Origin of the sequence: Ferrimonas senticii DSM 18821, from assembly GCF_000422665.1 — a bacterium.
In the GTDB taxonomy this organism is placed as follows: Bacteria; Pseudomonadota; Gammaproteobacteria; order Enterobacterales; family Shewanellaceae; genus Ferrimonas; species Ferrimonas senticii.
In genome coordinates this window covers 55352-113022 of the sequence record NZ_AUGM01000001.1, presented here as the reverse complement: position 1 = coordinate 113022, position 57671 = coordinate 55352, and the positions used below count along the sequence as shown (strand labels likewise).

Here is a 57671-nt window from a genome sequence, read left to right as displayed (position 1 = left end):
CCGCAGGACGTTCCTCGGCGGACAGTTGGCCTAGGGTTTTCATCAGGGCGGTGATTTCGCCCTTTTTACCCAGATAGTTTACCCGGATCTCGTCCAGGGCTTTCAGGTCGGAGGTGGCTTCAATGGCCGCCAGCGCCTGAGCAACGATATCTGCTAATTGCTGCATGATGTTCTCGGTACCGATCCGATTAGTGAATTGCCAAAGGCATAAAGGGTTGAAATATTACTTTATTGACGCTGCCAGCAAAAGTGTTGGCGGCGTTGATGTGCGCGGCTTTACGACAAAAAGTGTAGTGCTTGCACACACCTTAACCACCACGGCGAACAATCCGCTTAAGATTCGCTCTCGCCAGATGCTGAATTTACCACCACAATGATTAATGTCACTGGAAAATCAACAAGCTAGTACACGGCGGCTTAAGGAAGAGAAAATGAGAGTAGCTCGAACAACTTTGATGGCCATCAGCGCAGGATTAGCGCTACTGCTAAGCGGTTGTGGCCAAGCTGACAAGGCGCCAGCATCAATCGATGCCAGCAGCATCAGCGCCAGCCAGCAGCAGATGATCAACTGTACCGCCTACTACCAGCTGAGCAGCGCCACCATTACCAAGATGGGGGTACAGCGGATGGCGCCAGTGGCGGAACGACTGGCCGCATCGGCAGACGCCTTGCAATTGCGCCTTGGTGAAGCGCTGGGAGCCAAACGCAGTAGCGAATTGCTGAACCAAGCTAAGCAGCAGATGCTCACGTCGCTGCCGAATCCCAATCAGTTAGGGCCATTGATGCAGCAATATAAAGAACCCTGCCAACAACTGATGATTCAAGGCTAGGGCGTGTTGACGTTTGGTGTTCAGAATTTGGTCGAGGATAGCGGCTGTCAATCGAGGATTGCGATTGAAGGCATAGTGGCTCTACGTCGAAATCGTATGACGAAGAGTGACAGCTGCTAGTCCGACCCTGCAAGGCGCCCCTTCGTGACCATTGAACAGTAAAATTAACCGACTAAGTTCAATTTGCTGTCAAAAGTTGCCAATAATGGGCGCAAAAATATTCGGCAAAGGTCAACACGCCCTAGTTAAAATCGCCTCACTCCACGTTGTCCAACTTACTGGTAGAGCCCACTAGCAGCCGCGTTGAACGCCTTGATTGAGACGATTTTTCCTGCGCCTAGAGCTGTAATAACAAAAGCGGCGGTAGGATTTCCCTCCGCCGCTTTGGTTTTCGCTCTAGCTCTAGCTTTTACTGACCACTAACAACTAACCACTTCGAACTGATAGCTAATCGCACTAATCACCAATAACGGCGTTTATCTAACCATCGCTATTACTGAATGTTCAGCAGTTCGACATCGAAGATCAGTACCGAGCCAGCAGGGATGCTGCCAACGCCGCGATTGCCGTAGGCTAGGTTGGCCGGAATAAAGAAGCGTTTCTTCTCGCCTACCACCATGGTTTGCACCCCTTCAGTCCAGCCTTTAATCACTTGATTCAGCTTAAAGGTGGCGGGTTGGTCGCGTTCAACAGAGCTGTCAAACACGGTGCCGTCAGTCAGGGTGCCGTGATAGTGGACAGTCACACTGTCGGTGGCCTTCGGGTTACGGCTGCCACCGCCAACGGTCAGAACTTGGTACTGCAGACCACTTTCGGTGCTGATAACGCCATCATTTTTGGCATTTTGCACCAAAAACTGTTCGCCCAATTCAATGTTTTTCGCAGCGGTCTTCTTAGCGGCGAGCGAGCGCTGAAACATCAACAAACTCAAACCGATAAGCACTACGGCAATGACAATTTTAGTCACGGGTTAGTCTCGTTAAACGGAAATTGGCAACACTGTAGCAGATGGCCAAAGCGGGCAACAGAGGCCAAACTAGGGCAGCTGAGCAGCGTTTGCGCAATCGCACCATTTTTTAAGCAAAATCGCCGTCTAGGCTGTCGAATTGCCGCCGCGCATCTGCTAAAACAACCCTCGTTCTATCAACCGATACCCAAACTAATAATTAGAGTTGCGCTATGAATATCCTGTCGATTCAGTCTCATGTTGCCTTTGGTCACGCCGGTAACGCCTCTGCGGTGTTTCCACTGCAACGGATGGGGCTGAATGTTTGGCCAGTGCACACCGTCATGTTCTCTAACCACACAGGCCACGGCAGCTGGCGAGGTCCGGTGTTTGCCCCAGAAACCATCAGTGATGTGATTGAGGGCATTGCCGAACGCGGTGTATTGCCAAGTTGTGATGCGGTGTTGTCCGGTTACATGGGCGCACCGGCGATGGCCGATGTTATCTTAGACGCGGTGGCTAAAGTAAAAACCGCCAATCCACAGGCGCTGTATTGCTGCGATCCGGTCATTGGTGATACCGATCGCGGCGTATTTGTTCGCCCAGGGGTACCGGAACACTTTCGCGATAAAGTGATCCAACACGCCGATATCATTACTCCTAACCACTTTGAAGCGGAATACCTAACCGACACTCGGATTGTCGATCTGGACTCGGCGATCTTCGCCGCCCGACAACTGCTGGCTCAAGGCCCACAGATCGTATTAATCACCAGCCTGATGCGCCACGATGCACCAACCGATAGCATCGAGATGTTGGCAGTAACCGCGGACCAAGCGTGGTTGGCGACCGCACCATTGCTTACCTTCCCAACGCCGATGAACGGCTCTGGCGATGCCACCACTGCGCTGTTTTTGGCCAAGTACCTGCAATGTCGTGACCTAAAAGCGTCACTGGAACACGTCGCCGCCGCGATGTTTGGGGTATTTAACCTAACCCATCAGCAACAAAGCCGTGAGCTGTTGCTGATCCCAGCGCAAAACGAGCTGGTGCAGCCAACCTTAGTGATTGACGCCCAAGCGGTCTAGTAATCCGGCTCATTAGACCATGTTGATGTTTGCTGTTCAGAGTTTGGTCGAGGATAGCGGCTGTCAATCAAGGATTGCGATTGAAGGCATAGTGGCTCTACGTCGAAATCGCGTGACGAAGAGTGACAGACGCTAGTCCGACCCCGCTGGACGAAAAAATATACGGCAAATAACAACGGGCTCGCTGATAAGCGAGCCCGTTTTATTTCGGCCAATTAAAATGTCAGTCCCATCGCCCGCAACTTCGGCATTAACTGGGCACTGCCGGCATCGACCTCTGCCGCCGTTAACAACAAGTAGTGATGGCGATGCTGTTGGAACTGCGCCAAGCGTTGCCGCTGCTCGGGATTATCATCCGCCACCACCTCAATGTAGAGCGCCAATGACGGAATAAAGAAGTCAGAAACCAACTCCGGCGATTCCGGCCACGGCTGTTCAAAGGCAAAACTGATTTGGTGCAGATAGAGCCAATTGGCCAAACGCAAATGGTGCAGTTCGGCGACCCAGTGACCGCTCATGGTGCGGTAACGGCTGTTAAAGCGGTGCTGAAACGCTTTGACCGATTTATGGGTTGAGGTCGCTTCGGCATCGGTCGCCAGATAGGTTTGCAACACCCGCTTAAGGCTCGGATGGTTACCAATGTCGTGTGGCCAATAGCTGACCGGACCACTAGCAAATAGCCGCTGACCGGCTCCCGCTCGACGCCCCTCTGGGGTTAACACCAAACCGCCGGCACCGCGCTGCAACCAACCAAGTTGCAACAGCAGTTGCTGCAGCTCATATTCAGACACTTGCAGCTTGCTCGCCAAGTCCCGCGCCGAGATAAGCTCTGACGGATCCGCCAGCTCGAGTTCTTCAGGCCACACCACATAGCGGCCGTACTTTTCATGCAAGGTGGTTTCACCACCAGCCGCTATCCCAAGTGCCGTTAACACCCATTGGTTATCAGCCCTCATCAAGTAACCTGCACGTTCAAACCGTTGAAACAGATCCTTACTTGGGATCGCCAAGCGCTTGGCCAGCGCCGAGGTAGAAATCATTCGAGTCATCCACAGCCTTATCTTTTGTTGCCGATACCAAACTTGGCTTTTCGATTCAGTATCAGTAGGTTGGCAATATAGGCTAAGCAGTTTGCGGTGCCACCAACACGGAATCAAGAGCGGCACTGAATCAGCAACAATGGCAACCAACACACAAGGAAGACGCCAATGGCATGGATTGCTAATATCAAGCACCAAGCGAATCATCGCTTCACCCTATGGTGTTGCTTGGTATTAGCGATCGCCTGTGCCAGCCTGCTTGCCGCCCACCGCTACGGCAAACGTAACATCATCGAGCAGCAGTCACTGGAGCTGAGCCAGCAATGGCACCAGCAGTTGGCTGCCGCTTCAGCGAGCAGCAACCAACAGTTACTACAGCAGCTAGCCACGCTGCTGCACAGTAAATTTACTGATCAGTTTGTGATCTTTGATGATCAAGACTTGCAGCGACCACTGCATCAGCTTAGCTATTCACGACTGCCACCGATAGAGCAACAACGGCTCCTTGAACAAGCGAATCAGCAACGCAAACAACAGCAACCAATCGTTATTACGCGCCAGCAAATGCTGTTTTACAGCAGTCGAGTGCCACTGCCAGAATTAATTAATAACCGCCACGCCGCCGCCATTGTGGTAACCGCTTTTGACTTCAATCGGATTGCGCCACTGCTGCGACAACACTTCGATTGGTTGTTGTTGGTATCCGCCGCCATTTTACTAAGCACCATTGTGTTGTTGTTTAGTTTCTCTCGCAGCTTTTTTATTCGCCCCCTCAAAAAGCTCATCGCCCCAGCGCACCCCAATCGCCAACCGCTTAAGCTGGAACTCAACTTGGTCGACCAATTAGCCCAGCAGTTGAACGAACTGAAGCAGCAGCGGCAACAGGCCGAGCAGCAATTAAGCCAGCAAGGCGAACGCCAAAAACGCTTACAGCAGCGGTTATCGATGACCATCCAACTGGGCGCCCTGCTGCCGTGGCGATTTGATTTCAATAACTACGAATTGCAATTATCGGATGAAGCACTAACCGTTCTGGGACTTGAGAAGCTAAGCAAAACCATCGGCATTAATGAGCTAAAACTGATGTTGCATCCCAGCGATCTAAACCAAGTGCAACTCAAAACCGAACGGCTGCAACCACAGCAAATCTGCCATTTCACCATCAGGTTATTAAGCCCAAACAACCATATTTATCATCTGCGCTGTGTCGCTTGCAGGATTGATAGTGACCACCAGCGGTCGCTGATTGGTTACAGCGTTGATGACACCCAAGCGGTGCGGTTACAACAAGCGGTAAATGGCTCGCAAGCTCAATACCAGCAGCTTGATACGCTACTGCAAGCGATTTTAAAATTAGAGCCCTTTGCCACGGTGCAATGCGACCAACAAGGCACCATCATTAACGCCAATCAGCAATTGCTGTCGCTACTTGGCCAGCCCAGTAAGACCTTGATCGGCAATAATCTGCAGATGCTGCTCGAGCCAAACGACCGCCGCCACCATTGGCCAAGTCGACAATTTTTGCTGCAACTGGCAGCGCAAGAACAAGGCAGCTTGATAGTTTTTGACAGCCAGCAACAACCCATTCCCTGCCAAGTGCTAATAAGCCAGCAACGGATCGATGGCCGCCAGTTCTACACCTTAGTGCTTCGACCACCCTCGGCTAGCTTAAATCGGCCAGCGCCTGGTGCCGTCACCACCACCAATCCAGACCAGTTGTACCTGTTGCTTGACGAACAGCGCCAGATCTATGCGCTGTCGACCGAATTAGCGCAGCGCCTTGGCTATCAACGCCAACAACTGCTGCATCGCTCGGTGCTGCAACTCTTGCCAACGGCAATTCGTGCTGGCTGCGATCGTTGGCTGATAGGACAACAGCCAGTGACAGCACTGACGCTGCCGGTACGCCATAATGATGGTCGCTGGTTACGCTGTCAGTTGCAGCTACAAACCTTTCAACATCCGCTGCATCAAAAAACGTTGCTACTGATTCAGGTTAATCGCCTTTGTTGGCACACCACCCCGTCGCTACAGCAACAAGCTTGCTAGCTAGTGCGGCGGCTTTTCCGTTTTACAAATTTACGCTTCGGCTGAGCCGGCAAGCCTTTTAAGCTGACCGGCACCGGATTGGCTTTTAGCTCGCCAATCAATTGCCCCAAATCACCGTTAAGACCATCGACAAATTGCAGATATGGCAACTGCCGTTCGGCAATTTTTGCCAGTTGATGCTCCCATTGGGCGGTCATATCCGGATAACTGGCGTGCTCTGGCAACGCCGCAATTAATGCCTTTCCCACCTCAGTAGCGTGGACGCTTTTGCCTTGGCGCTGAAGGAACTGACGCTTAAACAGCAATTCAATGATCCCAGCCCGAGTCGCTTCGGTGCCAATGCCGTCGGTGTCACGCAAAATCGCTTTTAAGCTGGGATCTTTTACAAAGCGGCCAATGCCGGTCATCGCTTGCAACAGAGTCGCCTCGGTAAAAGCTTTCGGCGGTTCGGTCATGCAATCCTTTATCTCATGACCAACGCAGGGGTGCTCACTGCCCTTTGGCAAGTTCGGCACGTACGGTTGCGCCTTTCCTTTGCCATCGCTGACAAGCGCCCGCCAGCCTGCCTTGGTCAGTTGCTTGGCTTTGGCGATAAACACGCCACCGGCAATGTCGAACTGCAACTGATTTTGTTGATACTCCGCCGCCGGATAAAACTGCATCAAATACTGCCGAGCAACCAACTGATACACCTGCCGTTCATCACTGCCAAGGCTGACTCCGCCACTGGCTTTCGCGGTGGGAATGATTGCATGGTGGGCAGTCACTTTGCTGTCATTCCAGCAGCGACTTTGCTGGCCACAATTGGCACCCGTTACCGCCTCCGCCAAGTCCGGCGCTACCGCAGCAATGGCACTGAACACCTGTGGCACATCGGTCAATTGCCCTTTGGGCAGATAGCGGCAATCGGATCGCGGGTAAGTGATAAGTTTGTGCTGCTCATACAGTTTCTGTGCCGCACTAAGTACCCGCTGCGCCGACAAGCCAAAGCGTTTGGCCGCGTCAATTTGCAGCGCCGACAACGAATAGGGCAACGGAGCGGTCTCTGTGCTGCTGCGCTGCTCGCTGCTAAGTACCTTAGCGACTTGGCCATCGATGCGATTGGCGACATGCTCGGCCAATTTTCGTGATAACACCCGTCCCTCGTCATCCAACCATTGGCTGCAAGCGTCACTGGGCTGCCAACGAGCTCGGATCTGCTGCTGTTGATGGGCAACCAATGCATCAAGCTGATAAAACGGTTGCGGCCGAAAATCGGCAATCTGCTGATCTCGACGTACCACCAACCCCAGGACCGGCGTTTGCACTCGCCCAACCGACAACACCCCGCCAAATCCAGCCTGCTGACCAAGCAAAGTGAAGGCTCGGGTCATGTTCATGCCATACAACCAATCGGCGCGACTGCGCGCCAGCGCCGACACCGACAACGGCATAAATTCAAGGTTACTGCGCAATTGTGCCAACGCTTTTTTTACCGCCGGCAGATTCATGTCGTTGATCAGCAATCGCTGTACCTGTTGCTTGCGCGACTTACTTAAACCAATGAAATCAAGCAGTTCATCCACCAACAACTGCCCTTCTCGATCGGGATCGCCGGCATGCACCAAACAGCTGGCCTGTTTGACCAGTTTTTTAACCACTGCAATCTGTTTGCTCATCCCTTTTCGTGGTCGCAGCTGCCACTGCTGCACCACAATTGGCAGCGTGTCTAATTGCCAGCGTTTATAGCGCTCGTCATAGGCTTCAGGCTCACACTGTTCCAATAGGTGGCCGACACACCAGGTAACGCAATCGCCATTGCCAACCTCGATATAGCCATCGCGATTGTGATGCGGTTTCGGCAACGCCGCCGCAATGGCGCGACCTAGGCTTGGTTTTTCAGCGATATAGAGACAATTCATGGCAAAACACAGAAGCAATAAGTGGCGACAGAATAGCGTTGATAGCGCCCGCAAACAATCAAAACTGTATAAATAAACAGTATCGATTCTATAGCAACGAACTGCGACAATTTGTTATTCAAATCGACGCTATAAATAAGAATTCGCTATGGTTAACCTCGACTGGTTGCAAACATTCTGCACCTTGGTAGAAACCGGCCACTTTACCCGCACTGCGGAAAAATTGGCGATGACCCAACCTGGGGTAAGCCAACAAATTCGCAAACTGGAACATCACTTTGGTCAACCACTGCTGCTGCGCGAAGGCAAACGCTTTTCGCTGACTGAAGCTGGCCACAAGGTTTATCGCCAAGCGCGGCAAAGCCTGATTGAATTAGCGCAGTTGCAACAGGATTTAGGCCAAGACGATCCACACAGTGGCCGCTGCCGCATCGCCTCCCCTGGCAGCGTTGGTCTTAAGCTCTATCCTGCTTGTTTAGGGCTGCAACAGCAGCACCCACAACTGCAGATTGAGTACCAGTTTGCTCCCAATGACAGTATTGAACGACAACTGGCAGAGCGTCACTTGGATCTAGGGTTGATGACCCGCTTGCCGACCTTACCTGAACTGCAATTTAATCACTTCGCCAGTGAACCCCTGTGCTTGGTGACCCCCGCCAACTGGCCCGGCGTAACCTGGCCAGAACTGATGCAATTGGGGTACATCGATCATCCCGATGGTCGTCATCACGCGCAGTTGCTGCTCGGTGCCAACTACCCAGAATTCGAACAACTAGAACAGCTACCCAAGCGCGGTTTTTCTAATCAAATCAGCTTATTACTGGAACCTGTTAGCCGTGGGCTTGGCTTTATTGTGCTGCCGTTGCATGCCGTGCAAGCCTTCAGTCGCCAAGCGCAGATTAAGATCTGGCCAATGACTACCCCAGTAGAGGAGCCGATCTACTTGGTGCGCCGACGTTATCAAGTCAATTCAGCACGTTTGGCCCATCTAACCGAACTGTTTGCCCAGCATCTGCTGCCTGATTGACCCATAATCTAGGGAAGATTGAAGACACGGACGTCGGCATCATCGCCTATGACCCTAACAAAACGAATACTGCTGCAGTTATTGGCCAGCAACCTTATATTAGCGTTAGTGTTCGCTGCGATAAGCCCGTGGTCTGGGCCTTGGGTTGCGCTAGTAGTGGCAATGATTTGCGCCAGTCTGTTGCTGTTGTGGTTTAGCCAACAACTCACCGCAGCAGTGACCGACCATCGGTTGCAATTGCAAGCGCTGCTGCGCCATGCCCCGCTGCCAGCCAGCACCACAACCATCACCGAATTTGTGCAACTCGCCAACCAAGTGGCGCAATTGCATGCATGTTCAGCGCCACCGCAGAACCTTGATCAACCCCGGTTGTACCACGATCCGCTGTCGGGTCTGGGTAATCGCCTGTTGCTACAAACTGGCATTGATCAGTGGATCCAGCGCGGCAGTAATGGCGTGCTTATGCTGTTGCGTTTGCCGTTTCTCAATCAGGTGTTACAGCGCCAGCACGAGGCCGGTTATCGCCGCCAATGCCAACAGTTAAAACAGCACTTGCAGCAAGTATTCGTAGGGCAACCGCTGCTGATAGCCCGGCTGCAACAAGATGAGATTGCCGTGCTGGTGACTGAACACCAACCAGAGCAACTGCCGCAGCAAGCCGAGCAGATAATTGCTTATTACTGCCAATGCGCCGAGGCGATCCATAACCACCTGATGCAACAACACCGACTGATTATGCTGCACGCCAGTTGTCCGCACGATCCCAGCGCGATGCTGGCAAAATTGGATAACCTGCTGGTGCAAAGCAACCACGGCGATCATCGCCAAGCGGTGATCTGCGATCACAACAGCCAAGCGGTTGTGCGCGGCCGCCAACAATGGGTGGAACTGGTACGCAGCGCCATGCTGCATGATCAGGTCGTATTAAAACGCCAAGCCAGCATCAGTCGCGATGGCGAGCTGCTGCATTACGAACTGCTAAGCCAGCTGCAGTTAACGGGCGAGTCTTGCCGAGCGGGTCAGTTCATTCCGCCCCTTGAAGCCTGTGGAGTGGTCGCTGAATTCGACCGCTTTGTGGTTAGCAAAGTGTTCGAAATCCTAAACAAAGGGCCGGAGCAGCCGCTATTGGCGATCAATCTTTCGCCTTGCAGTCTCGGCGATGCTGGTTTTTTGCGTTGGTTGAAGCAACAACTGCACCAGCAACACCGTTGGCGCGAACAGTTACTGTTTGAGATCCCCGAAGCGGCATTTTTTCAACACAAAGAGGCGGCGATGCTGTTTTGCGAACTGTTAGCGGAAGCTGAATTTCAGTTCGCCATCGATCATTTTGGTCGTCATCAGCAACAGATCAGTTATCTCACCGAACTGCCGATGCCGCGTTACGTCAAACTCGATTACCTGTTCAGCCAGCGGCTGCATCAGCAAGAGCAGCAGCAACAACTGAAGAAACTGTGCCACACCACCAAAACCTTAGGCTTACCGACCATCGCCACCCGCATTGAAAACAGCGATCAGTTATCGCTGTTTCAACAGCTTGAGGTCGATGGCATTCAAGGCTACATCTCCTACAACTGGGAGGAAGCCCAGTTGTTATGAACCCACGGTTATACGTCGTTAGTCCCCAAGTTAAATTGCGGCAGCGCAGTTACTTATCCGAGTCATCCGACTTTTGACCCCAAAAGGCATTAAAGAACTGCGCAGGGTTAAAGTCTTGCATTCGTTTAATCTCTTGCTGCCACTGCTGCTGCTGTGCCAACAGGTTCAGCATCGACTGTTCCAACCACTGCCCTGCCACACCGGTAAGATGGCTATCGTACAAGCGGATCATCTCTTGCAAAAAGCGATCAGTCAGCACTGACTTTTGCCCTTCACTCTCCATCTCGGCCAACACTTGCAATAACACCTGCCGCGTTAAATCTTGTTCACTCTTCGAGTCAACCACCTGAAACGATTGATAATCCTGAATAAACTTCCGGACCTCTGTAAGGGTGATGTAGCGCTTCAGTTCGGTGTCGTACAAACGACGATTGGGATAGCGTTTGATCAGTTTCATGCTGCTCTACGATGCCGCCATTGATGACTTAAGTGTATCAACAACAAGCGGTTAATGGATTGTGATAACTATCGATTATGACATTTTTGTGCAGTGCACAATTCATCCTTGACCGACTGCAACTTGCTGCATAAGATTTAACCACATTGTGCAGCGCACAATATTCAGCGGCCAAGTCTTCGGCTAACCGCTCAGGTTTTATCGCAATGGAGCCACACTATGTTCAACGATATGAAGCAACAGATGGAAGACAGCCTGCAGCACAACATCGACCAGCAGGTGAAGATCCAACAAGCCCACACGCAACTGCTAACCGATATCGCCAATCGCAACAGCGAATATCTGAACGACCTGTTGAAAAGCAGCAGCGAAGTTAGCCAAGGGCTTAGCGAGTGTCGCACGCCGATGCAGTTGCTGGATAAGCAAAGCGAGATCGCCAGCGAGTTCAGCGCCAAAGCCGAAGCCTACGTTAAATCGAATGTTGAAAGCTTCTCGAGCTACAGCACCTTGGTGGCGGAAATGACCAAAAGCTTTTGGCAGGTACCACAAGCACAAGCGCCAAAACGCAAACCAGCAACCAAGTAACTCAGGCTCAAAGAAAAAGCGCCGCTGAACGGCAAAGCTCAGCGGCGCTTTTTCGTTATCGCAACGGCTTAATGTCAGTCGCGATTGTTGCGTAACTTACCCAGCAGAGTCTGCAATTTCGGCTCTAATGGTGCTTCCAATTGCATGGTGGTTTCTTCCACCGGATGGGTGAAAGTCAGCCGGAACGCGTGCAAGAACAGTCGATCCAAGCCTTGCTTTTGCATTTGACCATCAAAGTAATCGTCGCCATATCGCTCGTCACAAGCAATCGGGTGCCCGGCGTATTGAGTGTGAACGCGGATCTGATGAGTACGGCCGGTCACTGGGCTGGCTTCCATCAAGGTGGCGCCGCTGAATGATTCGATAATCCGGAAACGGGTTTCCGATGGTTTGCCCTCTGGCGATACCGATACCGCCCGCTCGCCGGTGTTCAGTTCACGCTTAAGCAGTGGCGCTTGAATGGCACGACGTTTGGCCGGCCAGCGCCCTTTAACCAAACACAAGTACTGTTTACGCATGGTTTTCTGGCGCAACTGATCTTGCAGGTGCTTCAGCGCAGAACGCTTTTTGGCAATCATCAACAAACCGGAGGTAGCGCGGTCGATCCGATGCACCAACTCAAGGTTACGCTCCTCTGGGCGCAACGCGCGCAGCGCTTCAATCACGCCAAAGTTAAGGCCGCTGCCACCGTGAACCGCGATCCCCGATGGCTTGTTCAGCACCAACATCACCTTATCTTCATAGACGATGTGCTTTTCTAGGCTTTTCACCTTATCAAGATTGGCGCTTGGCAAGGCATCAGGCTTCGGCTCTGCCACTCGAATTGGGGCGATACGCAACTGATCACCATCTGCCAGTTTGTACTCTGGCTTGATGCGTTTTTTGTTAACTCGAACTTCGCCTTTACGCAGCAATCGGTAGATCAAGCTCTTTGGCACCCCTTTTAAAAAGGTGATCAAGAAGTTATCGATACGCTGACCGGCGTGGTCGTCGGTGATGGTCACCCACTGAACTTGTGGTGACGGGGAGTGTTGGGATTCATTCATGGCGCTATTGTAGCGACAGACCATAACGCAGGTAAATCGCAACCGACCGCAACCTGATCCGCTAATGCAACGAGCAACAACGATACAAAAAATCAACATTAGTGACCCAGTGCAAAGATCCTACCCTTAAGCGTGGTAACTGCCCAGTTTGGCAACGGATCTCTGATTGCTGCTTTGTGGGTAAATTGCTATGCTTTTGCCACCGACGCGTCACTTGTCCACAATTTGTTCAAGTCTGGCGTCGCAGGGACAAGGATGAGCCAGCTCAGCGTAATTTTCGCCCTCTGCAACTCGTTAGGCCGATAAGCCCACTAGCAGATACTGTGGCCCGGTTAAGACAACACAGGTCAATAACGAGTCGCCATCCTCCCGCCTTTTATATTTATATTTAAAAAACAGTTACCGATACAGGTGCTGCCGGAAACTGCCGGTTATAGAGAATTTTTATTGATGGCTAAGGCCGTCAATTGATGCCTTAGGGCGTCTAATGAGGACAATCAGGCAAAAGAGAACATCCGAGGTATACCCACGGCAGCCTGCTCTTGTTGATAGTGTTTTGTCGCTGTTTGGACCCACTATTTGACCTCCTCCCCCTCTGCCAGCCGCGATGGCTGTTGTCACAGGGGGGTGCCGGGCCCTGTCCGCGCAACATCTGTATCTGGTGACCAGAAAAATGGATTCAGTCACCTAATGAAAAGAATGCTGATCAACGCAACTCAGTCTGAAGAGTTGCGTGTTGCCTTGGTAGATGGCCAACGGCTGTATGATCTGGACATCGAAAGCCCAGGTCATGAACAGAAAAAAGCCAACATCTACAAAGGCAAAGTTACCCGTGTAGAACCTTCCCTAGAAGCGGCTTTCGTTGATTATGGCGCCGAGCGCCATGGCTTTTTGCCACTAAAAGAGATCGCCCGCGAATACTTCGTTAATGCCTCCCAAAAAGGTCGCCCAACCATTAAGGAAGCGATCAAAGAGGGTCAAGAAGTTATCGTTCAGGTTGATAAAGAGGAACGTGGCAGCAAAGGCGCTGCGCTCACCACCTTCATCAGTCTGGCTGGTTCCTACTTGGTATTGATGCCAAACAATCCACGTGCCGGCGGGATCTCTCGCCGTATCGAAGGCGATGAGCGCTCTGAACTGAAAGAAGCGCTGTCAAAGCTGGAAGTACCGCAAGGCATGGGTCTGATCGTCCGCACCGCTGGTGTAGGTAAAGCCGCTGAAGAGCTGGCCGACGACCTGCACGTGCTGCTGCACCACTGGAACTCTATTGAGAGCGCCGCCAAGGCCAACCCAGCACCGCTGTTGATCCACCAAGAGTCCAACGTGATTGTTCGCGCAATCCGTGACTACCTGCGCAGCGACATTGGCGAAATCCTTATCGACCACGCCAAAGTATTCGAACAAGCTAAAGATCACATCGCCTTGGTTCGCCCAGATGCGGTAAGCAAACTGAAGCTATACCAGAGCGAAGTGCCGCTGTTCACCCATTACCAGATCGAAAGCCAGATTGAGTCGGCGTTCCAACGTGAAGTGCGTCTGCCTTCCGGTGGCTCCATCGTTATCGACCCAACCGAAGCGTTGACGGCGATTGATATCAACTCCGCTCGCGCCACCAAAGGCGGCGATATCGAAGAAACCGCGCTGCAAACCAACCTAGAAGCCGCCGATGAAATTGCTCGTCAATTGCGTCTGCGCGACTTGGGTGGTCTGGTTGTTATCGACTTTATCGACATGGGCCCAGTACGCCATCAACGTGACGTAGAAAACCGTTTGCGTGATGCCGTTCGTGCTGATCGCGCCCGTGTCCAACTTGGCCGGATCTCTCGCTTCGGTCTGCTGGAGATGTCTCGTCAGCGTCTGCGTCCATCACTGGGCGAGTCTGCGGCTCACATCTGCCCACGCTGTAGCGGCCAAGGCACCATCCGTGGTACCGAATCCTTAGCGCTGTCTATCCTGCGTCTGATGGAAGAGGAAGCGATCAAGGAAAACACCGCGCAAATTGAAGCGCAGGTGCCGACCGACGTCGCCGCCTACCTGCTGAACGAAAAACGCAAAGCGATCCGTATCGTTGAGCAGCGCCACAAGGTTGAAGTGTATGTGATCCCACATCCACACATGCAGACCCCAGAGTACAAAGTGGTTCGTCACCGCAAAGACGACACCATCACCGAGGCCAGCTACACCCTAGTTGAGCGCCCAGAGGCCAAACTGTACGAGCCACGCAAGCACGAACGTGCCCAGCACGACAAGCCTGCGGTTAATGTACTGGCACAAACTCAAACCATCAGCAACGACAGCCGTCCGCTGAAACAAGAGCAAGAGCCACGCCCTGCGGCCAGCAACAACAAGCGTCAACGCCCTGCCCGTCAGGAACGTAAAGAGGCCAAAGTTGAAGCCAAACCAGGTCTGTTTGCTCGCCTAGCCGCGGCCATCAAAGGTCTGTTCAGCAGCGCCGAAGAAACCAAGTCCGACAGCAACGACCGTCGTGACAATCGTCGTCGCAAAGAGCGCGGCGAACGCGGTGAGCGCAACGATCGTAACCGCCGTAATCGTCGCAACGACAAACGTGACGAAGAGCAGCAAGGCGAAGCTAAGAACGAACGTCGCCGTAGCCGCCGCGATCGTAACGACCGCAACGACCGTGCTGAACGCAACGAGCGTAACGACCGTCGCGAACGCAACGACGAGGCCAAAGTTGAGCAGCAAGCTAAGCGTCAGGAGCGTGACGACAACCGTCGCAATGAGCGTAGTGAACGTGATGACAACCGTCGTAACGACCGCCCAGAGCGCAGCGAACGCAACGACCGTCGCAAGCCAAAGCGCGAGCGCGAAGCCAAAGTTGACGCAGTTGAGACCGTTGATGCGGCCAACACTGAAGTAGCGCAAGAGGTTGAGCAACCTAAACGCGAACGCCGTCAGCGTCGTCAGTTGGATCGCTCAGTACGCGTTGGTAAAGAAACCGCCGCCGTTGCCGCGTCTGCTGAAGTCGTTAGCGACGTTGTAGCCACCCCAGTTGTTGCTGAAGATAGCGCGCCAGAAGCCAACGAAACCGCACCGGTGTTCGAGCCACGCGAAGGCGAAATCAACCTGACCGACAGTGAGCGTCAAGCTCAACGTCGTTCTCGTCGTAGCCCTCGTCACCTGCGCGCTGCTGGCCAACGTCGCCGTCGCAACCGCGACAACGAAGATGGCATCCAAACTGACCCAGTTGATGCTCGTTACCCAGAGCAAGCGGAAGCAGCCCAAGGCGAGCAGATCGCCATGGAACTGCCAGAACCAGCAGCGGAAGTAAAAGCAGTTGAGCCGGTAATTGCCGAAGCCAAAGTTGAAGCGAAAGCCGAGATTGCGGCAGCAACCGAAGTTGACACCAAGGTCGAAATCGCTGTTGAAGCGGCGCCAAGCGAAGTGAGCAACGAGCCGACTGAAGTGACTGCTGATGCGATCCTGGCCAAGTTTGCTGCCGCCGAAGCCAAGCCTGAAACCCTAGTGGTTGAAGCTCCAGCCGTTGAGGCGCCAGTTGCTGAGGTAGCGGTAGTAGAAGCCAAAGCTGAAGCAGCACCGGTTGCCGAAGCAAAAGTTGAAGCCGTTCAGGTTGCAGCCGAAGCGAAACCAGCAGCAGAAGCCAAGCCTGTGGCGCCGGTAGCCGTCGCCAAAGAGCCAGCAGCGAAAGCGCCTGCAGCCAAACCAGCCCGTACCGGTGGTTTGCTGGCTGGCGTAGGGATCAGCGCCGAGATGGCAACCCCGAAAAGCATCGACACCGAACTGAAAAAGATCGAAGTGACCGTGCCGGAGTTCAAGGCTAAAGACAACGCCTTTGCCAACAACCGCTATGCCTCCATGGTGAACTCCACCATGACTCGCCCAGAGTAATCGCGAGCATTAGCCAAATGAAAACGGCCACCCAATTGGGTGGCCGTTTTATTTCTCTCAGATTTTTGCCAGCAGCTTATCAGCGGCATCCTCAAGCAGATCCAAAACCCGCTCGAAACCTTGATTGCCACCATAATAGGGATCCGGCACCTCCTTGTTGCTGCCGGCTAACGACAAAATCAGCCCAATCTTATCGTGATGTTGACGGTCAGCCAGTTTATGCAGATCGGCCAAGTTCTGTTTATCCGCCGCCAAAATCAGATCAAAGCGGTGAAAATCAGCCATCTCGATTTGGCGCGCGCTCATATTGGCAAAATCAAAACCGCGCTTACGACCCGCTTCAATGGTACGACGATCCGGACGTTGTCCTTGATGAAAAGCGGTGATCCCGGCCGAATCAAATTGCAACTCAACCCCGCGCTGCCGCGCTTTAGTACGAAACACCGCCTCGGCGGTGGGCGAACGGCAAATGTTACCGAGACAGACAAACAACACCGACTTTAGCTGACGATAATCCACATCCATATGCTGCGTTTCCTTTAATTAAGCGTCTCGCTAACGTAACAAATTGGCCACGGCAAAATCTTGGGGCTGGATCACTGTTCAATACTGCGGCATTGCGGTTAACGCTGCCGCTAACAAACTGGCGCCAGATGCTGCTGAATTTTCGCCAGCATGACCGCCTTTTGGATCGGCTTATACAACACATCGTTCATCCCAACTCGATGGCAGCGCTGCAGATCTTCATCGGTGGTAGTGGCGGTTAAGGCGATGATTGGCAACCGACAGCCATTACTGCGCAGTTGCTCGGTGCAATCAAAACCATCCATCTTTGGCATCCGACAATCCATTAAAATCAGATCAAATGGCTGTTGCTGCTCCTGTGCAATCGCCTCAAGGCCATCACTGGCCAAAGCGACGGTCGCGCCAACTTTTTCCAGCATCAACTTGGCCACCAGTTGATTGGCGCGGGTATCATCCACTAGCAACAAGCGAACGCCATCGAGCCGATAATCCTCCGGCGCCTCCTCTTGCTGTTGCACGGTGGCAAATGGCAACAGCAGTGTGAACGAAAACGTGCTACCAACTCCTGGGGTTGATTGCACTTCCAACTTGCTGCCCATCACCTGACAAAGGTGATTACAGATCGCCAACCCAAGGCCAGTGCCGCGATGCTCCGCCCCTGCCGCTTGCGCAAAGGGCTTGAAAATTTTGGCGATGGTGGCGCGTTCAATGCCGCAGCCGCTATCGCGAATCGCCAGTTGCAACTGGCAATGTTGTTGCTGTGGGGTCGCATCAATATCGACATCAATACGACCTTGGCGAGTAAACTTAATGGCATTGCTTAATAGGTTCAGCAGGATCTGTTTAAAGCGCAGCGCATCCACCGACACCACACAAGGGGCAACGCCGCGCCAATTTAGATTCAGTTGGTTGCCCTGCTCTTGCGCTTGCGGGCGCACCACCTCTAATGACTCGGTGACCAGTTGCTGCAAATCATTGGCCTGTGGGTTAAGCGCGAAGCCCCCATCTTCAATCTTGGCGTAATCAAGCACGTCGTTGATCAGCGCCAGTAGACTCTGGCCAGACAAGTTGATGATATTAAGCAGTTCCAATTGCTGCGGATTAAGCTGACTTTCCAGCAACAGATCGGTACTGGCCAGCATGCCATTGAGCGGGGTGCGCAGTTCGTGGGTGACAGAGGCCAAAAAACGGTAGCGTACCTGCGCCATATGAGCGGTTTGCTGCTGCGCTTGTTGCAACTGTTGGTAAGCTTGCACATTAACCGCAAACGCTTCGAGGCTGGTAAGCATTGAGCGAACAAACCAGCTTTGCGCCTCCTCTAATTTGGGCTGGTCGCTGACAAACAACAGCGCAATTTGGTGCTCCATCGATTGACACCATATCCCACTTTGTCCGCCGGCTTTGCGCACTTCACTGTCGCCACTGCCCAGTTGCTGCCAACTGTAACCGCGCCACACCGGCTCAAAATCGTGCTCGTTGGCGCTGTACCAACGCCCCTGCCAGCCGATCTGCAGCCGAAACGGTTGCTGTTCATCAAGCAGTTGCAGTAATTTGCCGAGCACCCGTTTGGGCACCACCAGCGAGGCATCGAGCAACAAGCTGAAACTTTGATTGAGCAAGCTTTCATAAAAACGGCGGCGATCAAGCTGCTGGCTTTGATCAGCAAGGATGTCACTTTGGTTGCGGTTGATCCGCTCCAACGCTTGATTGGCTTCATACAACTGTTCACTGCGCGTCTCGAGCATCTGCTCGGCGGCAATTCGCGCGGCCCGCTCACGTTGGGCTCGACGCTCCCAATTAATTGCCACCCTAGCTGCGCTCCAGCACAAAGCGAACTTCAGTACCTTGCTCGTTCAACGGGATCCGCGTCAGCTTGGTTTGCTCCTCATAGCGCTCGATGCAGCGCAAAATCAACCCTTCGGCCACCGCACCAAAGCCGCGATGGCTGTGGTAGCGCATCACCATGGTATTGCCGTTAACCTCATCAAACTCAAAGGTGGGTGGGTTGGCGTTGTCGTAGAGTTTGCGAACCTGCTTGTGGATGTTGTTTTCAACCTGTTGCAGGAAATCAAAGCTGTCGCTGAAGCGATAGATGTCGATTTTATGAATGGTCACCAACCGATCAAACAGCGCCCGCCCGTAGGCGATCAACAGTTGCTCGACCGGCAAATCAACCTGCTTAGCCAGCGCCACCACCAGATCGACCATCTCGCCGTGATGGTAGTCGCCAACTTGGGTGTAAGCACCGCCAGAGGCCAGCTCAACGCTGTCGAGCATCGCCTCGGTGATCTCCATGCCAAACTGCTGATCGACCATATCAACGAATTCGGTAAATACGATCCCTTTCATCAAAGCCCCTTAATGCACTCCATAGCTGTTACTTTAAGGGTAGATGGTTCACTTAAATCGATCCGCGTACTTTTGCTGCAACTTGGCGATTTTTGGGGTGATATTCCAATCGCAATAGGCCTGACTGGAGTGTTGGTTATAGTAGTTCTGATGGTCAGCTTCGGCAGAATAGAACGGTTGTGCGGCACTGATTTGGGTTACTAGCGGCTGCGGGCTGTGCTGCTGCCGCTGCTGCTTTTGTGCCAATGCTTCGGCATGCTGTGCCTCGCTTTGAGCGAAAATAACACTGCGGTATTGGCTGCCTTTATCAGCGCCCTGCTGATCCCAACTGCACGGATCATGGCAATCAAAAAACAGCTCCAGCAACTGGCCATAACTGATAACACTGGGGGTAAAGTGGATCTGCACCACCTCTATATGGCCACTGTCGCCGCGGCAAACCGCTGGGTAATTGGCTTTGCTGGCCTCGCCGCCACAATAGCCACTAACCACCTTGTCGACCCCAATTAGCCGTTGAAACAACGCCTCTAGGCACCAAAAACAGCCACCACCAAACACCGCGACTTGTTGTCCTTCAGTGCTGTTGGGGGTAAAAGCCAAGGCCGCCGCATTAACGCAGTGGCGGGTGTTGCGGGCCGTCAACTGTTCGCCAGCAAAGACATGACCAAGGTGGCCGTTGCAGTTACCACAGAGGATCTCGGTGCGGCGACCATCGGCATCGACCTGTCGCCGCACGGCACCGGCAATTTCATCATCAAACGATGGCCAACCGCAACCAGCGTCAAATTTGGCATCGCTTCGATACAGCGGCGCAGCACAATTGCGGCAACGGTAAACGCCATCACTTTGCAGATATAAAAAGCGGCCACTAAACGGGTGTTCGGTGGCTTTTTCGCGCAGTACTCGCTGTTCCAATTCGGTTAATTGTGCCATAAAGATCCCTGTTACATCTGCTGCTGACGCCAGCCAAGATCGCCCATACAGCTATCAAACAACGCTTTATAGTCAGCGTCCAGGCGATCGATACGGGCGGTACAGGTATCGCGATCTTGAATAAAGTCGGTGGCACCTCGTTCTGGATGCACCCAAACCAACTCTGGCTCATTGCAGGCGCTTACCAACAGCGCTGCGGCAATAGTGACAAACATCCTCATTGTTCACCTCGGCTCTGCTCCCTCAAAAGTCCTCTGTAGGGTAACACCAATGGTGATTTAGGTCACAATTCACCCAGGCGATAGCAGCGATTAGGTTTCTCAGCTAAGGAGGTTGTCGCAACCGGAGTTGCGTGGCAGACTCGCGCCAGTGATCGACGAAGAGAACAACGGATGAGCACAGAGATCTACAAGGAATTTTATTTTGAGGCGGCGCACAAACTGCCAAACGTTCCGGCAGGCCATAAATGCGGCCGATTACACGGTCACTCGTTTAAAGTGCGGATCTACGTCCAAGGTGAGGTTGATCCCCACAGCGGCTGGATCATGGATTTTGGCGAGCTTAAAAGCGCTTTTGCGCCGATCTATGACCGCTTAGATCACCACTACCTGAATGAGATCGACGGCCTGGAAAACCCAACCAGCGAAGTGCTGGCCAAATGGATTTATCAACAGCTTAAACCAACACTGCCGCAGCTCAGTCAAGTCGACATTATGGAAACCTGTACCGCTGGCTGTCGTTACCGCCCTGACTAACCCGCGTCACACAGCCAATAAAAAAGCGCTGCCGGTTACCCCGCAGCGCTTTTTTTTAATTCTTAATGCAGTAGCTTACTTGCGACCGTCATCGTGACAAGCGTCACAGGTCACTTCAGTAGCGGCTTCATGCTCGTGCAGCTGGTGACAGTCAGAACACTCCATCAGGCCATCGTGAGCCGGATGCGCGCCTTCCATCTCGTTCAGAGCGCCGTGACACATGGCACACTGTTCCATTTCGAATGCGCCGTCTTCAGAAGGCATACCTTCTGCGTGGCAGCTTTCACAGCCGTCGTTCATCTCTGCGTGCATATCTGCCAGTGCCGCTTGCGCACCGGTCGCCATCGCCATGCCAAACAGGGCAACTAGCAACTTTTTGTACATTTGTTCATCCTCAATTGTTATCGCTGCAGATCGTCAAAGGTGCTGTTCCTTAAGGACAAATCTGCGGGCGCTAATTTAGTTGAGGATCACTTACCGATCCATCGGCTCGATCACGGTTTCAGTGTTACTGGAAATTCCTACACAAACTCGCTTCATATCCACTTAGGATAACAACCGTCACCAGTGCCACGATCGAAGCACTTTTTACGGGGCACTGCGGCCATCGTCATGACAGTTATCACAGCTGGGCTTTTGACCAACGTTCAGTTCATGCGGATTGTGACAATCGCTGCACATCAGTACTTCAGCATGGATAGCGTGATGTTCGCCCTCAAGCTCGTCAGCAGCGCCATGACAGCTGGCACATTGCTCATTTTCAACCACAAAATCCTCTGACGGCACGCCATCATTAACGTGACAGGACTCGCAACCACCGTTCATCTCGACATGAAAATCCGCCAGCAACTCCTCTGCAGCAAGGCTGCCCGCAAAAGTCATGGTGCCAGCGAGCGCTAAACTGGACGCAATTTGAGTTAACTTCATCGACCGTTCCTCCACGATTTCGACCCGATAACTGTAGCCTGAGCGGGCGCGGCTGTTGTGACTTTTACTGCAAGGATATCTAGTAGCTGATAGCTGGTAATAAAAACGGCGATCCGAAGATCGCCGTTGTGCTGTCATGTGGGATCAACCCAAACCATTAACCCTGTTGCAGGCTGGCAATACGCTTTTCCAGCGGTGGGTGAGTCAGCAGCAATTCAGACATTGCGCTCTTACCGCTAATACCGAAGGCCGCCATATTGGCTGGCATGCTGCTTTCGTGGTTGTTGCGCAGACGCTCCAGTGCGGCAATCATCTTGTGGCGACCAGCCAAAGCGGCGCCGCCTTCATCGGCACGGTACTCACGTTGACGGGAGTAGTACATGACGATAACCGACGCCAACATACCGAACAGGATCTCCAGTACCATCGACACCACGAAGTAGGTCATGTAAGAGGCTTCTTCGCCGCTCTCTTCATCATCGCCACCTAGGACGTTAGACACGGTACCAGCAATAAAACGAGCCGCGAAGATAACAAAGGTGTTCACTACACCCTGCATCAGCGCCATGGTAACCATATCGCCATTAGCAACGTGGCTCACTTCGTGGGCCAGCACCGCTTCAATCTCGTCTTTGTTCATGCCGTACAGCAAACCGGTAGAAACCGCTACCAGAGAGTTGTTGCGGCTTGGACCAGTGGCAAAGGCGTTCATCTCTGGACCGTGGTAGATAGCCACTTCTGGCATTTTAATGCCGGCACGCTGAGCTTGAGACGCAACGGTTTCAACCAACCAACGCTCTTGTTCATCTTGTGGGTGATCGATAACTTGCAGATCCATGGATTTTTTCGCCATCCATTTGGACATCTGCAGCGAGACCAGTGAACCACCAAAACCAAATACGCCAGCCAGTACTACCAAGTAGCCTACGCTGCCGTGGCCGATCCCCAGTACTGAGGTAAGCAAAGTTAACACCACACCTAACACCAACATCACCGCGATGTTGGTAATTAAGAACAGAGCAATGCGTTTCATTTTTTCTCCTAATCAGCATTAAGCAGCGGCAGCTACTAATTAGCCGCCGCTGTAGTCGCTGATATGGTAGCAGTAGCAAGGTTTCTCAAGGGCTGCTGTTGAAATTAATCGCAGATTTTTAAATCGCATTTATGCGCCACATCACAACCGTTTGATTAAGCTGAAGTTGCTTCACAATGCAACAGGTAGTCTGCGGCACCAACCAGATACCGATACGCCTGCTGTTGGTCATCTAGATGGGGGACCTGTGCCAGCAGCGGCGCATCAAGCATTGCCGTTAAGGTCGCCACATTGGCATCAAAGCAGCTCATCTGCGGATCCACTTGGTTGGCAATCCAGCCGACTAACTGCAAGCCATCTCGGCGGATCGCCTCGGCAGTCAGCAAGGCGTGATTTAGACAGCCCAGTTTCATGCCAACGACCAGCACCACTGGCCACTGCTGCTGTTGCAGCCACTGCGGCAAAGTTTGCTCAAAATTAAGCGGCAAGCGCCAACCACCAGCCCCTTCGACTAGACACAGCGATGCATCCGCCATCGCTGCCTGTGGTAGTTGCTCACTGAGCATTGCGATTGACAGTGGCGTCCCCGCTTGCGCCGCGGCAATATGCGGCGCTATCGCAGGCTCCAAGGCGATGGGGTTGACTTGGTGATAAGGCAACTTCATACCACTGGCGGCCATCAACGCTAAGGCATCGCTGTTACGCAGTCCCACCGCCGTTACTTGGCAGCCAGAAGCGATTGGTTTAATACCAAGGCTGCGCTCGCCCGCCGCTCGCAACAAACCGGCGGTCACCACCGTTTTGCCGGCATCGGTATCGGTGCCGGTAACAAAGTAGATCATCGACTGGCCTCCACCAGATACAGTTTCCAGGTTAGCGGCAGTCCTTGAACGCCGCGAAATTGCTCCAGGTGCTGGCACACCCGTTGCCACCAACCTCGTCCCTTAAGGCCATGATGGCGATTGGCATGTTGTGCACCGGTCGCTTTAAAGTGTTGCAGCAACGCTTTAGGACTGTCGAAATAGAGCGTTAGTTGCAACGGTTCAATCGCCCGCGGTTGCCAACCACTGCTGATTAACTGGCTGGTCAACTGCTCGGCACTCGCAAAGCGGTTCGCCGCCAACTCGCCGTTACGTATCAGCGGAGCAAGTTCACTGAAGGTATCTTCAGCTGGCACGCTAAACAGCAACTGCCCACCGGTTCGGCACACCCGCGCCGCCTCTTGCAAGCTTTGGCTGAACGATTCACTCCATTGCAGTGACAGATTAGCGGCAATGGCGTCGACACTGGCATCTTGCAGCGGCAACTGCTGCATATCCGCCAGCAGGCGCCCTTGACCACGGTTTGCTTTGAGCATCGGCATGGCGATATCCAGTTGCACAATCTGCTCAGCGGGCAGGCGGGCGCTGACAAAACCGGTACCGGCGCCAACATCAAGCCATCGCTCAATTGGTTGTGCTCGCGCCAGCAGCTGCATCGCCGCCCAGCGCTGCAGCTGAGCGTGGTTGTCATAATCGGCGGCGGCGGCACCAAAACAACGAGCCACCTTACTCATCAGCGCCCTCGCCACAGTGATAGTGGGTCGCCAGTGCCACCACCAAGCGGCTAATATCGTCCAATCGATGGCAAGCATTAAGCACCACTCTTACGCGCGCTTGTGGCACCGTCGGTGGCCGGATCGCCGCCACAAATAATCCCTCACGGCGCAGTTGCAGCGCCAGTGCACTGGCGTGTTCGGCGTTTTGGCAAAGCAGCGGCTGAATGGGTGAGCTAGATGGCAACAACGGCAAGTTGTGCACGGCTGCTTGGCGCCTAAACTCCGCAATCAGTTGCTTAAGGTGCTGGCGTTTGTCGCAGGTTTGGATCGTCTGCAGCCGCAAGCTGATCCGCTGTGCCAGATCCGCTGGCATCGCGGTGGAATAGGTATAGTGACGGCTGCTCTGCAAGATGGCATCAATCACCGCCTTGCTACCCAGTAGTGCCGCTCCGCTGGCACCCAGCGCTTTACCAAAAGTTACCGTCAGCAGATCCGGCTTAGCAATTTCGCTGGCACCTAAACCTTGAGCACCAAGGATCCCAAAGCCATGGGCGTCATCAATCCAACTCAGCGCCCCATGCTGCCGACACAACGCCACCAGATCCGCAAGCGGCGCCTGATCACCATCCATTGAAAACAGCGATTCGGTTGCCACCATGGTCACACCATCAACCGGAGCAGAACCAAGCCAACGGCCCAGTACTTTCATATTGTTATGCGGAAATCGTCGTAGCGTGGCCGCGCTAGCCTGCGCCGCATCGACCACCGAGGCGTGGATCAGTTTGTCCGCCAGCAGCCGATCCCCGGCTTGCAGCAGTGCCAATGGCGCCGAATTAGCGGCAAAGCCCGAGCTAAACAGCAGCGCCGCCTCAAACCCCAACAACTGACACAACTGCTGCTCCAACTGTTGATGGGCTTGGTGATAACCACTGACCAACGCCGAGGCCCCGGCCCCCATCGGCGCCAGCGGTTCATTGGCAAACGCCAGCCCCAAATAATCATTGGAAGCAAACTGCAGCAGTCGTTGCCCAGCTAGTGATAGCTCACGGCCATTGTGGGGCTCAATCACCGTTCGTTGCCGCAACAAACCATTGGCTTGACGATCAGTCACGATCTGCTGCAATCGCTGCTGCCAGCCACTAGGCATTGGCGAACTAGCGTGCGGCATCGTAAAACAGATCAGAGTCAGCGGTTGCAGCAGGTAGCACAGGTTTAAGCTGCTCAATGTGTTTGGCACCGCCGGCCTCAGGACGGATCCCAAGTCGCTCGAACAGCGTCATATCATCGTTTTCCCGCGGGTTGGCGGTGGTTAATAATTTGCAGCCGTAGAAGATCGAGTTGGCGCCAGCAAAGAAACACATCGCTTGCAGTTCGTCGGTCATATTCTCGCGTCCTGCCGATAACCGTACGTGCGAGGTCGGCATCAGAATTCGAGCAACCGCGATTACCCGCACAAATTCGATCGGATCCAGATCCGCTTGCTCCGCCATTGGCGTTCCCGCCACTTTCACCAACATATTGATCGGTACACTTTCTGGATGAACAGCCAGGTTTGCCAACTGCTGCAACAGCCCAGCGCGATCTTTGCCCTGCTCGCCCATGCCAATAATGCCGCCAGAACAGACCTTCATCCCCGCTTGGCGCACCACATCTAAGGTATTTAAGCGGTCATCGTAACTGCGGGTTGAGATGATTTCGCCGTAAAACTCCGGCGAGGTATCAAGGTTATGGTTGTAATAATCCAAACCGGCTTCCGCCAGTGCCTGCGCTTGTTCGACGCTGAGCATGCCCAAGGTCATGCAGGTTTCCATCCCCATCGCTTTGACCTCTTTGACCATCTGCAGCAGGTACGGCATGTCGCGCTCACGTGGATTACGCCAGGCCGCCCCCATACAGAAGCGGCTCGCGCCCGCCGCCTGAGCAGCGCGAGCCTCGGTCAGGACCTTTTCCACCTCAACCAATTGCTCGGTCGCCAGACCAGTGTGATAGCGAGCGCTTTGTGGACAATATTTGCAATCTTCGGGGCAAGCGCCGGTCTTAATCGACAACAGCCGTGAAATTTGCACCTGATTAGGATCAGAGTGCTGCCGGTGAACGCTCTGTGCTTCAAACAACAGATCATTTAAGGGTTTCGCCAGCAGCGTTTGGATCTCATCAACAGTCCAGTCGTGTCGTGTCACAGCCATGGTCATTCCAGTTTGATTTTTAAGGCATTGTGGTTGGCTAGGATAATGCTCGACAGTACACTGTCAACCGACGAGCAATTACCAACTTAACTAATGATTACTTTATGACCAACCCAATCGATCTGCAGTTTGACCGAGACCACCTTTGGCACCCCTACACTTCCACCACGGCGCCACTGCCATGCTATCCCGTAGTGTCAGCCGAAGGGGTCTATTTGCAGTTGGAGGATGGCCGCTGCCTGATCGATGGCATGAGCAGTTGGTGGAGCACCATCCATGGCTACCAGCACCCCGCCCTATCTGCCGCGGCCAAAGCGCAGATTGATCGCATGAGCCATGTGATGTTTGGCGGCATTACCCATCAACCAGCGGTAGAGCTAGGCAAACGCTTGCTGGCGATGACCGCGGAGCCACTCAACAAACTGTTTCTGGCGGATTCAGGTTCCGTGGCCGTAGAGGTGGCACTGAAGATGGCGCTGCAATATCAGCAAGGGATAGGCGCCGCTCAGCGCACCGAGATCATGACCATTCGTGGCGGCTACCATGGCGATACCTTTGCGGCGATGAGCGTCTGCGATCCGGTCAATGGCATGCACAGTTTGTTTCAAGCTGTGCTGCCTAAAGCGCACTTTTTACCAAGGCCAACCACCGGCTTACATCAACCGCTTAGCCAGCAAGATGCAATGGCATTAGAGCAAGGCTTTAACCAGTATGGCGGGCAGTTGGCGGCGGTAATCGTCGAACCGATGGTCCAGGGCGCCGGCGGCATGCGCTTCTACGGTGCCGCCTACCTGCAAAAGCTCAGGCAGTTATGCGATAAGCATCAGGTGGTGCTGATTTTTGATGAGATCGCCACCGGCTTCGGTCGTACCGGCAAGCTGTTTGCCTATCAACACGCCGAGGTGGTACCGGACATCCTCTGTCTTGGGAAGGCGTTGACCGGCGGCACCATGACCTTGGCCGCCACCTTAGCGACCGATGCCATCGCCGCCGGAGTATGCAACAGCGCCGCTGGGGTATTCATGCACGGCCCCACGTTTATGGCCAATCCTTTGGCTTGTGCTGTGGCCAGCGCCAGTTTAGATCTGATTAATCAAGGCCAGTGGCAACAACAAGTAGCAGCCATCGAGGAACAATTGCAGGCGGAGTTAGCCCCATGTCGCACCCTCGATACCGTGGCAGACGTGCGGGTGTTCGGTGCCATCGGCGTGGTGGAAACCAAGCGCGCTGTTGATGTGGCGACCATCCAACAGTTTTTTGTTGAGCGCGGGGTGTGGATCCGACCATTTGGCAAGTTGCTGTACATCATGCCGCCCTACATCGTCAGCAGCGCCGAACTTCGGCAATTGACCAACGCTCTGTACGATGCCTTAAATAACGAGCGCTGTTTTACAATCTCTGACCATTAAGCAGCTGTTCCACTAACTCCGGCACCAAAGTGCCGGCTTTGCCTTGGCGGTGAAGATCGAACTGACTGTGGGCTTCACGCGGAGCAAGGTTCAGCTCCACCGTGGTGGCGCCAGCGAGATTGGCTTGCTCGACAAAACCGGCAGCCGGATAGACGGTGCCGGAAGTGCCGATAGCGATAAACAGATCGCACTGCTTTAGCGCCTGGTAAGTGCGATCGAGGCCAAATGGCATCTCACCAAACCACACCACATGCGGCCGCAGCACCTGCGGCAACTCACAGCAGGTACAAAGATTATCGTCACTGAACGGTTCGGTGAGTGCAAACACCTGCTGGCTCTTGGGGCAGCGGGCTTTGGTCAGCTCACCATGCATGTGCAGTACTTGGTTGCTGCCGCCCTGCTCATGCAAGTTATCGATGTTTTGGGTCACCAACAGCAATTCACCGACAAACTCTTGGGCCAAACGGCCTAATGCGCGATGGGCGGCATTGGCTTCCACTTGCGCAAGCCCTTGGCGGCGCTGGTTGTAAAACCGTTGTACCAAACCCGGGTCGCGCCAATACCCCTCGGGAGTGGCAACATCTTCAATCCGATGTTCTTCCCATAAACCATCACTGGCACGAAAGGTGCGAACCCCCGATTCCGCTGAGATCCCCGCCCCAGTTAACACCACAATCCGTTGGTACATAATTGCTGAATATCCTTCGCAACGGGCTTATCGCCATCGGCATACCGATTTAGCCAAGGTGTTGATAAGCCGGTAAATTCGCCATTTTTTTGCGAACAACAACTCTACTGAGAACAACAATCAATCGAATTTCAGCAAAGATTGTTGTCACCAGCCTGAAAATTCACCAGCGCTCAGTGACTCGCGCCTAAATATTTGTGATTTATAGCTTATAGAAGCTTCACCCTACAAAGCTAATGGTTTTAACTTGTGCCGAAGATTCCTATAATGGCCGCTAATGTTTAAGGGAATAACGCCCAATAACCATCAGAGAGAATCATGGCAGACGAGAATCAAGCGTTACGAAAAGCAGGCCTGAAGGTCACTCTACCTCGGGTGAAGATCCTCGAATTACTGCAACGCCCTGACAATCAACACATCAGCGCCGAAGATCTGTACAAGCTGCTGTTGGAATCTGGTGAAGAGATCGGTCTTGCCACCGTATATCGAGTGCTGAATCAATTTGATGACGCCGGCATTGTCTCCCGCCACCACTTCGAGAGCGGCAAAGCGGTATTCGAACTGGCCAGCCAGCACCACCATGATCACTTGGTATGTTTAGATTGCGGCAAAGTGATCGAATTTAGCGATGAGATGATTGAAAAGCGCCAACATGAGATCGCGCTAAAGCACAACATCAAGCTAACCAATCACAGCTTGTACCTGTACGGTCACTGCACCAACGACAACTGCGAACATAACGACCAGTAAGGGTTTGCATCAATTCATGAAAAAGCGCCGAGCGATAAGCCGGCGCTTTTTTGTTGCGAGCAAACACCAAAACGGCGTCCAGTGGACGCCGTTTTCTATATTACTGACTACGTCAAAGCTTAGTCAGAGATTTTGGCCCAAGAATCACGCAGGCCCACGGTGCGGTTAAACACCAGCTTGTCGGCAGCGGAATCTTTGTTGTCGGCACAGAAGTAACCCATGCGCTCGAACTGGTAGGCTTTTTCTACTTCAGCGTGCGCCAGAGCCGGTTCTACCTTGGCGGCAATCACGGTCAGCGACTCTGGATTCAAAGTCTCTTCCAGTTCACCCACGTTCGGGTTAGCGATGGTGAACAGACGGTCGTACAGACGTACTTCCGCGTCCAGCGCGTGCTCAGCGGATACCCAGTGGATAACGCCTTTTGGCTTAACGCCATCAGCCGGATCTACACCCAGAGTATCGCGGTCAACGCTGCAGTAAACGGTAGTGACATTGCCGTTTTCGTCTTTGTCACAACGCTCTGCGGTCACCACGTAAGCACCGCGCAGACGCACTTTCTTACCAGTTACCAGACGCTTGAACTTCTTGTTGGCTTCTTCACGGAAGTCTTCCGCTTCGATGTACAGTTCACGAGAGAACGGCACTTCGCGGTTGCCCATGGACTCGTCAGATGGGTGGTTAGAGATGGTCAGCATCTCCACTTCGCCCTCTGGGTAGTTTTCCAGTACCAGCTTGATTGGATCCAGAACCGCCATCGCGCGTGGCGCATTGCTGTTCAGATCGTCACGGATACAGGCTTCCAGCATGCCCATCTCAACGGTGTTTTCCATTTTGGTCACACCAATGCGCTTACAGAACTCCCGCACGGCTGCAGGGGTGTAACCACGACGGCGCAGACCAGAGATGGTTGGCATCCGAGGATCGTCCCAACCGGAAACGTGCTTGTCGGTCACCAGCTGGTTCAGCTTGCGCTTGGACATCATGGTGTATTCCAGATTCAAGCGGCTGAATTCGTACTGACGAGGACGTGATGCGATGGTGATGTTGTCCAGTACCCAGTCGTACAGACGACGGTTATCTTGGAACTCCAAAGTACAGATGGAGTGAGTGATGTCCTCAATCGCATCAGAAATACAGTGGGTGAAGTCGTACATCGGGTAGATGCACCACTTGTCACCGGTCTGGTGGTGGTGAGCAAACTTAATGCGGTACAGCACCGGATCGCGCATCACGATAAAGGAAGAGGCCATGTCGATTTTGGCACGCAGACAGGCTTTGCCCTCTTCGAAGCCACCGTCACGCATCTTCTCAAACAACGCCAAGTTCTCTTCAACGCTGCGATCGCGGTACGGGCTAGGTTTGCCTGGCGCAGTCAAGGTGCCACGGTATTCGCGGATCTCATCTGGGCTCAGCTCGTCAACGTAGGCCAAACCTTTGTTGATCAGCTCGACCGCATAGCCATACAGAGCATCGAAGTAATCGGAGGAGTAGCGAACGTCGCCGTCCCACTCAAAGCCCAACCACTCTACGTCTTTTTTGATCGACTCAACGTACTCGATATCTTCTTTTACCGGGTTGGTGTCGTCAAAACGCAGGTTACATTTGCCCTGGTAATCTTTGGCGATGCCGAAGTTCAGACAGATGGACTTAGCATGGCCGATGTGCAAGTAGCCGTTTGGCTCAGGCGGAAAACGGGTGTGCACACTCTGGTGCTTACCAGTGGCCAGATCTTCATCAATAATGTTGCGGATAAAGTTGCTGGGACGTACTTCGGTGTCCGGCTGGCTCATGCGCTTCCTCGTTAATTAATACAGATAAATAAGAGCGGTATGATGCGACAACTTCCCAGCAGTGGCAACTACTGAGCAAGCGGTTTTCACCGCCAACTCAGCGCTGCCGAACAGAATGTCACCACTGTTGTGGTAAGTGGTGGGCGATCCCTTTGTGGCAATCGATGCAGGTGGGGTGTTCCTCTTCGTACAACACTTGGTGAAACTGCGCTGCCGTCTCGCTTTGCTTGGCCATATCCCATTGATTGACGTCATGGCAGGAGCGACAGTTTTTCGAGTCATCCTTACGGTAAGCAGCCCACACTTGCTCAGCCAGACGCAGACGGTTTTGTTCAAACTCCGCTTTGTCTTGGTAGGGATCTAGAATTTGATGGCTGACGTGTTTTAACGCGCTGGTGCCCTTTACCCACAGTTTTGGGAAAAACTCGTTGGGAATATGACAGTCATGACAGGTTGCGGCGATGCCGGAGGCCGTGTTGTAGTGCGGGGTTTGCTGATATTCCTCCCACACCCATGCTGACGGTGAATTGTGACAGGAGGTACAAAACTCGTTGGTGCTACTCCAGTGCAGGGAATAATCGAAGCCGACCCACGCCAGAGCGCCAACCACAAAAGCCAGCAAGCCGCCGATCGGCACCCCAAAGCGCCACCACGCCCTAGGTTTGCTCCAAACCCCGTTGTTTTGTTCAGCCATGGTTCTCTCTCTTTTGCTAACTCACTCAAAAAAGATAGTTTAAGCGTCACTGTTATACGCAATAAAAAGGCGCTCCGAAGAGCGCCTTAGTACACCAGAATAGTAACCTGGTTACTTCATCACAATCGCGATGTCACCAGCGCCTTGACGAACCCGCTTGCCCAAGCGGCGCATCACCACAAACGCGATACCAAATACCAGCGCCATCGGCAACAGCACCCAAGCACCGGCAATGCCGAAGCTCAGCAATTGGTAGTAAGCGGTCGCCACACAGTAGGCCAGCACCAAAGTCCAAACGGCAGAGAACGCGGTCCAACGATTGCCCAGTTCACCGGCCATTGCCCCCAATACTGCCGCACATGGGGTATACAACAGGATAAACAGCAGGTAAGCCACAGCAGCGGTAGTCGACACGAAACCGGCTTGCAGGTTAGTCAGAGAGGCAACCTCAACTTCCAAGGCTTCAGCAGCCGCATTCATTTCTGACACATCACCAATATCCATGCCCAGCGGATCACGGAAGTTGATCCCCAGCATGTTGTCCGGGATGGTGTAGTTCGCTTCAACAAAGGCGCCCCACAGATCCCATTCGCCACCCTCTTCGCCATCCGCCGGGGTGTATAGCGCATTCAAGGTGCCAACCACCGCTTCTTTGGCAAAGATCCCGGTGATAATGCCGACGGTTGCTTCCCAGTTATCTTGCTGGATCCCCATCGGGGCAAACACTGGGGTAACCGATTGGGCGGCTACCGCCAACAGCGAGTTGTCGGTGTCTTCATTACCAATGGAACCGTCAGTACCAACGGTATTGGCAAAGCTCAGCAGAGTCACCATGACCACAATCACTTTACCGGCGCCCAGCACAAACTGGCGGGTACGCATCCAAGTGCGATTGAGGATGGTTTTCAGCTTAGGCATCTCGTAAGACGGCATCTCCATCACCGACATGCCAGCATCGCCTGGCAGCAGCGAGTAACGCAGGAACAGACCGGTCAATACCGCCGCTAAAATGCCTACCAGATACAGCACGAATACTAAGTTTTGCCCAGATTCTGGGAAAAACGCCGCCGCGAACAGCGCATAAACCGGCAGACGAGCACCACAAGACATAAACGGTGCCATCATCGATGCCATGATCCGCTGGCGTTTGTCATCCAGTGCACGAGTTGCGGTGATCGCCGGCACGTTACAGCCGAAGCCCACGATCAGCGGCACAAAGGCTTTACCCGGCAAACCGATGCGGTTCATAAAACCTTCCACCACAAAGGCGGCGCGAGCCAGATAACCAGAAGTTTCCAACACGCCTAAGGCGAAGAACATAAATGCCACGACCGGCACAAAGGTCGCCACGGTTTGAATACCGGCACCGACGCCATTAGACAGCAGGCCGATCAGCAGATCTGGGGCACCGATCGCCGCCAGTGCTTGCGCAGTGCCATCAACAAACAGGGTGCCCGCCATAATATCGAACCAGTCGATAAAGGACGCGCCCATGTGGATGGCGAACATAAAGGTCAGGTACATCATCCCCAGGAACACCGGCACGCCGGCGACTGGATGCAGAACCACTTTATCCAATTTATCGGTGATGCTCTGTCCAAAGGAGGTTGGCTTACGGGCATCATTCAGCAGCTGTTCGATAAAGCCGTAACGCACCGCCGAAACGTGTTGCAGATGCTGAGAGCCGCCTTGGCTATTAACCAACGCCACCAACGAGGTAACCCGATCGTCGCCCTGCTGCGCCAGCAGTTGCTCGAAGCTTTGACCGTAATCCAACTGCCACGCAGGCAGCGCTTGGGTCGCTAGTTGCGCAATCCCTTGTAGGGTGTAATCGCGACACTTACCGGTGCGAGCAGAAATCCCATACACCGGACAGCCAAACTTGGCGGCAATCTCGTCGGTGCTGATATTAAGGTTTTGCTGGCGCGCCGAATCCCACTTATTCAGTAGGATAATCATCGGTTTGCCCAATTCCCGCAGTTGCGTGGTCAGGTATAGATGACGCTCGAGTTGGGTGGCATCAACAACGTTGATAATGGCGTCGTAATCGCGAGCCAGCAGCACCCGCCGAGATACCGCCTCATCTTCAGAGGTATCCAGTGCGCCCAGTTCGTACATGCCCGGCAGATCGATCAGATTGATCGCCTCATCCGCCAATTGCAGTTTGGCATGACGAGCCGCAACAGTTACACCTGCCCAGTTACCAACTTTGGCATTGTCACCAGTTAATAGGTTGAACAGGGTCGACTTACCGGAGTTGGGATTACCAACAACAACATAATTTTTCATCGGTTACGCCACCTTTACCCGCGCCGCCAGCGCCGGAGTCAAACACAGATCACTGCCGCGTAAACGCAGCTGGATCCCTTTGCCCATTGGTGCTCGACGGATCACTTCCACCACTGAACCGGCAACAAAACCCATTGCGGTAAGCTTAATCAGTAAGCCTTGTTCAAGACCGGCCGCATCCATCTCTACGATGTTTGCCCGCTGGCCATTGTTCATCTCTGACAACTTCATCGGCGGTTTCCTAACCAAACAACTAAATGTTAATTACTTTCATTTGCCATCAGTATACTCCCATCGACTGCTAAAACTCTGACCGATATCTAACTTTGCCTTTCTAAGTGGCGTTGCGAATCATTTTCATTACGTTCAACTTGAGCAACGCCAATAACGGGATCAATTTTGCAAAAACGGCACGCTGAGATTTCTTGATACCACCAAAGAGGTAACCTAAGCGCTTGTTATCAAAATCTCACACAGGTGAACTTGATGGATTGGCGACAGGCGACAGGGAATTGCAGCAGATTAGGCTACCGTATGGCCGCACTAGTACTGCTGCTGTCACCACTGGCAATCGCTCAAACTGGCACCGTCTACCCGCAACCAATTAGCCAACAAACGCCGTCGCTGGATTCCCCCTGCTTGCCGTGTCATCAGGCCGAAACCACCATAATCCCGTTAAGTGCTGGCGCTCATGCTGGGATCTTGACCGCACCGCTGGGCAGCGGCTGTCAAAGCTGCCACGGTAAGTTAGGTCACCACGGGGTAGATGCCGATGCCACAATGATCGCCTTCGGCGCCGATTCACCGCTGCCTGCGGCCAGCAAGAATTCGGTCTGTTTAAGTTGCCATCAGGATATGCCGCATATGGGCTGGAATGAATCTACCCACAATCGAGTCAACTTAGCTTGTACCGATTGCCATGCCATTCATAACAGCGGCAACAATGTGCTCGATCCTCAAGCCGAGGTAAAAACCTGCACTCACTGTCACAGCCGCAAAGGCGACAATTTAAGCCACCGCCGCCAACAAAGTTTCAGCGGCGCCGTTTGCACCAGTTGCCATAACCCCCACGGCACGCCAATCGATCTGCTGTTTTAATCAGCACGGCCGCCGCTACACCAGTTGCAACGCGACCTGCTGCTGGGTTAGCAACTCTTGAAACGAATGCGGCAGATCGCTGTCGCTGATCACCAGATCAAATTGGCTGTTGCTAAGCCCTAAAAACGCACCACTGCGACCAAATTTGGACGAATCCGCCAGCAGCACCGATTGCTTGGCGACCTCCAGTAGCGCTTTTTTTACCACCACTTTATGTTCGCTTGGAAAGGAGATCCCGCGCCGATCCCAACAAGAGGTCGAGATAAAAGCGACATCAATATTCAATTGGCTAATAAAGGTAGCGGTCAAATTACCAACGCAAGAATGGTTGGCGGCATCGACAAAGCCGCCAGTCAGGTACTGCCGACAACGCCCCTGCGCCGCCAGGTAGTTAGCGATCACCAGATCGTTGCTAACCACCAACAGATCAGCGCGTTCCGCCAACAGTTTTGCCAACGCCAAGGTGGTAGTGCCAGCATCGAGATAGACAGTGGCATTGGCTGGCACCAAAGTTACAGCGGCCGCAGCGATCCGCCGTTTCACTTCGGTGTTCATCTCTAGCTTAACGCGATGGCTCGGTTCTTCGCGCACCGACTCTACTCGCTGCACCCCGCCTAAAACCGAAAATAACCGCCCTTTTGCCTCTAAGTTCGCGATGTCACGGCGCACCGTCATATGGGAAACCCCCAGCAGTTCGGTTAACTGATGGATGGTGCGGATCTCATGCTGTTCAAGGGCTTGCAAGATGCAACGTTGGCGTTCGGCGGGGATCATCGTAGCTGTGATTTGCTGTGAAAATTCAGCGCCACACAACATCACGTTGGCCGTCGCCCTGTCAATCAATGCCACCCAGTTAACGCCGCCGACAGTCCTGATTTTGATTTAGATCACAGAGTTCCAGTCACCAACGGTAACAGCCCACCGCGCTCGTTAATTTCTGTGAAAATAACCACATAAAACGATAAAGCTGAATTTCTCATCAGCTTTTTTAACATCGGTTAACAACAAGTTTCGGAAGTATCAATGAGCAACGGTCATTCAGTCGCGGTTATCGGTTTGGGCTCCATGGGCATGGGCGCCGCTAAATCCTGCATCAACGCCGGTCTTACTACCTACGGTTTCGACCTAAACCCAGTCGCCCTAGACGAGCTAAAAAACCACGGCGCTGAAGCGGTGGGCACCGATGCCAAAGAATTTGCCGCCAACTTCGACAGCGTGCTGATGCTGGTAGTTAACGCCAAGCAGGCAAACACCATTCTGTTCGATCTGGGTCTGGCGGATGCGCTGAAACCGGGTACTGCAGTAATGATCTCTGCCACCATCAGTGCCGACGATGCCAAGATCTTTGGCCAAAAACTGGCGCAGCGTGATCTGCTGATGTTAGACGCGCCAGTTTCCGGTGGTGCGGCGAAAGCGGCGGCGGGTGAGATGACCATCATGGCCTCCGGCTCTGCCGAAGCCTTTGCCAAGCTGCAACCGGTGCTGGATGCTACCTCCGGCAAAACCTACAACGTCGGCAGCGAAATTGGCCTGGGTGCGACCGTTAAGATCATCCACCAATTGCTGGCTGGGGTGCACATTGCCGCCGGCGCCGAAGCGATGGCGATGGCCGCCAAGGCTGGTATTCCACTGGACACCATGTACGACGTCGTGACCAACGCCGCCGGCAACAGCTGGATGTTTGAAAACCGCATGAAGCACGTGGTTAGCGGCGATTACACCCCAACTTCAATGGTCGATATCTTCGTGAAAGATATGGGCCTGGTGGCCGAAACCGCCAAGAGCCTGAACTTCCCAACGCCACTGGCCAGCGCCGCCCACAACATGTACCTGAACGCCTCTAACGCCGGTTACGGCCATGAAGCGGACGCCGCGGTGATCAAGACCTTCCAAGGCATCACCCTGCCGGAGGCCAAATAATGCCAGCGCTGAAGATCGGCGTTATTGCCGATGACTTTACCGGTGCTACCGACATCGCCAGCTTCTTGGTGGAAAACGGCCTACGCACCATGCAGTTCTCTGGCGTACCAAGCGATGCCATGGCGCTGGATACCGATGCGGTGGTGATCAGCCTCAAGTCTCGCTCTTGTCCGGTCGATGAAGCGGTGGCCGATTCCATCGCCGCCTGTGACTGGCTAAAAGCTCAAGGCGCGGCGCAGATCTACTTCAAGTACTGCTCGACCTTCGACAGCACCGCCAAAGGCAATATCGGTCCGGTAACCGACGCCCTGATGGCCAAGCTTGATAGCAAGCTGACCATCATCTGCCCATCGCTGCCGGTCAATGGCCGCAGCGTTTACATGGGTCATCTGTTTGTTGGTGAACAACTGCTGTCCGATTCTGGCATGCGCCATCATCCAGTGACGCCAATGACCGACTCCAACCTGCTGCGACTGATGGAAGCGCAAGCGCAAGGCACCTGTGGCCTAGTGAATGCCGCCACCATCGATCAAGGCAGCGACGCGGTCAAAGCCCGTCTGGCGGAGATCGAACAGGCCGGCCACCGTTATGCGGTACTGGACACCTTAACCGAGACTCACCTGGAAGTGCTGGGCGCCGCCGTGGCGGAACTGCCGCTGGTCACTGGCGGTTCAGGCCTAGCCTTGGGGTTAGCCCGTCATCTGTCTAGCGGCAGCATCGACAACAGCGCCGCTAAGCCAAGCCAAGCCAAAACCGTGGTGCTGTGCGGCTCTTGCTCGCAGATGACCAACGCTCAGGTTGCCGATTATCAAGCCCAAGCGGAACACATGGTGCTGGATATCAAAGCCTGCATCGAACAACCAGATTACCCACTTGAGGTTATCAACTGGCTACTGCCAAAGTTGGATAACGCCATGGCGCCGATGGTCTACGCCACCGCCGATCAGCATCGATTAGCGCAGATCCAAGCGGAATTTGGCGCCGAACGCGCTGCCCATGCGGTCGAACAGACCTTTGCCAAAGTCGCGGAGCTGTGCCGTGAACACGGGGTACAGAACTTTATCGTTGCCGGCGGCGAGACCTCTTCCATCGTCACGCAACGCCTTGAGGTGCAAGCATTCCACATCGGTCCGCAAATTGCCCCAGGGGTGCCATGGGTGAAAGCGATCGATGCACCGCTAAGCCTGACGCTGAAATCCGGCAACTTCGGCCAAGTGGACTTTTTCGCCCGCGCCCAACGGATGATCGAGGCGTAATCGTGGCAGAACTGCATAACCACGCCGAGATTGAAAACCAGCTGCGCCAGCAGCTGGTGGATTACGGCCAATCACTGTTTAACCGCGGCTACGCCACCGGCGGCGCCGGCAATATCTCGCTGCGCCTGCCCTGCGGCAACTACTTGGCGACGCCAACCGGTTCCAGCATGGGCCGCTTGCAGGCCGACCGTTTAAGCAAGGTCGACATTGATGGCAATCACCTTAGCGGCGATAAACCGTCGAAAGAGGTGCAGTTTCACTTAGCCATCTACCGCGCCAACCCAAGCTATGGCGCCATCGTCCACCTGCACTGTACCTATCTAACCGCCCTCTCTTGCCGCGACGATCTGGACAGCAACAACTGCATTAAGCCGTTCACGCCCTACTTTGTGATGCGCATCGGCCAACTGCCGGTGGTGCCTTATTTTGCTCCGGGTGCCGCTGAAATCGCCGAACACTTGGCGGCCTTAGCCCCGCAGCATCGCGCCATGTTGCTGGCCAATCATGGTCCTGTGTGCGCTGGCAAAGATCTGTTCGACGCCGGCGACAACATGGAAGAGCTGGAAGAGACCGCCAAGCTGATGCAACTGATGCAGCAGCAACCGATCCGTTATTTAAGCGACGCTGAAGTCGCCACTCTGGAGGCCAAATATGGCTAAGTTCGCCGCCAACCTGACCATGCTGTTCAACGAAGTGCCGTTTCTAGAGCGCTTCGCTGCGGCTAAGCAAGCCGGGTTTACTGCTGTCGAGTTCCTGTTCCCATACGCCTACGACAAGCAGTTGCTGGCTGATCTGCTCAGCGAACATCAGCTGTCAATGTCGCTGTTTAACATGTACCCAGGCGATTGGGACAACGGCGAAAAAGGCACCGCGGCGCTACCAGGTCGTGAACAAGAGTTTCGGGTTGCCGCCGAGCAAGCGTTGGAATACGCCATCGCTTTAGGGTGTAACAAAGTGCACGCGATGAGCGGCATCATTGACCCGCAATTCAGCATCGATCTGCACATCGACACCTTCTTAAGCAACCTGCGCTGGGCCGCCGAGCTGTACGCCGAACATGGCATTGAGCTGCTGATTGAGCCGCTAAATAACCGTGATGTGCCGAACTACTTCTTAGCCCATCAGCGCGACGCCGCCGAGCTTATCCGCCAAGTGGGTAAGCCAAACGTTAAGCTGCAGTTCGATACCTACCACGCCCAGATCATGGATGGCGATCTCTCCAGGCTGATTGAAGAACTGGCCGATGTGATTGGCCACGTTCAGATTGCCTCGGTACCAGAGCGTCACGAGCCAAGTGAAGGCGAGCTGAACTACGCCCATCTGTTCAAGGTACTGGATAACCACTACCACGGCTTTATTGGCTGTGAATACAAGCCACGCCACGACACCCAGTCCGGCTTGAACTGGCTTACTCAGTTGAACTAATTCCCCAACATGCTGGTGCTGATTGGCACCAGCCCTCCCCACTACATCATGGAATTTGATATGGAAACTACCATCATTGGTGTTGTTGTCGGCATGCTTGCGCTGCTCGGCATGGTGTTAAAAACTCGAATCCACATCTTCTTGGCGATGGTGATCACCGCCGTGATCATCGGCCTGTTTGGCGGTATGGATCCGAACGCGCTGACCAATGCGTTGACCTCCGGTTTCGGTGGCACGCTGTCCTCCATCGGTCTGATCATCGGTTTCGGTGTGATGATGGGCGCGTGCTTTGAAGTGTCCGGCGCCGCCAAGCGGATGGCTCGCACCTTTATCAAGATCTTCGGCAAAGGCCGTGAAGATCTGGCGTTGGGCTTCACCGGCATCCTTGTTTCCATTCCGGTGTTCTGTGACTCTGCTTATGTGTTGCTGCAATCACTGGTACGCGCTATTTCCGCCAACACCGGCAAATCCATGGTTGGTCTGGGCAGCGCTCTGGCGATTGGTCTGCTGATCACCCACGCACTGGTGCCACCAACGCCGGGTCCGGTAGGCGTAGCAGCACTGCTGGGCGTGGATCTGGGCGCTTACATGGTGTGGGGTCTGATTGTTGCCATTCCGATGATGCTGGGCACCATGTACTACACCCGTCGCATGGGTGAAAAGTACTACCGCGTTCCTGCCCAAGATGGCAGCTGGATCACCGAGCCGAAGATGTTTGCCGGCGTCAAAGACATGACTGCCGAAGACGAAAGCAAATTGCCAAGCAACTTCCTGTCGTTCGCACCAATCCTGCTGCCAATCATACTGATCTTGGCAAAAACTCTGGTTGGCCCGCTGCCAGAAGGCGAAACCGCCAGCCTCGCATATAACGCCCTGCAGCTGGCAGGTCACCCAGTGATCGCCGTTGGTATCGGTATGCTGGTGGCACTGTACGGTCTGACCCGTCACATTCCTCGCCAAGAGATCATCGCTTCGATGGAACACGGCGTATCTGCTACCGGTATCATTCTGTTGGTAACCGGTGCCGGTGGTGCCATGGGCGCGGTACTGCGTGCTTCTGGTGCCGGCGATACCATCGCTGAAGGCATTGCTGCCACTGGCCTGCCACCAATTCTGATCCCACTGGTGATCTCTTCCCTGCTGCGTCTGGCGCAAGGTTCTGCCACCGTAGCAATGATCACCGCCGCCACCATTACTGCACCAATGGTTCCGGGTCTGGGTCTGGACCCAGTATTCGTGGCACTGGCCTGTGCTGTAGGCGCGATTGGTTTCTCTCACTTCAACGATTCCTACTTCCACGTGGTAAACCGCACTCTGGGTGTGGATGACACTGCCGCGCAGATGGAGATCTGGTGTGTGACTGCGATGATCGCTTGGGGCGTTGGCGCACTGATGGTAACGGCACTGAACCTGGTGTTCGGCTCTGCCGGTACCCTGTTTGACTTGGTGCTGCCGCTGATCACCTTGGCGATCATTGTGATGTGGTCGAAAAAGCAAGGTAAAGTGGCGCCGCAACTGGCCCAAGCCAACAGCTAATTTGCACCGCTTACAAGTACGCCCCGCGTTCGTCGGGGCGTTTTTATTTCAGCCAATTAGAGCCTCCGCTCTGTGCTACATCCCACAGCACACGGCAATAAACTCCGCCATACTGACGCCAGTCGAGCTAAGACCAAGATCATTATGAAAATTGTCATCGCCCCAGATTCCTTTAAAGAAACCCTTACCGCATTAGAAGTGGCAAGCCATATCGAGACCGGCATCCGCCGAGTACTGGCCGATGCCGAGATCATTAAACTGCCGGCCGCCGACGGCGGTGAAGGCACCGTCGAAGCGATGGTCGCGGCCACCGGCGGCGAATTTAAGCAGGCCACGGTAACTGGACCTCTCGGGCAATCGGTCAGCGCACGCTTTGCGCTGCTTGGCGATGGCAGCAGCGCCATTATTGAAATGGCGGAAGCCTCCGGCCTTCATCTAGTACCGCCAACGCAACGAGATCCACGCATTACCTGCAGCTACGGCACTGGTGAACTGATCAAAGCAGCGCTGGATTGTGGGATCTCGACCCTGCTGCTGGGTCTTGGTGGCAGTGCCACCAACGATGGCGGTGCCGGCATGCTGCGGGCGCTTGGGGTAAAGCTGCTCGACCATAACGGTAACTCATTGTCCGGTGGCGGCGCCGAGCTGGCACGTCTAGCCAGCATCGACATCAGTGAACTCGATCCACGCTTAACTCAGATTCAGGTGCAAGTCGCCTGCGATGTCAATAACCCACTGTGTGGCGAGCGCGGCGCTTCAGCGATCTTTGGCCCTCAAAAGGGGGCAACCCCAAAAATGGTGGCGGAACTGGATAACGCGCTGCAGCATTTTGGCAACGTCATTGAGCAGCAGTTAGGAAAATCGGTACTGAACACTCCTGGCGCCGGTGCGGCCGGTGGCATGGGCGCGGCAGCCTTGGCATTTCTCAGTGCAACCATGCGGCCTGGGGTGGAATTGGTGATGGATGCCATCGGCATAGACGAGGTACTAAAAGGTGCCGATCTGGTGATCACCGGCGAAGGCAGAATGGATGCGCAAACCATCGCCGGTAAAACCCCGATCGGCGTGGCCAAACGCGCTAAGGCACAACAGATCCCGGTTATTGCCATCGCCGGTTGCCTGCGCGAAGATGCCCACGTGGTGCTCGATCACGGCATCGATGCCATCTTTGATTGCGTAACCGGCTCGATGGATTTTGAACAGATCAAACGGCTGTCTGCCAGCAACCTCGCGCAGATGGCCGAGAACATTATGCGGGTATGGCAGCTAGCATCTAACGCACTCTAATGGCATACGCTAAAGTGCAGTGGTACCACCTATCGGTTTTAACTAAGGAGTAGTGATGGCAACGTCAGTCAAACTTAATGCAGGCGAGCAATTTCCAACGGATATCAGTGTCAAATTAACCAGTGGTGGCAGCGCCATTTTGGGCACACCAGTAACCGGTAAGGGCTGGCAAGCAGTATTCGTTTATCGGGGTAAGCACTGCCCGCTGTGTACCCGTTACCTGAATGAGATTGAGAGTTTCAAACAAGCCTTTGCTGATGCCGATGTCGAGGTGTTGGCGGTTTCTGGTGATTCGTTGGCGCAGTTTGAAGCACACCAAGAGCAATTGAACGTCAGCTTCCCAATCGCGTATGGCCTAACCGAAGCGCAGATGCAGCAACTGGGGCTGTATATCTCACTGCCCCGCTCTGAACAGGAAACGGACCATAACTTCGCTGAACCAGGGCTGTTTGTGGTGAACGAACAGGGTCTGCTGCATGTGGTGGATATCTCCAACAATCCATTTGTTCGGCCAGAGTTAGGCGCCCTGACCCGTGGTCTAAATTGGATTAAAGATCCCAACAACCACTACCCAATTCGCGGCACTGCCAATTACTGACAACAAAAAGCCCCGACAAGGTCGGGGCTTACTTTTGGCCAAGCTACGCCCTAGTTACACCAAGGCTGGCTAAGCGCTTGCTGCAATGTGGCAACGTCAGCGTAGTACCGTACTTCAGTCAACTTCCCGTCAGCGACACACAGCATCGACACCTGATCCGGCTGACGAGGCAACGCTGCGGTAATCTCCCCTTGCTGGTCAATCAGCACCGCAAACGGCAGATCTTGCCATTTGGGAATAGCAAACATCTTGGTGACCAGCGAAGGCATGCCACTGACATCGACCAGATAGTTGAGCTTGCTTCGTTGCTGTGCTGAAACCGCCGTCATCGCTTCGGTAACCATCGCACCAGCGGCACGGCTGTCGGTAAACACTATCGTGCCCGCATTAACCGGTACGCTGTGCTCGGCGTCAAACTGATCGACCAGCGTCAACGGCGGCATCTGTGTGCCGACCTCTAGCGCCAGCGCCGGAAAGCTTACCAATGCAGCCAACAACCATCGTTTCATAGCTCGCTCCCTGTTCAAGCCAAAACCGCATCAGCAACAAACGGATTGCTGCGACGTTCATCACCGAAGGTCGCACCTGGGCCGTGACCTGGAATAAAGCGCACTTGATTGCCCAGCGGCCACAGCTTTTGGGTAATGGAATTGATCAGTGCTTGATGATCGGACATCGGAAAATCAGTACGGCCGATAGAGCCATGGAACAGCACATCACCAACAAACGCGGTTTCGCTATCGCGATGATAAAACACCACATGACCTGGGGTATGGCCTGGGGTGTGGATCACTTCAATCTCAACCTCACCCAACGTCAGACGTTCGCCGTCGCTAAGGTAGCGATCCGCTTCAAACGATTCCATGTGCGGAAAACCGAATTTTTGCGACTGTTGATCCAGCGCAGTCAGCCAGAAACGATCCGCCTCATGCGGGCCGGTGATACTCACACCCAGCTGCTGCGCTAATCGTTCTGCGCCACCAACGTGATCAATGTGGCCATGGGTCAACCAAATCTGACTGATGGTCACGCCAGCGGAGTCAGCCGCCGCGGTGATGCGCTCAAGATCGCCGCCGGGATCGATTACCGCCGCCTGTTTGCTGGCTTCACACCACACCAAAGAGCAATTTTGCTGAAACGGGGTTACCGGAATGATCTGGAATTTCATCGCTATTTCTCGCTGAGTTAACTGTCGCTCAGGTTAGCAAAATCAACTATCGCCGCCTACTACAAGGCCGTGATCATCATCGGATAATCCACTGACATGCACTCATGGGGCTTGTCAGCCACAGCGATGATAGCCATCATGAGCGGCCGAACCTCGGAGCAACTCGCGTTTATGAGCCAAGCCAGTAACCACATTCTCGTCGTTGAAGACGATCCAGTCACCCAACTGCGCCATGCCGGCTATTTTACCCAAGCTGGGTATATCGTTCATACCGCCAGCGACGCTGAACAGATGGCACAACAGTTACGGCAAAATCCGATCGATATGATCTTGCTCGATGTTAACTTGCCGGATGCCGATGGCATGTTGCTGACCCGCCAACTTCGAGCCAATTCCAACGTCGGTATTATTTTGGTGACCGGTCGCAGTGATACCGTCGATAAAATTGTTGGCTTAGAGATGGGTGCTGATGATTACGTCACCAAACCGGTCGAGATGCGGGAGTTGCTGGTGCGCGTTAAAAACTTGCTGTGGCGCATCAACCTGACCAACAGCAGCGACAGTGATCAACAGCATCACATCGCCCTATTTGCCGGTTGGCAATTTGATCTGGCCAGTCGCCAGTTGTGGTATCAGACCCCAACCGAGCAAACCGAGGTTAAGCTCACCAAAGCCGAGTACGAGTTGCTGTGCGCCTTTGTCCATCATCCCCAGCAGGTGTTACCACGAGAACGGTTACTGAACCTGATCTCTAATCGCGTTGAAGCCCCGAACGATCGCACGGTTGATGTGTTAGTGCGACGTTTACGCAACAAAATGGAACAACCACCTCACCCTAAACTGTTCGTCACAGTTCATGGCGAGGGTTATCTGTTTGGCGCTCAGGTTTCGAGTAGATGATCTGCAAATCCATCCACACTAAACGGTGATCCGACGAACTGCTGCGACCCGCAACGAGTCGATGCAGCGGATCGCTCTTGGGTGGCCAAAACACGCCGCCAGCCAATGGCTGCAAACCAAATTTTGAAGGCAATACGTAATCCACTTGCGCACGCCAACTGGCGGTATGAAAAGCGCCGTTATGGTGCTGCGGACTATGTTCAGCGCCACCATCGCTGCTTGGACGTAGGCTTGCGTTAACCTTGGGATGGTGCAGCAACTGGGCGATTGCTCCGGCTCGGCCACTGCCCTCAAATTCCGAGGCGTTATAATCGCCAACAATCACAAAACGTTGGCCAACGATTCCGCCACGTTGTCCTTGATCATCCACCAGATAGCTCGCCGCTGGCTCGGCAATGTAATCAGCCCATAAGCGGATCTCATCAAAGTTGCGGGCACCGTTGCGGTTCTCTGGGCCATCAAACACCGGCGGGGTTGGATGCGCGGCTAACAAGTGCAGCACTTGATCACCCACTTGAATTGGCAGATCCCAATGGGACTTAGACGACAGTCGTAACCCTTGCCACGTCTTGCGGTCGTAAAAATGACGGCCATCAGGGTGAGTGATTGGTTGAGGGTCCGGCAAGCTGTGCCATGGCAATTTGCGAAAGGTTCGAACCTGCTTAGTCATAATCGGATAACGCGACAGCACCGCCATGCCGTATTGGCCAGGATAAAACCCAAAACCATAAGCATCGCCAGCGGTTGCTGATGCCACCCCATCACCGTCAATATCATACGGGCTTGGCTCACCACTATTTACTGGTGCCACATAACGAAAGGAGTAATTAATTGGCAACGCCCCACCTTGCGATTTAGTCAAATAATTAGCGACAAATGCATCAATGCCGGCACTGCGATCAGCAATATAATCAAACTCGTTTAACAGTACGATGTCAGGTCTAACCCTCTGCAAAATCTCGGCAATCTGCCTGATTTGCCGGTGTCTGCCATGACGCAATCGCTGCTTTAGCGCATCGGGAACAAGCGGTTGCTGCCTATCCATTTGGTAATTGCTCGCTTCCATGCTGACGTTGAATGTAGCGATACGAACGGTATTTGCAGCCATAGCGGTTCCGGAAACAACAATAAAGCCCGCCAACAGCAACTGTCGGCCAAAACACCAATAGTAACCGCGTGCCCTGCCCTGCGACAGCCCTCGCCTAATTCGGATCGTCGTCGCCATCACGCCCCCGCCTTTTCCTTTAAATCAAGGTAAACGTCGCCGCTTGCCGAATCGCCACAAAATCAAATTAACAAATTTGCAACATCGTCATTTAAATACGCCCAATCCACATAAAATTGCTTATTTAGTGGCTACTCATTGCTACATCAACAACATGTAAGTTTTAAACGGTCGTTTGATATTTTTCTCAGGATAATATCCCCAATTTATGATGTTGATCTTTTGTTATCGCAGCCGTAGGGTGGAGTTATAGGAGCATCATCTGACTTGTCCATTTGGGGAAGGACGCAGTAAGCGACGATGATAAAGCCCAGACCAAAACAAGCTAGGCACTGATCTGGCACGTTATTTTGGCCTCGGCATTGTAAGTCATTTATGTGAATGGCTATGCATAATCATGTGAGGGGTCAGTTGCTTGCAACTGTACACATCGCATTCTTGGCAGCAAAGAATGGGAGACCACGATGAGCTTCGATAACACCGTATACGACATGGAAGAGCCGCGTGAAGCGCTCGACACTCAGCAACAAGAGGAAAACTTTGACGCTTCGGCGATTGACGACCAAGTCAAACAAGATCTCGTTAAGAACATAGGCGCCACCCAGATGTACCTTAGCGAGATCGGTTTCTCGCCACTGCTTACCGCCGAAGAAGAGGTGTACTACGCCCGTAGAGTACACAAAGGCTGCGTAAAGTCCCGCAATCGCATGATTGAAAGCAACCTTCGCTTGGTTGTGAAAATCGCCCGCCGCTATAACAATCGAGGGCTCGCCCTGCTCGATATTATCGAGGAAGGTAACCTTGGCCTGATGCATGCGGTCGAAAAGTTCGATCCGGAGCGCGGCTTTCGCTTTTCGACCTACGCCACTTGGTGGATCCGACAAAACATTGAACGGGCCATCATGAATAGCACTCGTACCATTCGCTTGCCTATCCATGTAGTCAAAGAGCTTAATCTCTATATCCGCACCGCTCGGCAGTTGTCGCAAGACGTAGACCACGAGCCAACCATCGAAGAGATCGCCGATAAGGTTGGTAAGCCGGTTGAGCAGGTCAGTAAGATCTTAAAACTGAAAGAGAAAACCACTTCACTTGACTCCCCATTAGCCGGCGACGCCGACAAATCGATTGTGGATTTGGTGGCTGATGATATTGAAGTCAGCGACACCGTTGAACAAGACGACATGAACGATTCCGTCAAGCAGTTGCTGTTGTCGTTGAACGAAAAAGAGAAAGAGATCATCGCCCGCCGCTTTGGCCTTCTGGGCTATGAGCCGATGACTCTGGAAAAAGTCGGTAACGAGATTGGCCTTACCCGCGAGCGCGTGCGGCAGATCCAGACCGGAGCCTTGTCCAAACTGCGACAAAAACTTAGTAACGAGGGGTTGAATCCCGAAGCGTTGTTTGCCAACAAAGCCTAGCAACCCAAACTCGTTCGAACCTTTCCAGCACGGGCCACCGCGCTGGATTTTTTTATCCCTGCCCAAATCCACCACCAAATTTGCCCGCGGTTTTGTGAGCATCAGAACCCGTGCGAACACGCACCTTTGCCTCCATCCCCATCACCATGCAATTCCAGCTATTCCGCCAGCAAACAAGGACTGGCCACCAGCGCATTCACCCGCTGACACTTATGGCCAACAACTGACAACTGACAACTGACAACTGACAACTGACAACTGACAACTGACAACTGACAACTGACAACTGACAACTGACAACTAAAAAGCTTTTAACCGAAAACACTGACCGCCACTTTCTTAACGACAAAAAAAGGGGCTGATTGCTCAGCCCCTGTAGTTCGCTATTTCGTTGCGCTTATGGCATGCCGTTAATGATGAGTTGCTTCACCTGCCCCTTTAGGGAAACGGATGCTTTCCACCATATCCTGCACATCTTGTGGAGTTTCACTGGTAACACGACTGACGGCGAATGCCACGACAAAGTTCAGCACCATCCCAAGAGTACCAATCCCTTCTGGTGAAATACCCATAAACCAATTTGCTGGTACATTGCCTGCGGGGTTAACGAACTTGAAGTAGATGATGTAGGCCGCAGTGAAGGTAATACCGCTGATCATCCCAGCAATGGCACCCTCTTTATTCATCCGCTTAGAGAAGATCCCCATAATGATTGCCGGGAAGAATGAAGATGCGGCAAGGCCGAAGGCAAAGGCGACCACCTGCGCCACAAATCCGGGGGGATTAATTCCCAAGTAACCGGCAATCGCAATAGCTATTGCCGCGGCAATCCGCGCGTACGTCAGCTCTTGTTTGTCGGTAATGTCCGGCATCAGGTTTCGTTTCAATAGATCGTGCGATACCGATGTCGAAATCACCAACAATAGACCCGCGGATGTGGACAGTGCCGCCGCGATACCACCGGCTGCCACCAAGGCAATGACCCAATTTGGCAGATCGGCAATCTCAGGGTTAGCCAGCACCATGATATCGCGGTCGATCTTCATCTCGTTGCGCTCATCACCAGAGTAGAACATACGACCATCGCCGTTCTTATCTTCGGTCCACTCGATCAGCTTGGTTTGTTCCCAGTTCTTAATCCACTGAGGACGTTCCGCATACAGGGTACCGGCGCCATCACTGCCGTTGATGGTGTCAATCATGTTCAGTCGCGCAAACGAAGCAACGGCAGGTGCAGTGGTGTATAGCAGCGCAATAAACACCAATGCCCAACCGGCAGAAATCCGCGCATCCGACACTTTAGGCACGGTGAAGAAGCGCACAATAACGTGTGGTAAACCTGCGGTACCGACCATCAGAGCCGCGGTGATAAAGAACACATCAATGGTGGACTTGGAGCCATCGGTGTACTGAGTAAAGCCAAGTTCGGTTACTAGCCCATCCAGCTTATCCAGTACCGTCATCCCAGAACCGTCGGCCAAGGTGGAACCAAAGCCCAATTGCGGCAATGGATTGCCGGTCAACATGATTGAGATAAATACCGCTGGCACCAAGTAAGCGGTGATCAGCACCACGTACTGCGCCACCTGGGTGTAAGTGATCCCCTTCATGCCCCCAAGCACGGCATAGAAGAACACGATAGCCATGCCGATGACCACGCCCATGGTGATATCCACTTCCAAGAAGCGCGAGAACACCACCCCAACGCCACGCATCTGCCCGGCTACATAGGTAAAGCAGACAAAGATGGCGCAGATCACCGCCACGGTGCGAGCCGCTTGTGAGTAATAGCGATCACCAATAAAGTCCGGCACCGTGAACTTGCCAAATTTACGCAGATATGGCGCTAGGCACATCGCTAGCAACACATAACCGCCGGTCCAGCCCATCAGATAGACCGAACCGTCATAGCCCATAAAGGCGATCAGCCCCGCCATTGACAAGAAGGAGGCCGCCGACATCCAATCCGCTGCGGTTGCCATGCCATTCGCTACCGGATGGACACCACCACCAGCAACGTAAAACTCTTGGGTAGAACCCGCTTTGGCCCAAATCGCGATGCCAATATAAAGCGCAAAGGTTAGGCCAACCACGATATAAGTTAAGGTTTGCAGTTCCATCGGCTTAGTCCTCTTGCACGTTATATTTCTTGTCCAGCGCATTCATCTTCATCACATAAACAAAGATCAGCGCCACAAAGACATAGATGGAACCTTGCTGGGCAAACCAGAAGCCAAGCTTAAAACCGCCAAAGGCTACAGTATTCAGTGCATCAACCAGTAACACCCCAAAGCCATATGAAACTACAAACCAAATGGCCAGCAATCCCAACATCATTCGTAGGTTTTCGCGCCAGTAAGCTTGCGCTTGTTCATTACTTTCAAAAGCCATCCGTATCTCCCATTACTTAGGCAAAGTCGTCATGGCTAACCTAGCAATGGCAATACGCCGTCGATGTCAGACCTTAGTCGAGCGTCGCCAGCACCTTGGCTCATAAATTTTTAACTCACTGTTATTAAACATAATTGATTGGATGTTTGGGCTTTCTATACTTTGGTCTACCCAGCCGCAGCAACAGCGGTTTGACCACTCTTGGCGTCAATCAATCAGCTAATCTTATTGGCACAGAACATGCTTAAAAATTGTTAGAGGAAAACAGCTCTAGCATTCAATAGCAGCAATGATGCGGTTTATTGACCACAGTCGCGGCGGCCATCCCTGCGCGACCCTATCAGGAGAAAATAGGATGAATCCGATAAGTGTTGGCGGCGTAGCCACTCCAGTACAGCAAAGCACCAACGTGGCTTCTCAGCCTGCCCCGAACAGCAGCTTTGCCAGCGAACTGGCCAAACAAGAGGCTGCCACAGTCACCCCGAGTGTCGAAGCAGATGCCGATGACCTAGAGTCGATCAACGAGCAAGTGGAAGCCATTCGCGATAGCTATCTGAGCGACCCAACCGCCGATACCAGTGGCAATATGTTGGCGATGATGGAACAAGCGAAAAAACTGATGCTGTAACCCATTAAGACAACAGAGCCGATTCACTGTTAAGCTTGAGTCGGCTCTGCTGTTACCCTTGAACTTGGCCTAGTGATCCCATGTCACTTTTCTCCCCCTAATCCCCCTTTATCACCACCACAAAACAGATAAGCAGCATATCCAGCTTGGATTTCGCTCTTGTCATAAGGATTTACGTTGTTCTATCTGGGTGTCATTGTAATGTTATTGTTATTTGTGACCCAGATCGCGCTACAATTAGAAAAGGGAACTGTATATCAAACAGTTAAGTTAACAACTTGGGTAAAATCAACGCACTAGCCGTTGTTCGTTACACACCAAGCCAACACGTCGCCAGTCGATTCGAGTGGCACACGGCCGCTGAGATTGCTGTCGCCGATTAAGCCACAAAGGAAACTGGTTGACGTCAAGGCTTACCACTATCTTGGTGATAGTGTTTATCTACGGTGCTCGAAAAAAGGATATTTTCACGCCATGATCAGTTCACGTTTCGCAATCGCGTTGCTGATAATTTTCCAACTGACGGTTATTGCTTGTGGCGGCTTTCTGCTCTCGATGCAGGTAACACAGCAACTACAAGACGATCAGCAAGCGCTTCTTAGTCAACTCACTAACAGTCCAAGCACTGACAAAGCGACGTTGACACCTCTGTTTAACCGCCTGCCGGTGCAGTTTGCCCGCATCGGTTCGGTTGGTGAGCAAACCCCTTGGAACTATCGCAGCTATCAAGCGCCAACTCATCCGCTTGCAGCGTTACTGGATGCGGCACAACTGCAACAGCAAACCAAGGTGCAGCAACAGTCGGTCACGGTTGGATTCGACGGTGATTACTACCTAAACCGCTTCGGCAAACCGATGCTACCGATTCTGCTTGGTACTTCCCTGATCAATTTGTTGCTCGCGGTATTGGTAATCATTCAAGGGCGCCGCCAACAGCGCAATCTAACTACTCTGGAATTGGCAGGCTTGCAGCTCTCAAGTTTGGATCTGCCTGGCGGCTTACAAACCATCACTGGACCATTTTCCGCCCTTGCCGCCAACCTAATTAGTACCCGCGATAAACTTAAATTGCAGGTACAGCAACTGCAGCGCACGAATGCGACTCAGGCGTTAGAGGCGATGAATGATCCGCTTACGCAGCTGCCAAATCGCACCCAATTCAATACCGAAATGGAGGAGTTGCTCAGCAAACCCGGTAACATCGGCCAATTGTTGATGGTGCGAGCTTCGGTGTTGGAAGAGATCAACAGCCGCCAAGGCAAACTGGCCGGTGATAGCTACCTGATCAACATCGCCAAAGCCCTTAAAGGGCTAAGCGACGGTCAACATCAAGTTCACCTTTATCGCTACGGTGGTAGCGACTTTATCGCCGCATTGCCCAACCGTTCGATGGCGGACGTCAACGCCATTATGGAGCAACTAAGCAAACAACTGACTGACATCGCCCAGCGTGTGGAGTTTGATAGCGCCGGTTACATTGGTGCTGTCAGTTACAGCCACCATGACCGCATCAGTCAGCTACTGATGCAACTCGATACCGCCATCAGTATTGCCCAATCGGAAGGACCTAATCGCCACTATCAGTTAGCGCCAGAATCAGCAGAATTTGAACTGGAAACCGATCGCTGGGCACAGGTAATTGACGATGTGATCAGCAACACTCGCATCGAGTTTACCTATCAGTCGGTGATCTCACTGACTGAAAACACACCTTTCTATCGCGAACTGCTGGCGCGCTTTACCAATAAAGACGGTAACCCCTTACCAACCCAAATATTGTTCGCAATGGCCAACCGTCATGATCGCGCTATCGAACTCGATAAACTGCTGTTTACTCAAGCGGTGCGAGAGATAATCCATCATGGTGAGGCGGATCAAAGCTACGGCTTTAACATCTCCAGTCATTCCGTCAACGACCCAGAATTTTTAGGCTGGTTGGAGGAACGGATCACCCGTACGCCGGAACTTAGCGGCCGCTTGGTGCTGGAGATCAACGAACACGCCATCAACATCAAACCGCAGATGCTTAACCAATGGATTGCTCGCATTCATCAGCACGGCGTCCGCATTGCGGTGGAACGCTTCGGCAACAGCCTAAGTTCATTCAAAAGCTTGCAGTTGCTGCGGCCAGATTACGTCAAGTTGGATCCCTGCTTCAGCAAAGACATCGACAACGACGCCAATAACCGCTTCTTTGTCAAAATGCTGTTGGACATTGCCGTGCGGCTAGAGATCCGCGTGATTGCCACCCACATCGAGCAATATGAAGAGCGGATCACCATGGAAGCGCTGCGAGTCGATGGCGTTCAAGGCCATCTGGTCGCATCACCACAACCAATGAACGCCAAACCGTTACCAGCGGATCTGCGTTGACCTCATTAACTTGGATAAACGGCGCCCCAACATCGGGGCGCTTTTGACTTTTGAGTACCGTTCCCCAGTGATGCTCGTCTAAGCTTTGTTCATTCAGCGAATAACCGTAATGTTCGTCAGTTGTTTCATCGTCGTCATTTTCCGATAATGGCGGCTTATTTTTCTCTGAACGCCCACATTCATGACCGAATATCTGCTCTTACTGGTCAGTACCGTGTTGGTCAACAACTTCGTGTTGGTCAAATTTCTCGGGTTATGCCCCTTTATGGGGGTCTCCAGTAAGCTGGAATCCGCCATCGGTATGTCGATGGCCACCGCCTTTGTGTTGACCCTTGCTTCGGTCTGCAGCTACCTGATCCACCAATATATCCTTGTACCACTGGCGATGGAGTACCTACGCACACTGGCATTCATCTTGGTGATCGCTGTGGTGGTACAATTGACCGAAATGGTGGTCCGCAAAACCAGTCCATCACTGCATCGTGTGCTTGGCATCTATCTGCCGCTGATCACCACTAACTGTGCGGTGCTGGGTGTCGCGCTGCTCAATATCAACGAACAGCACGACTTTATCAGTTCGGTGATCTATGGCTTCGGTGCTGCAGTTGGCTTTGGCCTGGTACTGGTGTTGTTCTCGGCCATGCGCGAACGCCTTGCTGCCGCTGACGTTCCAACCCCATTTAAAGGCGCTTCCATCGGCATGATCACCGCCGGTTTGATGTCACTGGCCTTTATGGGCTTTATTGGCTTGGTGAAATAACCGATGAGCAGCATTGTTATCGCGGTGATTGCGATCACCGTTCTTGCCCTGATTTTCGGTGGCCTACTCGGCTTTGCCGCCATCCGCTTTAAAGTGGAAGGCGATCCCATCGTTGAACAGATTGAAGCAGCATTACCACAAACTCAGTGTGGCCAGTGTGGTTACCCTGGCTGTCGCCCCTACGCCGAAGCGATCGGCAAAGGCGAAGCGCCAATCAATCGTTGTCCACCCGGCGGCAGCGCCACCGTGCAAAAACTGGCTGATCTGCTTGGGGTCGAGCCAGAGCCGTTGGACGGCGTAAAAGACAACACTCCGCGAGTCGCCTTTATCATTGAAGAGCAGTGCATTGGCTGCACCAAGTGCATTCAAGCCTGCCCAGTCGATGCCATCGTTGGCAGCGGCAAACAGATGCACACCGTCATCAGCGCCGATTGCACCGGTTGCGATCTGTGCGTAGAGCCTTGCCCTGTCGACTGCATCGAGATGCGGCCAATTCAACAAACTCCACAAAACTGGGACTGGCAGATCGACCGTATCCCTGTAAAACAGGTGTCCTAAACGTGCAGACTTTGATTGAACAACTCGACCTTGGTAAGACTTGGGGTTTCCTTGGTGGGATTCATCCACCAGAGCGCAAAGAGCTCTCCTGCCACGCTGCCATTAGCGAACTGCCGGTACCACCACTGCTGCGATTACCGCTGCGACAGCACATCGGTAACGCCGGTGAATTGCTGGTGCGTGAAGGCGATTACGTCCTAAAAGGCCAGCCGCTGACCCGTGCGAGCGGACCGATGAGCCTGCCAATTCACGCACCAAGCTCTGGCACCATCAGCCGCGTTGGGCCGATGGTGATCGCTCACCCATCTGGACTCACCGAGATAGGGGTTGAGATCCGCACCGATGGCTTAGACCAATGGCGCCCGCGTAATCCAATCGACGATCCCAAGCAGCTTAGCGCCGAACAACTGCAGCAACTGGTCAATGACGCCGGTATTGCTGGTCTTGGCGGTGCCACTTTCCCATCGGCGGTAAAACTGGCGACCAAAGACAAGATCGAACTGCTGCTGATCAACGGTGCGGAATGCGAACCCTACATCACCGCTGACGACCGCCTGATGCAAGAGCGCGCACAAGAGATCATCCAAGGTATCGCGCTGCTGGATCAGATCTTAAGCCCAGCGCGAGTGCTGATCGCCATTGAAGACAACAAACCCGCCGCTATCAAGGCCGTGGAAGCCGCACTTAAGCAGGCCAATATGCGCCATGTGCTGCTGCGATCGATCCCAACCAAATACCCGTCCGGCAGTGAAAAACAGCTGATCCAGATCCTCACCGGTAAACAGGTGCCAAAAGGCAAACTGCCGGCAGATTTGGGTGTGCTAATGGTTAACGTAGGTACCACCTACGCCATCAAGCGTGCGGTAATTAACGATGAGCCACTGATCGAACGAGTGGTTACCGTTACCGGTGAGCAAGCCGGCAAACCGGGTAACTACTGGGCCAAACTAGGTACCCCGGTTAATTGGCTGATGGAGCAAACCGCCACCATCGCCTTGGCACAGCAACCGCTGATCCACGGCGGGCCAATGATGGGCTTTGCGCTGCCACAAGCCGACATCGGCTTAAGCAAAGGCAGTAACTGCATCATCGCCCCGAGCTTGAAAGAGTTACCACCGGCTCCGGCTCCCCGTGCCTGCATTCGCTGCGGCGAATGTGCGCAGGTTTGCCCACAACAACTGTTGCCACAGCAACTGTACTGGCACAGTAAAGCCGGTGAGCACGACAAAGCCGAACAACAAAACCTGTTTGACTGCATTGAGTGTGGCGCCTGTGCGGCGGTTTGTTCCTCAGACATTCCCTTAGTGCAGTTCTACCGCGTCGCTAAAGCCGCCATCCGTGATGAGCGAGCAGCCAAAGCCAAGGCTGATGCCGCCAAAATCCGCTTTGAAGCACGCCAAGCTCGTTTGGAAAAAGCCAAGCAAGAACGCGAGAACCGCCATAAGCAAGCCGCTAGCACTGCCGCCAAAGCGGCGCCATCGGCAGGCGTTGCCGCGGCACTGGCTAAGCTCAAAGCACAAAAAGCGGCGGCTGAAGCAGCAACCAGCGATAACAGCAACGTCGATATGGCCGAACTGCGCCGTCAGCGCAAAGAGCAAGCTCGCGCAGCCAAAGCCGCACAGGCAACGGCAGACACGGCTGACTCAGCCAACCAAACCGCGCAGAAGCCTGCCGCAGTTGCCGCTGCCATTGCTAAAGCGAAAGCCCAACAAGCGGCAAACTCTGCCCAAAACGCGGAAGGCAGTGCCGCACCAGCAACGGCCCGCAGCGCGGCAGTAGCAGCGGCCATTGCCAAAGCGAAAGCCAAGCAAGCACAGGTCGCAGCCAACAGTGGATCTGGCAGTGATGAAGCAGCTGATCCGCGCAAAGCTGCCGTTGCCGCGGCGATTGCCAAAGCTAAGGCCAAACAAGCGCAAGCGGCTGATGCCGGCGCAACGCCAGCGTCCGAAACCAAAGGTGAAGCTGCGACTGATCCGCGCAAAGCCGCGGTTGCCGCAGCAATTGCCAAAGCCAAGGCTAAACAAGCGCAAGCCACTGATGCCGGCGCAACGTCAGCGGCCGAAACCAATGCTGAGCCAGCAACAGATCCGCGTAAAGCGGCAGTGGCTGCGGCGATTGCTAAAGCCAAAGCGAAGAAACTGGCTGAACAGCAAGCCGAGCAGCCAACAGCTGAACCGACGGCTACCGAGGCCGCCCCTGCGCCATCGGCAGAGGACAAACGCAAAGCCGCGGTTGCTGCTGCCATTGCTAAGGCCAAAGCCAAGAAGCAATCAGAGCAGCAAGCTCAGCAGCCAATGGCTGAACTGGCGGTTACCGAGGCAGCCCCTGCCCCGTCGGCAGAAGACAAACGCAAAGCTGCGGTTGCTGCCGCCATTGCTAAAGCCAAAGCTAAGAAACTGGCTGAACAGCAAGCCGAGCAGCCAACAGCCGAACCGGCGGTTACCGAGGCCGCCCCAGCCCCGTCGGCAGAAGACAAACGCAAGGCCGCCGTTGCTGCCGCCATTGCTAAAGCCAAAGCTAAGAAACTGGCTGAACAGCAAGCCGAGCAGCCAACAGCCGAACCGGCGGTTACCGAGGCCGCCCCAGCCCCGTCGGCAGAAGACAAACGCAAGGCCGCCGTTGCTGCCGCCATTGCTAAAGCCAAAGCTAAGAAACTGGCTGAACAGCAAGCCGAGCAGCCAACAGCCGAACCGGCGGTTACCGAGGCCGCCCCAGCCCCGTCGGCAGAAGACAAACGCAAGGCCGCCGTTGCTGCCGCCATTGCTAAAGCCAAAGCTAAGAAACTGGCTGAACAGCAAGCCGAGCAGCCAACAGCCGAACCGGCGGT

At 53.6% G+C, this 57671-nt stretch carries 55 protein-coding genes (1 of these 55 cut by a window edge); 26 read left to right on the top strand and 29 right to left on the bottom strand.

The window, feature by feature from the left end; genetic code table 11:
- Window positions 1–166: the 5' end (the start) of a phenylalanine--tRNA ligase subunit alpha gene (gene pheS / locus G506_RS0100545; RefSeq protein ID WP_028115173.1), read on the bottom strand. The gene continues 818 nt to the left of window position 1, outside the view; the window shows 166 of its 984 coding nt (coding positions 1–166); it begins with the start codon at window positions 164–166; its stop codon lies beyond the left edge, outside the window.
- A 49-nt stretch (window positions 167–215) separates the two neighbouring features.
- Between pheS and G506_RS20790 the strand changes: the two genes are divergently transcribed.
- Entirely contained in the window at window positions 216–377 is a 162-nt protein-coding gene (locus tag G506_RS20790) for a hypothetical protein (RefSeq protein ID WP_156904742.1), read from the top strand.
- A 54-nt stretch (window positions 378–431) separates the two neighbouring features.
- Window positions 432–830 carry a hypothetical protein gene (locus G506_RS0100535; protein ID WP_156904741.1) on the top strand — a complete coding sequence of 133 codons (399 nt, stop codon included), beginning with the start codon at window positions 432–434 and terminating at the stop codon, window positions 828–830.
- 493 nt (window positions 831–1323) lie between these two features.
- Here the strand turns inward: G506_RS0100535 and G506_RS0100530 are convergent, their stop codons facing one another.
- Window positions 1324–1749 carry a BamJ family beta-barrel-assembly machinery protein gene (locus G506_RS0100530; protein WP_205619462.1) on the bottom strand — a complete coding sequence of 142 codons (426 nt, stop codon included), beginning with the start codon at window positions 1747–1749 and terminating at the stop codon, window positions 1324–1326.
- A gap of 260 nt (window positions 1750–2009) precedes the next feature.
- On the opposite strand from G506_RS0100530, the gene pdxY reads away from it, so the two are divergent.
- The gene (pdxY, locus tag G506_RS0100525) at window positions 2010–2864 is read left to right on the top strand and encodes a pyridoxal kinase PdxY (protein ID WP_028115169.1); all 855 of its coding nucleotides are present in this window, start codon (window positions 2010–2012) and stop codon (window positions 2862–2864) included.
- Window positions 2865–3079: 215 nt separating this feature from the next.
- Here pdxY and G506_RS0100520 read toward each other — a convergent pair whose 3' ends face one another.
- A complete protein-coding gene (locus G506_RS0100520) occupies window positions 3080–3913 on the bottom strand; it encodes a hypothetical protein (protein ID WP_156904740.1) in 834 nt (277 codons plus the stop codon).
- 159 nt (window positions 3914–4072) lie between these two features.
- Between G506_RS0100520 and G506_RS0100515 the strand changes: the two genes are divergently transcribed.
- Window positions 4073–5953, top strand: coding sequence for a PAS domain-containing protein (locus G506_RS0100515; protein ID WP_028115167.1), 1881 nt, complete (start codon window positions 4073–4075; stop codon window positions 5951–5953).
- On the opposite strand, the gene G506_RS0100510 is transcribed toward G506_RS0100515, so the two are convergent.
- Window positions 5950–7854 (bottom strand): DNA topoisomerase III, encoded by a 1905-nt coding sequence (locus G506_RS0100510; RefSeq protein WP_028115166.1) that lies wholly within the window; start codon window positions 7852–7854, stop codon window positions 5950–5952. The genes G506_RS0100515 and G506_RS0100510 overlap by 4 nt on opposite strands.
- A gap of 148 nt (window positions 7855–8002) precedes the next feature.
- Here G506_RS0100510 and G506_RS0100505 point away from each other — a divergent pair, with 148 nt between their 5' ends.
- Together G506_RS0100505 and G506_RS0100500 are read left to right on the top strand one after the other, a co-directional pair.
- Window positions 8003–8881, top strand: coding sequence for a LysR family transcriptional regulator (locus G506_RS0100505; protein ID WP_028115165.1), 879 nt, complete (start codon window positions 8003–8005; stop codon window positions 8879–8881).
- A gap of 162 nt (window positions 8882–9043) precedes the next feature.
- Entirely contained in the window at window positions 9044–10477 is a 1434-nt protein-coding gene (locus G506_RS0100500) for an EAL domain-containing protein (RefSeq protein ID WP_028115164.1), read from the top strand.
- 49 nt (window positions 10478–10526) lie between these two features.
- Here the strand turns inward: G506_RS0100500 and phaR are convergent, their stop codons facing one another.
- On the bottom strand, window positions 10527–10934 hold the full coding sequence (gene phaR, locus G506_RS18300) for a polyhydroxyalkanoate synthesis repressor PhaR (protein WP_051201782.1): 408 nt from the start codon (window positions 10932–10934) through the stop codon (window positions 10527–10529).
- Window positions 10935–11153: 219 nt separating this feature from the next.
- Here phaR and G506_RS0100490 point away from each other — a divergent pair, with 219 nt between their 5' ends.
- A complete protein-coding gene (locus G506_RS0100490) occupies window positions 11154–11519 on the top strand; it encodes a phasin family protein (RefSeq protein WP_028115163.1) in 366 nt (121 codons plus the stop codon).
- Window positions 11520–11593: 74 nt separating this feature from the next.
- Here the strand turns inward: G506_RS0100490 and rluC are convergent, their stop codons facing one another.
- Entirely contained in the window at window positions 11594–12565 is a 972-nt protein-coding gene (rluC, locus tag G506_RS0100485) for a 23S rRNA pseudouridine(955/2504/2580) synthase RluC (RefSeq protein ID WP_028115162.1), read from the bottom strand.
- Between the two features lie 690 nt (window positions 12566–13255).
- On the opposite strand from rluC, the gene rne reads away from it, so the two are divergent.
- Entirely contained in the window at window positions 13256–16435 is a 3180-nt protein-coding gene (gene rne, locus G506_RS0100480; protein WP_028115161.1) for a ribonuclease E, read from the top strand.
- A gap of 57 nt (window positions 16436–16492) precedes the next feature.
- Here the strand turns inward: rne and G506_RS0100475 are convergent, their stop codons facing one another.
- From G506_RS0100475 to G506_RS0100455, 5 genes are all read right to left on the bottom strand, one after another.
- Entirely contained in the window at window positions 16493–16960 is a 468-nt protein-coding gene (locus G506_RS0100475; RefSeq protein WP_028115160.1) for a low molecular weight protein-tyrosine-phosphatase, read from the bottom strand.
- 110 nt (window positions 16961–17070) lie between these two features.
- Window positions 17071–18768, bottom strand: coding sequence for a response regulator (locus tag G506_RS0100470; RefSeq protein ID WP_028115159.1), 1698 nt, complete (start codon window positions 18766–18768; stop codon window positions 17071–17073).
- 1 nt (window position 18769) lies between these two features.
- Window positions 18770–19309: a heme NO-binding domain-containing protein gene (locus G506_RS0100465; RefSeq protein ID WP_028115158.1), complete on the bottom strand. Its 540-nt coding sequence runs from the start codon at window positions 19307–19309 to the stop codon at window positions 18770–18772.
- Between the two features lie 48 nt (window positions 19310–19357).
- The gene (locus tag G506_RS0100460; protein ID WP_028115157.1) at window positions 19358–20242 is read right to left on the bottom strand and encodes a bifunctional methionine sulfoxide reductase B/A protein; all 885 of its coding nucleotides are present in this window, start codon (window positions 20240–20242) and stop codon (window positions 19358–19360) included.
- An 11-nt stretch (window positions 20243–20253) separates the two neighbouring features.
- Window positions 20254–20457, bottom strand: coding sequence for a hypothetical protein (locus G506_RS0100455; RefSeq protein ID WP_028115156.1), 204 nt, complete (start codon window positions 20455–20457; stop codon window positions 20254–20256).
- A 177-nt stretch (window positions 20458–20634) separates the two neighbouring features.
- Between G506_RS0100455 and queD the strand changes: the two genes are divergently transcribed.
- Window positions 20635–20997, top strand: coding sequence for a 6-carboxytetrahydropterin synthase QueD (gene queD / locus G506_RS0100450; RefSeq protein ID WP_028115155.1), 363 nt, complete (start codon window positions 20635–20637; stop codon window positions 20995–20997).
- A 75-nt stretch (window positions 20998–21072) separates the two neighbouring features.
- On the opposite strand, the gene G506_RS0100445 is transcribed toward queD, so the two are convergent.
- From G506_RS0100445 to bioB, 7 genes are all read right to left on the bottom strand, one after another.
- Window positions 21073–21381 carry a cytochrome c3 family protein gene (locus G506_RS0100445; protein WP_028115154.1) on the bottom strand — a complete coding sequence of 103 codons (309 nt, stop codon included), beginning with the start codon at window positions 21379–21381 and terminating at the stop codon, window positions 21073–21075.
- A gap of 204 nt (window positions 21382–21585) precedes the next feature.
- Window positions 21586–21924 carry a cytochrome c3 family protein gene (locus tag G506_RS0100440; protein ID WP_035386860.1) on the bottom strand — a complete coding sequence of 113 codons (339 nt, stop codon included), beginning with the start codon at window positions 21922–21924 and terminating at the stop codon, window positions 21586–21588.
- Window positions 21925–22081: 157 nt separating this feature from the next.
- Window positions 22082–22957, bottom strand: a complete 876-nt coding sequence (gene htpX, locus G506_RS0100435; protein WP_028115152.1) for a protease HtpX — start codon at window positions 22955–22957, stop codon at window positions 22082–22084.
- Between the two features lie 155 nt (window positions 22958–23112).
- Window positions 23113–23796, bottom strand: coding sequence for a dethiobiotin synthase (gene bioD, locus G506_RS18295; RefSeq protein WP_084631125.1), 684 nt, complete (start codon window positions 23794–23796; stop codon window positions 23113–23115).
- Complete coding sequence (locus G506_RS20225; RefSeq protein WP_051201780.1) at window positions 23796–24512, bottom strand: methyltransferase domain-containing protein; 717 nt, start codon at window positions 24510–24512, stop codon at window positions 23796–23798. The genes bioD and G506_RS20225 overlap by 1 nt, the downstream gene beginning before the upstream one ends.
- On the bottom strand, window positions 24505–25719 hold the full coding sequence (locus G506_RS18285; RefSeq protein WP_205619442.1) for an aminotransferase class I/II-fold pyridoxal phosphate-dependent enzyme: 1215 nt from the start codon (window positions 25717–25719) through the stop codon (window positions 24505–24507). Before G506_RS18285 ends, G506_RS20225 begins: the two co-directional genes overlap by 8 nt.
- Entirely contained in the window at window positions 25649–26686 is a 1038-nt protein-coding gene (gene bioB / locus G506_RS0100415) for a biotin synthase BioB (RefSeq protein ID WP_028115151.1), read from the bottom strand. The genes G506_RS18285 and bioB overlap by 71 nt, the downstream gene beginning before the upstream one ends.
- Before the next feature lie 98 nt (window positions 26687–26784).
- Between bioB and bioA the strand changes: the two genes are divergently transcribed.
- Entirely contained in the window at window positions 26785–28089 is a 1305-nt protein-coding gene (gene bioA / locus G506_RS0100410) for an adenosylmethionine--8-amino-7-oxononanoate transaminase (RefSeq protein ID WP_028115150.1), read from the top strand.
- On the opposite strand, the gene cobB is transcribed toward bioA, so the two are convergent.
- Window positions 28070–28777: a Sir2 family NAD+-dependent deacetylase gene (gene cobB, locus G506_RS0100405; RefSeq protein ID WP_028115149.1), complete on the bottom strand. Its 708-nt coding sequence runs from the start codon at window positions 28775–28777 to the stop codon at window positions 28070–28072. The genes bioA and cobB overlap by 20 nt on opposite strands.
- 318 nt (window positions 28778–29095) lie before the next feature.
- On the opposite strand from cobB, the gene fur reads away from it, so the two are divergent.
- Entirely contained in the window at window positions 29096–29527 is a 432-nt protein-coding gene (fur, locus tag G506_RS0100400) for a ferric iron uptake transcriptional regulator (RefSeq protein ID WP_028115148.1), read from the top strand.
- Window positions 29528–29646: 119 nt separating this feature from the next.
- Here fur and glnS read toward each other — a convergent pair whose 3' ends face one another.
- The 4 genes from glnS to G506_RS0100380 all read right to left on the bottom strand — a co-directional run bounded on the left by glnS (window position 29647) and on the right by G506_RS0100380 (window position 34531).
- Window positions 29647–31317, bottom strand: a complete 1671-nt coding sequence (gene glnS, locus G506_RS0100395) for a glutamine--tRNA ligase (RefSeq protein WP_028115147.1) — start codon at window positions 31315–31317, stop codon at window positions 29647–29649.
- Window positions 31318–31435: 118 nt separating this feature from the next.
- Complete coding sequence (locus G506_RS0100390; RefSeq protein WP_028115146.1) at window positions 31436–32011, bottom strand: NapC/NirT family cytochrome c; 576 nt, start codon at window positions 32009–32011, stop codon at window positions 31436–31438.
- A gap of 111 nt (window positions 32012–32122) precedes the next feature.
- Window positions 32123–34300 (bottom strand): ferrous iron transport protein B, encoded by a 2178-nt coding sequence (gene feoB, locus G506_RS18280; protein ID WP_035386859.1) that lies wholly within the window; start codon window positions 34298–34300, stop codon window positions 32123–32125.
- A gap of 3 nt (window positions 34301–34303) precedes the next feature.
- The gene (locus G506_RS0100380) at window positions 34304–34531 is read right to left on the bottom strand and encodes a FeoA family protein (RefSeq protein ID WP_028115145.1); all 228 of its coding nucleotides are present in this window, start codon (window positions 34529–34531) and stop codon (window positions 34304–34306) included.
- 303 nt (window positions 34532–34834) lie between these two features.
- Between G506_RS0100380 and G506_RS18275 the strand changes: the two genes are divergently transcribed.
- The gene (locus G506_RS18275; protein ID WP_051201778.1) at window positions 34835–35398 is read left to right on the top strand and encodes a cytochrome c3 family protein; all 564 of its coding nucleotides are present in this window, start codon (window positions 34835–34837) and stop codon (window positions 35396–35398) included.
- 15 nt (window positions 35399–35413) lie between these two features.
- Here G506_RS18275 and G506_RS0100370 read toward each other — a convergent pair whose 3' ends face one another.
- Window positions 35414–36172, bottom strand: coding sequence for a DeoR/GlpR family DNA-binding transcription regulator (locus G506_RS0100370; protein WP_028115144.1), 759 nt, complete (start codon window positions 36170–36172; stop codon window positions 35414–35416).
- A 249-nt stretch (window positions 36173–36421) separates the two neighbouring features.
- Here G506_RS0100370 and ltnD point away from each other — a divergent pair, with 249 nt between their 5' ends.
- The 7 genes from ltnD to G506_RS0100335 all read left to right on the top strand — a co-directional run bounded on the left by ltnD (window position 36422) and on the right by G506_RS0100335 (window position 43420).
- Complete coding sequence (ltnD, locus tag G506_RS0100365) at window positions 36422–37318, top strand: L-threonate dehydrogenase (protein ID WP_028115143.1); 897 nt, start codon at window positions 36422–36424, stop codon at window positions 37316–37318.
- A complete protein-coding gene (otnK, locus tag G506_RS0100360; protein ID WP_156904738.1) occupies window positions 37318–38574 on the top strand; it encodes a 3-oxo-tetronate kinase in 1257 nt (418 codons plus the stop codon). Before ltnD ends, otnK begins: the two co-directional genes overlap by 1 nt.
- Window positions 38575–38576: 2 nt before the next feature.
- On the top strand, window positions 38577–39233 hold the full coding sequence (otnC, locus tag G506_RS0100355) for a 3-oxo-tetronate 4-phosphate decarboxylase (protein WP_240473365.1): 657 nt from the start codon (window positions 38577–38579) through the stop codon (window positions 39231–39233).
- Window positions 39226–39999, top strand: coding sequence for a 2-oxo-tetronate isomerase (gene otnI, locus G506_RS0100350; protein ID WP_028115140.1), 774 nt, complete (start codon window positions 39226–39228; stop codon window positions 39997–39999). The genes otnC and otnI overlap by 8 nt, the downstream gene beginning before the upstream one ends.
- Window positions 40000–40059: 60 nt before the next feature.
- Window positions 40060–41535, top strand: coding sequence for a GntP family permease (locus G506_RS0100345; protein ID WP_028115139.1), 1476 nt, complete (start codon window positions 40060–40062; stop codon window positions 41533–41535).
- Between the two features lie 144 nt (window positions 41536–41679).
- Window positions 41680–42822 carry a glycerate kinase gene (locus G506_RS0100340; protein WP_028115138.1) on the top strand — a complete coding sequence of 381 codons (1143 nt, stop codon included), beginning with the start codon at window positions 41680–41682 and terminating at the stop codon, window positions 42820–42822.
- Window positions 42823–42877: 55 nt separating this feature from the next.
- The gene (locus G506_RS0100335) at window positions 42878–43420 is read left to right on the top strand and encodes a redoxin domain-containing protein (RefSeq protein WP_028115137.1); all 543 of its coding nucleotides are present in this window, start codon (window positions 42878–42880) and stop codon (window positions 43418–43420) included.
- A 50-nt stretch (window positions 43421–43470) separates the two neighbouring features.
- Here the strand turns inward: G506_RS0100335 and G506_RS0100330 are convergent, their stop codons facing one another.
- The gene (locus G506_RS0100330) at window positions 43471–43929 is read right to left on the bottom strand and encodes a hypothetical protein (protein ID WP_028115136.1); all 459 of its coding nucleotides are present in this window, start codon (window positions 43927–43929) and stop codon (window positions 43471–43473) included.
- A gap of 14 nt (window positions 43930–43943) precedes the next feature.
- Window positions 43944–44588, bottom strand: a complete 645-nt coding sequence (locus tag G506_RS0100325) for an MBL fold metallo-hydrolase (protein WP_028115135.1) — start codon at window positions 44586–44588, stop codon at window positions 43944–43946.
- Between the two features lie 138 nt (window positions 44589–44726).
- On the opposite strand from G506_RS0100325, the gene torR reads away from it, so the two are divergent.
- Window positions 44727–45488, top strand: coding sequence for a two-component system response regulator TorR (torR, locus tag G506_RS0100315; RefSeq protein WP_240473364.1), 762 nt, complete (start codon window positions 44727–44729; stop codon window positions 45486–45488).
- Here torR and G506_RS18270 read toward each other — a convergent pair.
- Complete coding sequence (locus G506_RS18270; protein ID WP_051201777.1) at window positions 45436–46596, bottom strand: endonuclease/exonuclease/phosphatase family protein; 1161 nt, start codon at window positions 46594–46596, stop codon at window positions 45436–45438. The two genes, torR and G506_RS18270, sit on opposite strands and share 53 nt — an antisense overlap.
- Before the next feature lie 581 nt (window positions 46597–47177).
- Between G506_RS18270 and rpoS the strand changes: the two genes are divergently transcribed.
- Window positions 47178–48134: an RNA polymerase sigma factor RpoS gene (rpoS, locus tag G506_RS0100305; protein WP_051201776.1), complete on the top strand. Its 957-nt coding sequence runs from the start codon at window positions 47178–47180 to the stop codon at window positions 48132–48134.
- Between the two features lie 410 nt (window positions 48135–48544).
- Here rpoS and G506_RS0100300 read toward each other — a convergent pair whose 3' ends face one another.
- The gene (locus G506_RS0100300) at window positions 48545–50254 is read right to left on the bottom strand and encodes a sodium:solute symporter family protein (RefSeq protein WP_028115132.1); all 1710 of its coding nucleotides are present in this window, start codon (window positions 50252–50254) and stop codon (window positions 48545–48547) included.
- A 4-nt stretch (window positions 50255–50258) separates the two neighbouring features.
- Window positions 50259–50525 carry a DUF4212 domain-containing protein gene (locus G506_RS0100295; protein WP_028115131.1) on the bottom strand — a complete coding sequence of 89 codons (267 nt, stop codon included), beginning with the start codon at window positions 50523–50525 and terminating at the stop codon, window positions 50259–50261.
- Window positions 50526–50880: 355 nt separating this feature from the next.
- Here G506_RS0100295 and G506_RS0100290 point away from each other — a divergent pair, with 355 nt between their 5' ends.
- From G506_RS0100290 to rsxC, 5 genes are all read left to right on the top strand, one after another.
- On the top strand, window positions 50881–51153 hold the full coding sequence (locus G506_RS0100290) for a hypothetical protein (RefSeq protein WP_028115130.1): 273 nt from the start codon (window positions 50881–50883) through the stop codon (window positions 51151–51153).
- Window positions 51154–51627: 474 nt separating this feature from the next.
- Window positions 51628–53526, top strand: coding sequence for an EAL domain-containing protein (locus tag G506_RS0100285; protein ID WP_028115129.1), 1899 nt, complete (start codon window positions 51628–51630; stop codon window positions 53524–53526).
- Between the two features lie 181 nt (window positions 53527–53707).
- Entirely contained in the window at window positions 53708–54286 is a 579-nt protein-coding gene (gene rsxA, locus G506_RS0100280; protein WP_028115128.1) for an electron transport complex subunit RsxA, read from the top strand.
- Between the two features lie 3 nt (window positions 54287–54289).
- Window positions 54290–54844 (top strand): electron transport complex subunit RsxB, encoded by a 555-nt coding sequence (rsxB, locus tag G506_RS0100275; protein ID WP_028115127.1) that lies wholly within the window; start codon window positions 54290–54292, stop codon window positions 54842–54844.
- A 2-nt stretch (window positions 54845–54846) separates the two neighbouring features.
- Window positions 54847–57671, top strand: a 2825-nt coding sequence (gene rsxC, locus G506_RS0100270) for an electron transport complex subunit RsxC (RefSeq protein WP_205619441.1), incomplete at its 3' end; no start/stop codon positions are given.

What these genes read in the sequence shown, in the direction of transcription:
- G506_RS0100535 (WP_156904741.1), top strand. Translation starts at nt 432, where the DNA reads ATGAGAGTAGCTCGAACAACTTTGATGGCCATCAGCGCAGGATTAGCG.
- G506_RS0100530 (WP_205619462.1), bottom strand. Translation starts at nt 1,749, where the DNA reads ATGTTTCAGCGCTCGCTCGCCGCTAAGAAGACCGCTGCGAAAAACATT.
- pdxY (WP_028115169.1), top strand. Translation starts at nt 2,010, where the DNA reads ATGAATATCCTGTCGATTCAGTCTCATGTTGCCTTTGGTCACGCCGGT.
- G506_RS0100520 (WP_156904740.1), bottom strand. Translation starts at nt 3,913, where the DNA reads ATGACTCGAATGATTTCTACCTCGGCGCTGGCCAAGCGCTTGGCGATC.
- G506_RS0100515 (WP_028115167.1), top strand. Translation starts at nt 4,073, where the DNA reads ATGGCATGGATTGCTAATATCAAGCACCAAGCGAATCATCGCTTCACC.
- G506_RS0100510 (WP_028115166.1), bottom strand. Translation starts at nt 7,854, where the DNA reads ATGAATTGTCTCTATATCGCTGAAAAACCAAGCCTAGGTCGCGCCATT.
- G506_RS0100505 (WP_028115165.1), top strand. Translation starts at nt 8,003, where the DNA reads ATGGTTAACCTCGACTGGTTGCAAACATTCTGCACCTTGGTAGAAACC.
- G506_RS0100500 (WP_028115164.1), top strand. Translation starts at nt 9,044, where the DNA reads ATGATTTGCGCCAGTCTGTTGCTGTTGTGGTTTAGCCAACAACTCACC.
- phaR (WP_051201782.1), bottom strand. Translation starts at nt 10,934, where the DNA reads ATGAAACTGATCAAACGCTATCCCAATCGTCGTTTGTACGACACCGAA.
- G506_RS0100490 (WP_028115163.1), top strand. Translation starts at nt 11,154, where the DNA reads ATGTTCAACGATATGAAGCAACAGATGGAAGACAGCCTGCAGCACAAC.
- rluC (WP_028115162.1), bottom strand. Translation starts at nt 12,565, where the DNA reads ATGAATGAATCCCAACACTCCCCGTCACCACAAGTTCAGTGGGTGACC.
- rne (WP_028115161.1), top strand. Translation starts at nt 13,256, where the DNA reads ATGAAAAGAATGCTGATCAACGCAACTCAGTCTGAAGAGTTGCGTGTT.
- G506_RS0100475 (WP_028115160.1), bottom strand. Translation starts at nt 16,960, where the DNA reads ATGGATGTGGATTATCGTCAGCTAAAGTCGGTGTTGTTTGTCTGTCTC.
- G506_RS0100465 (WP_028115158.1), bottom strand. Translation starts at nt 19,309, where the DNA reads ATGAAAGGGATCGTATTTACCGAATTCGTTGATATGGTCGATCAGCAG.
- G506_RS0100460 (WP_028115157.1), bottom strand. Translation starts at nt 20,242, where the DNA reads ATGGCACAATTAACCGAATTGGAACAGCGAGTACTGCGCGAAAAAGCC.
- G506_RS0100455 (WP_028115156.1), bottom strand. Translation starts at nt 20,457, where the DNA reads ATGTTTGTCACTATTGCCGCAGCGCTGTTGGTAAGCGCCTGCAATGAG.
- queD (WP_028115155.1), top strand. Translation starts at nt 20,635, where the DNA reads ATGAGCACAGAGATCTACAAGGAATTTTATTTTGAGGCGGCGCACAAA.
- G506_RS0100445 (WP_028115154.1), bottom strand. Translation starts at nt 21,381, where the DNA reads ATGTACAAAAAGTTGCTAGTTGCCCTGTTTGGCATGGCGATGGCGACC.
- G506_RS0100440 (WP_035386860.1), bottom strand. Translation starts at nt 21,924, where the DNA reads ATGAAGTTAACTCAAATTGCGTCCAGTTTAGCGCTCGCTGGCACCATG.
- htpX (WP_028115152.1), bottom strand. Translation starts at nt 22,957, where the DNA reads ATGAAACGCATTGCTCTGTTCTTAATTACCAACATCGCGGTGATGTTG.
- G506_RS20225 (WP_051201780.1), bottom strand. Translation starts at nt 24,512, where the DNA reads ATGAGTAAGGTGGCTCGTTGTTTTGGTGCCGCCGCCGCCGATTATGAC.
- bioB (WP_028115151.1), bottom strand. Translation starts at nt 26,686, where the DNA reads ATGACCATGGCTGTGACACGACACGACTGGACTGTTGATGAGATCCAA.
- bioA (WP_028115150.1), top strand. Translation starts at nt 26,785, where the DNA reads ATGACCAACCCAATCGATCTGCAGTTTGACCGAGACCACCTTTGGCAC.
- cobB (WP_028115149.1), bottom strand. Translation starts at nt 28,777, where the DNA reads ATGTACCAACGGATTGTGGTGTTAACTGGGGCGGGGATCTCAGCGGAA.
- fur (WP_028115148.1), top strand. Translation starts at nt 29,096, where the DNA reads ATGGCAGACGAGAATCAAGCGTTACGAAAAGCAGGCCTGAAGGTCACT.
- glnS (WP_028115147.1), bottom strand. Translation starts at nt 31,317, where the DNA reads ATGAGCCAGCCGGACACCGAAGTACGTCCCAGCAACTTTATCCGCAAC.
- G506_RS0100390 (WP_028115146.1), bottom strand. Translation starts at nt 32,011, where the DNA reads ATGGCTGAACAAAACAACGGGGTTTGGAGCAAACCTAGGGCGTGGTGG.
- feoB (WP_035386859.1), bottom strand. Translation starts at nt 34,300, where the DNA reads ATGAAAAATTATGTTGTTGTTGGTAATCCCAACTCCGGTAAGTCGACC.
- G506_RS0100380 (WP_028115145.1), bottom strand. Translation starts at nt 34,531, where the DNA reads ATGAAGTTGTCAGAGATGAACAATGGCCAGCGGGCAAACATCGTAGAG.
- G506_RS18275 (WP_051201778.1), top strand. Translation starts at nt 34,835, where the DNA reads ATGGCCGCACTAGTACTGCTGCTGTCACCACTGGCAATCGCTCAAACT.
- G506_RS0100370 (WP_028115144.1), bottom strand. Translation starts at nt 36,172, where the DNA reads ATGATCCCCGCCGAACGCCAACGTTGCATCTTGCAAGCCCTTGAACAG.
- ltnD (WP_028115143.1), top strand. Translation starts at nt 36,422, where the DNA reads ATGAGCAACGGTCATTCAGTCGCGGTTATCGGTTTGGGCTCCATGGGC.
- otnK (WP_156904738.1), top strand. Translation starts at nt 37,318, where the DNA reads ATGCCAGCGCTGAAGATCGGCGTTATTGCCGATGACTTTACCGGTGCT.
- otnI (WP_028115140.1), top strand. Translation starts at nt 39,226, where the DNA reads ATGGCTAAGTTCGCCGCCAACCTGACCATGCTGTTCAACGAAGTGCCG.
- G506_RS0100345 (WP_028115139.1), top strand. Translation starts at nt 40,060, where the DNA reads ATGGAAACTACCATCATTGGTGTTGTTGTCGGCATGCTTGCGCTGCTC.
- G506_RS0100340 (WP_028115138.1), top strand. Translation starts at nt 41,680, where the DNA reads ATGAAAATTGTCATCGCCCCAGATTCCTTTAAAGAAACCCTTACCGCA.
- G506_RS0100335 (WP_028115137.1), top strand. Translation starts at nt 42,878, where the DNA reads ATGGCAACGTCAGTCAAACTTAATGCAGGCGAGCAATTTCCAACGGAT.
- G506_RS0100330 (WP_028115136.1), bottom strand. Translation starts at nt 43,929, where the DNA reads ATGAAACGATGGTTGTTGGCTGCATTGGTAAGCTTTCCGGCGCTGGCG.
- G506_RS0100325 (WP_028115135.1), bottom strand. Translation starts at nt 44,588, where the DNA reads ATGAAATTCCAGATCATTCCGGTAACCCCGTTTCAGCAAAATTGCTCT.
- torR (WP_240473364.1), top strand. Translation starts at nt 44,727, where the DNA reads ATGAGCGGCCGAACCTCGGAGCAACTCGCGTTTATGAGCCAAGCCAGT.
- G506_RS18270 (WP_051201777.1), bottom strand. Translation starts at nt 46,596, where the DNA reads ATGGCTGCAAATACCGTTCGTATCGCTACATTCAACGTCAGCATGGAA.
- rpoS (WP_051201776.1), top strand. Translation starts at nt 47,178, where the DNA reads ATGAGCTTCGATAACACCGTATACGACATGGAAGAGCCGCGTGAAGCG.
- G506_RS0100300 (WP_028115132.1), bottom strand. Translation starts at nt 50,254, where the DNA reads ATGGAACTGCAAACCTTAACTTATATCGTGGTTGGCCTAACCTTTGCG.
- G506_RS0100295 (WP_028115131.1), bottom strand. Translation starts at nt 50,525, where the DNA reads ATGGCTTTTGAAAGTAATGAACAAGCGCAAGCTTACTGGCGCGAAAAC.
- G506_RS0100290 (WP_028115130.1), top strand. Translation starts at nt 50,881, where the DNA reads ATGAATCCGATAAGTGTTGGCGGCGTAGCCACTCCAGTACAGCAAAGC.
- G506_RS0100285 (WP_028115129.1), top strand. Translation starts at nt 51,628, where the DNA reads ATGATCAGTTCACGTTTCGCAATCGCGTTGCTGATAATTTTCCAACTG.
- rsxA (WP_028115128.1), top strand. Translation starts at nt 53,708, where the DNA reads ATGACCGAATATCTGCTCTTACTGGTCAGTACCGTGTTGGTCAACAAC.
- rsxB (WP_028115127.1), top strand. Translation starts at nt 54,290, where the DNA reads ATGAGCAGCATTGTTATCGCGGTGATTGCGATCACCGTTCTTGCCCTG.